A 54,820-nucleotide genomic window follows, 5' to 3' on the forward strand; every position below is an offset into this window, starting at 1 on the left:
GAGCGCCGCGTCGTAATGGCGCAGCGCGTCGCCGGGCTCACCCCGCTCCCAGGCGAGCTCCCCGACCCGGTACAGGCAGGCCGCCCGCTCGGCGGGCGTGCGGGCGAGCGCCGCCGCGTCCGAGAGCGCCGCGGCCGCGTCCTCACGCCAGCCCCGGTCCCGGTAGACCGCCCCGGACCGGACCCGGGCGGCGGCCGTGGCCGGGCTCAGCTTGCGCACCTTCGCCAGGGCCCGCTCGACGCCCTTGTCGTCGCCGAGCCCCCGGTAGGCGTCGAGGAGCGCCGCGTGCGCCGCCCACCTTCGGGGCGCGACCTTGACCGCCTGTTCGCCCCACTTCTTCGCGCCCCGGTAGTCGTGCCGGGCGTTGCCGAGCGCCGCGAGGCCGGTGAGCGCGGCCACGTTCCGCTCGGGCCGGGTGCGCAGGGAGGTGCGCAGGGCCCGCTCGGCCTTCGGGTAGTACGCGGAGTCGGCGGTCCTGAGGCCCCGTTCGACGTACGCGGAACCGAGCACCGCCCACGACTCGTCGTCGCCGGGATGCGCCCGCACCTGCGCCTCCCGCTCACCGATGAGCACCGCGAGGTCGGGCATCGCGGCCGGCGCCCCGGCTCCCACGGCCGCCGCCGCCCGCCCGGCGGGCCCCAGCGCGGGCGGCGCGGAGTCCCCGCCCCGGTCGGGCAGGAGGACGAGGACCCCGCCGAGCACGGCACAGCCCGCGACGGCGGCGACGAGGGCGCGGCGCCGGGCGGGGGAGCGGCGTCGGCCTGCGCCGCCGCCGTCGAGCGGGCCGCGCGCGCCTGCCGACGTCATCAGCGACGTGCGCGCGTGCCGCGGGATCCGGACGCCGTCCGAGCTCTGCACCGACGGCGCCGTCGCGGCGGCGGGTGCGGCCCGGGGCGGGTCCTGGGGTGAGGTCTGCGGGGTCTCCTCGGCATCCATGGCGCTCACTGTGCGTCAATACGAAGAGCACATCCCGGCACGCGAACGGCGTCGCACACGGGTTCACACCGATGGCCCCGAGTGCGAGGCTGTGATCATGAGCAGTGGCACGCACAGCACGCCGGGCACCCCCGCCGCACCCGCCGACCTCCTGGACCGACTCCGCGCGGGCCTCCCCGCCGACGCGCTCCTCACCGACCCGGACGTCACGGCCTCGTACGCCAACGACATGGCGAGCTTCTGCGAGGCGGGAACGCCCGCCGTCGTGGTTCTGCCACGCACCGTCGAAGAGGTCCAGCACGTGATGCGGACCGCCACCGAGCTGAAGGTCCCCGTCGTCCCGCAGGGCGCCCGCACCGGCCTGTCCGGCGCGGCGAACGCGAGCGAGGGCTGCGTCGTCCTCTCGCTCGTCAAGATGGACCGGATCATCGAGATCAGCCCCGTCGACCGGATCGCCGTCGTCGAGCCCGGCGTCATCAACGCCACGCTCTCCCGCGCGGTGGCCGAGCACGGCCTCTTCTACCCGCCGGATCCCTCCAGTTGGGAGATGTGCACCATCGGCGGCAACATCGGCACGGCCTCCGGCGGACTGTGCTGCGTGAAGTACGGCGTGACGGCGGAGTACGTCCTCGGCCTCGACGTCGTCCTCGCCGACGGGCGCCTGCTCAGCACCGGACGGCGTACCGCCAAGGGCGTCGCCGGATACGACCTGACGCGCCTGTTCGTCGGCTCCGAGGGCAGCCTCGGCATCGTCGTCCGCGCCGTCCTCGCCCTCAAGCCGCAGCCGCCCCGGCAGCTCGTCCTCGCCGCCGAGTTCGGCTCCGCCGCCGACGCCTGCGCGGCCGTCTGCAAGATCATGGAGGGCGGCCATGTGCCGTCGCTCCTGGAGCTGATGGACCGCACGACGATCCGCGCCGTCAACGCCCTCGGCAACATGGGCCTGCCGGAGACCACCGAGGCCCTGCTCCTCGCCGCCTTCGACACCCCGGACCCCGCCGCCGACCTCGCCGCCGTCGGCGCCCTGTGCGAGGCGGCGGGAGCGACCCAGGTCGTCCCGGCCGAGGACGCTGCCGAGTCCGAACTCCTCCTCCAGGCACGCCGTCTCTCCCTCACCGCACTCGAAGCGGTGAAGGGCACGACGATGATCGACGACGTGTGCGTACCGCGCTCCCGGCTCGGCGACATGCTCGACGGCGTCGAGCGGATCGCCGACAAGTACGGACTGACCATCGGGGTCTGCGCGCACGCGGGCGACGGCAACACCCACCCCACCGTCTGCTTCGACGCGGCAGACCCCGATGAGTCACGGCGCGCCCGCGAGTCCTTCGACGAGATCATGGCCCTCGGCCTCGAACTCGGCGGCACCATCACCGGTGAACACGGCGTCGGCGTCCTGAAGAAGGAGTGGCTGGCGCGTGAGCTGGGACCGGTGGGCGTGGAGATGCAGCGCGCCGTCAAGACGGCGTTCGACCCGCACCACCTCCTCAACCCGGGCAAGCTCTTCTGACCCCCCGTGTGGTTAGCGCTCACTCACCGTCCTTCGACTCGTCGCTCGGCCACGGGTCGCGCAGCCACAGCTCGTCCGCGCGGCCAGGGGTGGGGGCGAGCAGCTCGGCCAGGCCGTCGTCGATGCCGAGCCGCTCGGCCTCAGAGCCCGGAGGGACCACCCGCAGGGTGCGCTCCAGCCAGGCGGACACGGCGGGCGCCGGTGCCTCAAGGAGCGCGTCGCCGTCGGGCGAGCTGAGCGCCATCAGGACCACGGAGCGCCCCTCGACCTTCGTCGGCCACACCCGCACGTCGCCGTGGCCGCACGGCCTGAACACCCCCTCCACCAGGAGCTCCCGGGCGAACGTCCAGTTCACCGGGTTCTCGGAGCCGATGTGAAAGGCGATGTGGACGGCGTACGGATCGTCGGTGCGGTAGGTGAGCCGGGCCGGGACGGGGATCGCCCGTTCCGGCGAGAGGACGAGTTTGAGCTCCAGCTCGCGTTCCACCACGGTGTGCATAGCTCGTGCGCTTCCTTTCTCTCGCGGCGTGCGCGGCCCTGCGGTGAGGGTCCGCGCACCGGACCCGTTTCGGGCCCGCAGAGAGTGAGAGCGTGCGGGCGGCCAGGCATTACGCGACTTCGGGAAGATTTTTTTTCGCCGGGTACGACACGGGGCGTGCGGGCGTGTTCGGACGGCGGGGAGGAACCGTGCACGGAAGGGGGCGGTGCGGCGGGAGCCGCCCGACGCGGTGCGCGGGTCTGATAGATGTGGAGCCTCACAAGACCCCCGAGCAGATACGGGACGACGGACATGAGCGCCCCAACTCCGGCCCCCGGCGACGACAGGCCCCGCGAAGGCTACTACCCCGATCCGTCCATTCCGGGATATGTCCGGTACTGGAACGGGGCGGCCTGGGTGCCCGGTACGAGCCGTCCCGCACCGTCCGACGGCGAACCCCTGCCCGCGCCGCCCCGCTCGGCCACCGCGCCCCCCGCTCCGGCGCCCGCGGCCACGCCCGCGGAGGAGACCGGGCCGGTGTTCTTCGACGAGGAGCCGGGAGGGGTGACGCAGACCGGCCCTGACACGGACACGAACATCGGCCTCGGCTCCGGCCTCGGTCTGAGCGCGGGGTCTGACGTCGACGGTGGTGCTGGTGCTGGTGCTGGTGCTGGTGCTGGTGCGCGTGCTGGTGCTGGTGCTGGATCCGGTCATGGCTCCGGCTCCGGCTCCGGGGCGGGTTCGGGTGCCGGTGGCGGGGACGGGCAGCACGGGGTCAAGCCCGAGCCCGCTTCGGCCTGGCAGGCGGACGCGGCCCGGCAGACGGGGCTCGGCGGCGAGCAGGACCAGCGGGTTTCGTGGGGTGCGGCGGGTGCGGCGGGTGCTGCCGGGGCGTCCGGTACGCCCGGTGCGCACGGCCAGCCGGACCCGCGGGACCCGCGTGTGCGCAGCGAGGGGGCGGCGCCCGGCGCGGCGGCCCCGGCGGGGGCGGCCGGAGGGAGCGCGTCCGAGGGCAGCGCGCGGCGCGTGCCCGCGCAACAGCAGTCCGGGGCGCGGCAGGAGCCGGGGCAGCGGGAGCAGGCTCCGGCGGCCGTCGGCCGATCCGAGGACGCGGAAGCGGACGGTCCCGGCACGATGACCTTCCGGGCCGTCAAGCCCGCCGTGCCGAAGCCCGCCACCACCGAGGGAACGGTGACCTTCCGGCGGCCCACGGGCCCGGTGAAGCCGGCGGGGGCCGGGACGCCGGACGCCGACGGCGGGACCGAGGGGACCATGGCGATTCGGGCCCTGCGCCCCAAGTCGGGGCAGCCGGAGCCCGCTTCCGGCGCCGCGCAGGCCCCGGTGGTGCCGCAGCAGACCGCGGTCCCGCAGCAGATCTCAGTCCCGCAGCAGACCGCGGTCCCGCAGCAGCAGGAGCGGGCCCCGCAGGCCGGGGTCCCGCAGGCCGGAGCCCCGCAGCAGAGCGCGCCCCCGCAGGCCGGTGCCCAGGGCGGGGTCGCCTCGCCGGTGACGTCCGGACCCGGCGGCGGTTCGGCCTCCTGGGCCCAGCAGGTGCACCAGCTCGCGCAGTCGCCCGGGCAGGGGCAGCCGGGGCCGGGGGACGAGGGGCCCGTCCTGCCGTGGAAGCCGGTGGCCGCGGACCCGTTCGCAGCGGTGGTGCAGGCGCAGGCGGAGGCGCGGCCCGCCGGACTCGGCAGGCGGCTCGCCGCGCGGCTCATCGACACCGTGGTGCTCGCCGCCGTGACCGCGGGGGCGGCGCTGCCGCTCGGCACGCGGGCCGCGGACCACATCGACAGCAAGATCGACGCGGCGAAGCTGTCGGGCGAGAAGGTCACGGTGTGGCTGCTCGACGGGACGACGGCCGGGTACCTCGGCGTGGTGCTCGGCGTGCTGCTTCTCTTCGGGGTGCTCTACGAGGCGCTGCCCACGGCCAAGTGGGGCCGCACCCTCGGCAAGAAGGTGTGCGGCGTCGAGGTCAGGGACATCGAGGAGCACGGGGCGCCGTCGTTCGGGGCGGCGCTGCGGCGCTGGCTGGTGTACAGCGTGCCGGGCGTCCTCGTGGTCGGGGTCGTCGGGGTGCTGTGGTGCCTGTTCGACCGCCCCTGGCGCCAGTGCTGGCACGACAAGGCGGCCGGGACGTTCGTGGCGGGCTGACCCGGCCCCAGGGCCGTGGCGGTGTCACTGGCCCCCGGCCGGACGCGGTCCTAGGTTCGGTAGAGGCCCCCACAAGGGAGCCGTAACCCGGACAGCCGCCCGTCGCATGCGGCGCACTCCACTTCGAGGTGCACTCACCCCATGAGCACCGAACCGCCGCAATACCCCAACGCTCCGGACCCCGACGACAACGACCCCTTCAAGAAGCAGCCGCCCCCGCCGTCCGACGGCACCCCGCCCCCCGGCGGAGGCTCCCCCTACGACCCGCCCCCGCCGGGCGCGGGCGGCGGCGACCCGTACTCAGGCGGCGGCACCCCCTTCGGTGGCGGCGGCCCCGGCGGCACGCCACCGCCCCCTTACGGAGGCGACCCCTACGGCGGCGGCTTCGGCGGGCAGGACCCCCTCGCGGGCATGCCCCCGCTCGCCGACAGCGGCAAACGCGTCCTGGCCCGCATCATCGACATGATCCTCGTCGGCGCGGTGGCCGTCCTGCTGTCCCTTCTTTTCGGGACGAACGAGTACGACTTGGACCCGGACAAGGTGGACGCCGGCAGGTCGTTCGGCCAGTCGCTGCTCGCCGCCGTGCTGTACATGGCGTACGACAGCTATCTGATCTCGAAGACGGGCCAGACGCTCGGCAAGAAGTGGCTCGGCATGCGGGTGGCGAACCTCAACGACGGGGCCAACCCGACGCTGCAGACGGCGCTCGTGCGCTCGGCGGTGCTGTGGATCCCGTTCGCGTTCTGCTGCGCCTGCATCTGGACGGCGATCTGCGGCGGCTGGAGCTTCTTCGACAAGCCCTACAAGCAGGGGCTGCACGACAAGGCGGCCAAGACCGTGGTGGTCAGCGTGGGCTGAGCGGCACGAGGGCACAGCGAAGGCCCGGCGCTGCGGCGGCGCCGGGCGGTGGCCACGGCGGGTCCGTGGGTGTCACCTGCGCGGGCAGGTGACGCTCAGGGGCCCGCTGGTTCGCGTACGGGCAGCGGGGTGTGCTGCGGGGCGGTGGAGTCGGTGGCGAGCACGGTGCGCTGCACCGGGATCCGCTCCTCGAAGGACGAGGGCGCGGACACGGCGGCCGGGACCGGGACCGCGGTGGTGGTCAGGGCCTCGGCCGGCTCCGGGGCAGGCTTGGGCAGGGGCACCGTCCAGGCCACGAGCAGGCCGAGGCCGAGCGCGGCGAAGGTGATGACCGCGACTCCCGGCACCGAACTCGCCTGGGAGAGCAGCAGCATGGCGAGCGCGGAACAGATGACGGTCGCGGAACCGTAGGTGAGCTGTGCGACGGTCGGACGAGGCATGGGGCGAGGCATGGCGTGATCCGTCCTCGGGACAGCGGATGCGGGGGAGAGATCCAGACGATGTGGACGTATACGAATCAAAGGGTGCTCAAAGGTGGCGACTTGGAAGCTTCGCCGAGTACCCGTGCGCACCGTCGAAATGACTCTATTCGCCTGCATGCCCGACGGGAACGTGCGGTAAGCGTGACCTAACCCACGGTGCCGGTGCACAGGGGGCGCATGGATTCATGCGTCCCGCCAATTGGACGGCGAGGCGCGCCTGTTGAGGGGACGGGGAATGCCCCGCGTGCGCCGCCGCGATCCCGCTTGATCATGTTCGGATAACGGTCGGTCGGGTCTGCATAGAGCACTTGGCCTGTTCAAGTCAAGGTCTGTCTTTTCTTCCCTCTCTCCGGTCGAATGTCGTCACTTGTGACGCGCATATCGCGCGCGGACCTCCTCGACCGGGAATTTCGGTCCGTGATGCGGGCGCGGGGGAGGACAGCATCAAGTGACCATCAAGAGACGAACGTTCAGAGCGACCGCGGCAGCGGTGGCTCTCGCGGCGGCGACCGCGACGTTCTCCGCTTATTCAGTGGCGGCGGCCGACGACGGCGGGAGCGGCGACAAGGCGTCCGCGACCGGCAAGGCCGCGGCCATCGACCGCCGGGACCCGGCGGACGCCAAGGCCCACGTCGACCACGACCTCGAGGGCCCGTTCAGCAAGCAGCAGGCCCAGCAGCGCAAGGCGGCCCTGGAGCAGGTCGTCTCCGGCGACGCCAAGGTGCAGAAGCGCGGCGGGTCGAACGTGGTGAAGCTCGACGACAAGAAGTACGTCGAGCTGGGCCGGGAGAAGACCGACAAGATCTTCACGATTCTGGTGGAGTTCGGGGACAAGGTGGACGACACCACCATGTACGACCCCGACGGTCCCGAAGGGCCCGAGAAGCCGATCAAGAAGTACGGCGGCAAGCCCGGCCCCGCGCACAACAAGATAGCCAAGCCGGACCGTGCGAAGGACAACAGCACGGCCTGGCAGGCGGATTACAACAGGAAGCACTTCCAGGACCTCTACTTCGGTGAGGGCAAGGACGCCAAGGGCAAGCCCAAGCACTCGCTGAAGACCTACTACGAGAAGACGTCGTCCGGCCGCTACTCGGTCGACGGCGAGGTCTCGGACTGGGTCAAGGTCGACTACAACGAGGCCCGCTACGGCTCCAACTGGTGCGGCGACTCCAACTGCGCCAACGTCTGGGACGCCGTCCGCGACGGCACCACGGCCTGGGTCAAGGACCAGAAGGCCAAGGGCCGCACGGACGCGCAGATCAAGGCGGACCTCGCCAAGTACGACCTGTGGGACCGCTACGACTTCGACGGCGACGGCAACTTCAACGAGCCCGACGGGTACATCGACCACTTCCAGATCGTGCACGCGGGCGAGGACGAGTCCGCGGGCGGCGGCGCCGAGGGCCCCAACGCCCTGTGGGCGCACCGCTGGTACGCGTACGGCAACGACGCGGGCAAGACCGGACCCGCCGACAACAAGTCGGGCGGCACCCAGATCGGCGACTCCGGCATCTGGGTCGGCGACTACACGATGCAGCCCGAGAACGGCGGCCTCGGCGTCTTCGCCCACGAGTACGGCCACGACCTGGGCCTGCCCGACCTGTACGACACCACCGGCAAGGCCGAGAACTCCGTCGGCTTCTGGTCGCTGATGTCGGCCGGTTCCTGGCTCGGCACCGGCAAGGGCTCGATCGGCGACCTGCCCGGCGACATGACCGCCTGGGACAAGTTCCAGCTGGGCTGGCTCAACTACGACCGGGCGAAGGCCGCGACGACCTCCGAGCACAAGCTCGGCGTGTCCGAGTACAACACCCGGCACCGCCAGGCGCTCCTCGTCGACCTGCCCAAGAAGCCGGTCACCACGACCGTCGTGAAGCCCGCCGAGGGCACCAAGCAGTGGTGGAGCGGCCAGGACGACGACCTGCGCAACACGCTCACGCGCAGCGTCGACCTCACCGGCAAGTCCAAGGCCGAGCTCTCGCTGCAGGGTTGGTGGGACATCGAGTCCAACTACGACTACCTCTACACCGAGGTGTCCACCGACTCCGGCGCCAACTGGACGCCCGTCGACGGCACCGCCGACGGCAAGCCGATCACCCGTGACGCGGGCGACAAGCCGGCCCTGACCGGCTCCTCGAAGAAGTACCAGAAGCTGGTCTTCCCGCTGGACGCCTACGCCGGCAAGAAGATCGACGTCCGCTTCCGCTACGCCACCGACGGCGGCACCGCGCTCAAGGGCTTCACGGCCGACGAGATCACGCTGACCGCGGACGGCGCCAAGCTCTTCGAGGACGGCGCCGAGGGCGACGGCAACGGCTGGAAGACGAAGGGCTTCTCGCGCATCGGCGAGTCCTTCACCAAGGAGTACGAGCAGTACTACCTCGCGGAGAACCGCCAGTACGTGTCGTACGACAAGACCCTGAAGGTCGGCCCGTACAACTTCGGCTTCTCCAAGTCCCGTCCCGACTGGGTCGAGCACTACCCCTACCAGACCGGCCTGATGATCTGGCAGTGGGACACCTCCCAGAAGGACAACAACGTCAGCCAGCACCCCGGCAAGGGTCTGATCCTCCCGATCGACGCCCACGCCAAGCCGATGAAGTGGAAGGACGGCACGCTCCTGCGGAACAAGATCCAGCCGTTCGACGCGCCGTTCTCGAAGTACAGGACGGACGCGATCACCCTCCACAACGCTGACGTCGCCCTCAAGATCAAGTCGAAGAAGGGCGTCTCCGTCTTCGACGACCGCAAGGGCACCTACTGGTACGCGGAGAACCCCACGGGAAGTGTCAAGGTCACTGACACCAACACCCGGATAAAGATCCTCAAGCAGCCCAAGGACGGCTCGACGATCACGCTCCAGGTGGGCAAGTCCTCCAAGTAAATCTCGTTTACGCAGGTCAAGCGCCTGTTTCTGGCCGATCGGCCGTCGCCCTCTAGCGGGCGGCGGCCGATCGTGTTTGAGTGCGTCTGTGGTTCTCTTATTGACACGACGTCTCACGGGGGTGTGACAGACCATGGCCGCAGGAGGCTTCTGCAAGCTGCCCAACGGCAGTGTGGTGGTGGCGATGACCCTGCCGAGTCCCGGGCCGGGGGGTGGCAGCGTGCGCGTGCTCGTCCGTGCGGCGAACCGGGCGCGGGCCCTGACCCGGCTCCGCAATCTCGGCCTCCGCGCGGTCTATCTCCGCGGCAACGCGGAGCCTCCCACCCCGGACGAGGTCACCGCCGTGCTGCACCACCCCGACGGCCTCATATGGCGCGCGGCGCCGGACGGGGCGGCGGAGCTGTGGCATCCGATTCGGGCGCTGCTGAGACGGGGGGCGGCGGCGTAGCCCGGCTGGGAGCTCCCCAACCCCGCCCCTTCCCGAAACCGGGGGCTGCCGCCCCCGGACCCCCGCTGATCGGCGCTCCGCGCCTCGTCCTCAATCGCCGGACGGGCTGAAATCAGCCCCTCCGGCGATTGAGGAGCGGGGTCTGGGGCGGAGCCCCAGTTTCGGGAAGGGGCGGGGTTGGGGAGCCCCCGGCAGGGTCACACCACCGGCTTGCCGGTGAGTTCGGCGCCCGCTTCGCGGAGGTCGTCCAGGGCCCGCTGGGTGGTCTCCGGGGCCACCCCGGCCGTGAGGTCGAGGAGGACGTGGGTGCGGAACCCCTCGCGGACGGCGTCGAGCGCCGTGGCCCGCACACAGTGATCGGTGGCGATCCCGACGACGTCGACCTCCCGGATCTGCCGGTCCCGCAGCCACTGGGCCAGAGAGGTCCCGTTCTCGTCGACCCCCTCGAACCCGCTGTAGGCGGCCGAGTGCGCCCCCTTGTCGAAGACGGCGTCGATCGCCCCGGACGCCACGGCGGGCGCGAAGTTCGGATGGAACCCCACCCCCTCCGTCCCGGCGACACAGTGCGGCGGCCACGAGTCGACGAAGTCGGGCCGGTCGGAGAAGTGGTCACCGGGGTCGATGTGGTGGTCACGGGTGGCCACCACATGCCGGTAGCAGGGGGCGGCCTGCCCGATGAGCTCGGTGATGGCGGCAGCCACATCCGCGCCGCCGGACACCGCGAGACTGCCCCCTTCGCAGAAGTCGTTCTGTACATCGACGACGATCAGGGCGCGACGCATGGCGGGTTTCCTTCGGCTAGCTGGATGAACCGAGCGTAGAGACTTCCACTCCGTTGCGGGAGAGGGCGGGCGACGCACTCAGGCCAGGTACTCGGTGGGAATGACCGCCTCCCCGCGCGACAGCTGGGTCGCGGAGAGCGGCAGCCGCCCCCGCGCGGCCGCGTGCCGCTCCCGGACGGCCTCGAGGGGCTCGCGGGCGACGACGTCCCCGCCCTTGACCAGCTCGACGAGGAGCTGACGGTCGGCGAGCTCTGCGGGGACGGCCCCGGTCCCGATGACCTCGGCCTCGGCGACCCCCTGCGCGTCGACGCGGCGCGCGGCCCACTTGCGGCCGCCGAGGGACGACTTCCCGCCGAGGGACTTCTTGGCGACGGGTTCGAGGGGGGCCTTGGGGTCGGCGGAGCGGGCGCGGGCGACGAGCTTGTAGACCATGGAGCAGGTGGGGTGCCCGGAGCCGGTGACCAGCTGGGTGCCCACGCCGTACGCGTCCACGGGCGCCGCGGCGAGCGAGGCGATGGCGTACTCGTCGAGGTCGGAGGTGACCACGATCTTGGTGTTCGTGGCGCCCAGCTCGTCGAGCTGCTGGCGTACCCGGTGGGCGACGAGCAGCAGGTCGCCGGAGTCGATGCGGACGGCGCCGAGGTCGGGCCCGGCGATCTCGACGGCCATCCGGACGGCCTCGCCGACGTCGTAGGTGTCGACGAGCAGCGTGGTGCCCCGGCCGAGGGCGTCGACCTGGGCGCGGAAGGCGTCCCGCTCGCTGTCGTGGACGAGGGTGAAGGAGTGGGCCGAGGTGCCGACGGTCGGGATGCCGTAGCGGAAGCCCGCGGCCAGGTCCGACGTGGTGGTGAAGCCGCCGACGTAGGCGGCCCGCGCGGCGGCGACTGCGGCCAGCTCGTGGGTGCGACGGGCGCCCATCTCGATCAGCGGCCGGCCGCCCGCGGCGGAGGCCATGCGGGATGCCGCGGCGGCGATGGCCGAGTCGTGGTTGAGGATGGAGAGGATCACCGTCTCCAGGAGCACGCACTCCGCGAAGCTGCCCTCGACCCGCAGGATCGGCGAGCCGGGGAAGTACGTCTCGCCCTCCGGGTAGCCCCAGATGTCCCCGCTGAAGCGGTACGAGGCCAGCCAGTCGAGCGTCGGCCCGTCCACGACGCCGCGCTCGCGCAGGAAGGCGAGCACATCGGCGTCGAAGCGGAAGTTCTCGACCGCGTCCAGGACCCGCCCGGTCCCGGCCACGACGCCGTAGCGGCGGCCCTCGGGCAGTCTGCGGGTGAACACCTCGAAGACCGAGCGCCGGTCGGCGGTGCCCGACTTCAGCGCGCCCTGCAGCATCGTCAACTCGTAGTGATCCGTGAAGAGCGCGGTGGAAGGGACGCCCACCCGTCTCCCGCCACCACCCTTATTTTGATGCGCTGCGCGCGCTTCACTTCCTGGCAGCCCCAGGTCATGCTCCCCAGAGTTCATGACAAGGATGCTACCCCGCATCTCGTCACTCTGACGATTTCGGGGGTCCGTTTGTGCGGTGGGCGGCCCCGGGTGGCAGCATGGGGCAGGTGAGTAGCGCTGCTCCCGTAGAGATCACACGCCCGGACGCGGAAGAGGAGACCTTCGCGGTCCCCGAGCCGGACGTTCCGTGGATCACGCTCGTGCACAACGACCCGGTCAATCTGATGAGCTATGTGACCTATGTCTTCCAGACGTACTTCGGGTACTCGAAGGACAAGGCCACCAAGCTCATGATGGACGTGCACCACAAGGGCCGGGCCGTCGTCTCCAGCGGCAGCCGCGAGGAGATGGAACGCGACGTGCAGGCGATGCACGGATACGGGCTGTGGGCAACGCTCCAGCAGGACCGGAAGTAGCGACGCGACTGATGCCTGGACACTTCGAACCGATCCCGGGCGGCGGCGCGGCCGTCGCCCTCGACGAGGTCGAGATCTCGATCATCCGCTCGCTCGCGGTGCAGCTCCTGGAGCTGATCGGCCCGGGCGAGGAGCCCGCGGGCGCCGACGGCGACCCGTTCGCGGAGCTGTTCGCCGAGGGCCCGAGCGAGCCGCCCACCGACCCGGTCCTCAAAAGGCTGCTCCCGGACGCCTACGGCGGCCCCGGCACCGAGTCCGCCTCCCTGGAGCAGGCCGACGAACTGCGGGCGTACTCCGCCGAGTTCCGCCGCTTCACCGAGAACGACCTGCGGGCCCGCAAGCGGGACGACGCGCTCGCCGTGATCCGCTCCCTGGATGCGCTCACCGTCGCGGGCGAGGGCGGCGCCGTCCTGAAGCTGTCCGCGGAGGAGTCGCGCAGCTGGCTCGGCGCGCTCAACGACCTGCGGCTCGCGATCGGCGCCCGGCTCGACGTGACCGACGAGGAGGACACCGACCTCCTCTACCGGCTCCCGGACTCCGACCCGCGCAAGCCGATGGTGATGGCCTATCTCTGGCTCGGCGGACTCCAGGAGACCCTTGTCGAGACGCTGCTCGGCTGAAAGTCCATGGAGCCGACACGTAAGTCCGTGTAGATAACATGGTTCTGGCTCCGTTCGCTCAACGGATCTCCAATTCCGCATAACGATCGCGTTACGCGGTGCCCTTTTCTGCCAGGTGGCAGCATTCGGGGCGGTTCGAGTGTGATCTGCATCACGTAAAGCAGTGGCAAAGGCGTGGTACCACTACGCAACTCCTTTTCCGGCACCACCCCTCGCCGGGCACGGGAGCCGCGCGCCGTCGGCGCGCCGCACGCGTACGACCGAGGCAGCACCGGTCCGGGTCCGCGGACCCGGTGTGCCTCATGTCGCCGACCGGACAACGGCGTTCGCTCAAAGCCCGCACCCTCATCTGCCGTTCTCCCCACGGCAGTCCTGCGCCACTGAGGTAGCCAGATGTCACTCGAATCCTTCACCGACTCTGTCGACGAGACCGTCAACGGTTGGTTCGAACCCATAACCAACAAGCTCAGCGAGATCGTTTTCTACGCGGTCCCGGTGGGCGACACCGAACTGCCGCTCATCGTGGCCTGGCTCGTCGTCGCGGGCCTCGCCTTCTCGGTCTACTTCGGCTTCCTCCAGTTCGGGAAGTTCAGGCTCGCCCTGCGTGTGGTGCGCGGCAAGTACGACGAGAAGGGGGCGGACGGCGAGGTCAACCACTTCCAGGCACTGACGGCGGCGGTCTCCGGCACCGTCGGCCTCGGCAACATCGCCGGTGTCGCCGTCGCGGTGAGCATCGGTGGCGCGGGCGCCACCTTCTGGATGATCCTCTGCGGCCTGCTCGGCATGGCCACCAAGTTCGTCGAGGTCACCCTCGGCGTGAAGTACCGCCAGGTGCACCCCGACGGGTCCGTGTCCGGCGGTCCCATGCACTATCTGCCCAAGGGGCTCGGTGAGCGCTTCGGCGGCTGGGGGCTGAAGCTCGGCAAGGTCCTCGCCGTCCTCGCCTCCATCTGCATCCTCTTCTTCGGCCTCTTCGGCGGAAACCTGCTCCAGGTCAACCAGAGCTACGCGCAGGTGGCCAAGGTCACGGGTGACGGCTGGATCAGCTCCTCGTCGGGCGCGCTCTTCTTCGGCCTGCTGATCGCCGCGCTCGTCGGCATCGTGCTCATCGGCGGCATCCGCTCCATCGCCGCCGTCACCAGCCGCCTGGTCCCGGCGATGGCCGGCATGTACGTCCTTGCCTGCCTGATCGTCATCCTCGTCAACGTGACCGCCGTGCCGTCGGCGATCGGCACGATCGTCGAGGGCGCCTTCAACCCGCAGGGCATCACGGGCGGCATCATCGGCGCCCTGATCGTCGGCTTCAAGCGGGCCGCGTTCTCCAACGAGGCCGGCATCGGCTCCGCCCCGATCGCGCACTCCGCGGTGAAGACCAAGCACCCCGCGAGCGAGGGCCTGGTCGCGCTCCTTGAGCCCTTCATCGACACGGTCGTCATCTGCACCATGACCGCGCTGACCATCGTCATCGCCGACCCCTCCAGCTGGAAGGTCGGCGGGAGCATCGACAACGCCCAGGGCGTGACGCTGACCTCGGACGCCTTCGAGACCGTCCTGCCGTGGTTCCCGCACCTGCTGACCGTCGCCGTGCTGCTCTTCGCCTTCTCCACGGTGCTCACCTGGGGCTACTACGGCCTCAAGGCCTGGACGCACCTCTTCGGCCGCAGCAAGGTCAGTGAGATCACCTACAAGGTCCTGTACTCGGCGGGCTGTGTCCTCGGCTCCCTGCTCACCCTGGGCAAGCTGTTCGACCTGGCGGACGCGGTGCTCTTCATGCTCGCGGTCTTCAACATCATCGGCCTCTACCTGCTCGCTCCGGTGGTGAAGCGGGAGCTGGACAACTTCCTCGACTTCATCCGCCGACGCGGGAACGGGGAGCCGGAGCCCGAGCTCGACGAAGCCGCCGCCGCGCCCGCGAACGGCACCGACAAGTCCGGCCTGCGCGCCGACTGACCCGGCGGCCCCTCCGGGGCACACCCTCGCGATCCTCCCTCGGGCCCGCCCGCATCCCTCGATGCGGGCGGGCCCTTCGCGCTGTCGGGCACCGGTCCTGCGCACCGTGCGCACAAAGTCGTTGCAAGCGGCACGCTGTTCGCTCAACGGGTCCTCAAATCCGCATAACGATCCCGTCAACTCGGCGGCTCCTAATGCCGCCGGAAGGGCAATTTTGTCCGGCTTTTCTCGTGGTGCGCGTCACATTCGACGAAACGGATCTTCCGCCCGCCGTGGTACATCTTCACGACCGCTCGGTGACGCCACCCATGTCACCGGGGGCGCCAGAGACCGGCAGACCGCCGGCGGCACTCCATCACCATCCGGGGGGATCAGGACCTGGTCCGCGGCGAAACCGCAGTTCGCGGCGCGGATCAGCATGGAGAAAGGCGTCACCATGACCTCAGTGCAGGTCGAAGAACACCACGACGGCAATGAGGCCGCGGCGGCCACAGAGGGCGCGTCCGGCGACAACGAGGGCTATCAGCGCGGGCTCGGCGCCCGGCAGATCCAGATGATCGCGATCGGCGGTGCCATCGGCACCGGCCTGTTCCTCGGCGCGGGCAAGGCCATTCACAAGGCCGGGCCCAGCCTCATCCTCGCGTACGCGATCGCGGGCCTCGTCATCTTCTTCATCATGCGCGCGCTCGGCGAGCTCCTGATGTACCGGCCCGTCTCGGGCTCGTTCTCGGAGTACGCCCGTGAGTTCGTCAGCCCGTTCTTCGGGTTCGTGACCGGCTGGACGTACTGGCTCTTCTGGGTCGTCACCGGCATCACGGAAGTCACCGCGGCGGCCCAGTACATGCAGTACTGGACGCACGACTCCATTCCTCAATGGGCGTACGCGCTGATCTTCACGGTCATCCTGTACGGCGCCAACCTGATCTCCGTGAAGCTCTTCGGTGAGCTGGAGTTCTGGTTCTCCATGGTCAAGGTCACCGCGATCGTCGGCATGATCCTGATCTGCGCCGGCATCCTCACCATCGGCTTCTCCGACGCCGGCGACACCGCCTCCGTCTCGCACCTGTGGGACAACGGCGGCTTCTTCCCCAACGGCATCGGCAACACGCTGATGACGCTGCAGATCGTGATGTTCGCCTTCCTCGCCGTCGAGCTGGTCGGCGTCACCGCGGGCGAGTCCAAGGACCCGAAGAAGACCCTGCCCAAGGCGATCAACACCGTGCCGTGGCGCATCGCCGTCTTCTACGTCGGCGCCCTGATCATGATCCTCTCGGTCGTGCCGTGGACGCACTTCCAGCCCGGCGTCTCCCCGTTCGTCGCGGCCTTCGAGAAGATGGGCCTCGGCGTCGGCGCCGCGATCGTGAACTTCGTGGTCCTGACCGCCGCCCTCTCCTCCTGCAACTCGGGCATGTACTCCACCGGCCGCATGCTGCGCGACCTCGCGCTCAACGGCCAGGGCCCGAAGTTCTTCACCAAGCTCACCAAGAACGGCCTGCCGCTGGTCGGCACCACCGCGTCCGCCGCGCTGATGCTCGTCGGCGTGTGGATCAACTACCAGTGGCCGGGCGAGGCGTTCAACTACGTCGTCTCCTTCGCGACCATCTCCGGCATGTGGGCCTGGATCATGATCCTGGTCTCCCAGATCAACTACCGCCGCAAAGCCGACCGCGGTCTCGTCCCGCAGTCCACCTTCCGCGCACCGGGCGCCCCGTACACGAGCTGGTTCGCCCTCGCCTTCATCGGCATGGTCATCGTGATGATGGGCATCGACAAGGACGCGCGGATCTCGCTGTACTGCGCGCCGATCTGGGCCGCGATCCTGTGCGTGTCCTACCTGGTCCTCAAGAGCCGCAACCCGGAGGCCGCGGCCTTCAAGAAGCGCGTGCACACGGGCCAGGCCGTCGAGGGCGCCGACACCGCGCCGGTCACCAAGGACTGACAGGACTGACAGGACCGACAGTCACCAAGGACTGACCCCGGACGCCTTCCGTCCAGCATGCGGGCGGTCTCGTACCACACTTCGGTACGGGGCCGCCCTGCTGCTTATCCTGGCGGACATGCTGACCATCACCCAGGCCCTCCACGACCAGATCGTCGCGCACGCGCGCAAGGACCACCCCGACGAGGCGTGCGGCGTCGTCGCGGGCCCGGCGGGCAGCGACCGCCCCGAGCGCTTCGTCCCGATGCTGAACGCGGCCCGCTCGCCCACGTTCTACGAGTTCGACTCGGCCGACCTGCTGAAGCTCTACCGCGACCTGGACGACCGCGACGAGGAGCCCGTGGTCATCTACCACTCGCACACGGCCACCGAGGCCTACCCCTCCCGCACCGACATCACCTACGCCAACGAGCCCGGCGCCCACTATGTCCTGGTCTCCACCGCCGACACCGACGACGCCGGTTCTTTCCAGTTCCGCTCGTTCCGGATCGTGGACGGGACCGTCACCGAGGAAGAGGTCAAGGTCGTACAGGCATACTGATGCCGACCTTCGAGGCGGCAGGACCCAGGAAGCCGGCGGAAATCCGGCGCGGTCCCGCCACTGTGACCGGCCGCGACGCGCGCCCGGGAGTCAGGAACTGACCTGCCGCCTCCTCCACATGCACTCAGGGGACGCGGAAATCCCCTGGAGGAGGCCCGCACCCCATGCGTACCCGTGCCCTGCTCGCCGCGGCGGCGATCCTGCTGCCCCTGACGGCGTGCTCGTCGTCCTCGTCGTCCGGCGACGACGACTCCGGGAAGGCCGACGGCAAGGCCGCCGGATTCCCGTACACCGTCACCAACTGCGGGACGAAGACGACCTTCGACGCACCCCCGAAGCGCGCGGTCACCATGAACCAGCACGTGACGGAGATCCTCCTCGAACTGGGCCTCAAGGACCGCATCGCCGGCACCGCCTACCTCGACGACAAGGTGCTCCCCAAGTACAAGAAGGCGTACGAGTCGACGCCCGTCATCGCCAAGGAGTACCCCTCCTACGAGAAGCTGCTCGCCGCCAATCCCGACTTCGTGTACGGCGGTTACGCGAGCGCCTTCGCGGCGGGCGACGGCCGCTCCCGCGACGCCCTCGCCAAGTCCGGCATCAAGTCCCGTCTGAACATCGAGGGCTGCGCCAAGAAGCCCGTCACGATGGACGACGTGTACCGCGAGGTGCGCGAGGCGGGCGCGACGTTCGGGGTCAAGGACCGGGCGGAGAAGTGGGTGCGCGGCGCCGAGGCCGAACTCGCCCGCGCCGCCGAGAAGTCCAAGGGCGGCGAGCGGCCCGCCGTCTTCGTCTACGACAGCGGCGACAAGACGGCGTTCACCGCGGGCGGCCGGGGCATCGGCAACGACATCATCGAGCGCGCGGGCGGCCGCAACGTGATGTCCGACCTCGACAAGTCCTTCGGCGACGCCTCCTGGGAGACGGTCGTCGACCGCCGCCCGGACGTCATCGTCATCTACGACTACGGCGCGACTACGGTCGCCCAGAAGAAGAAGCGCCTCCTGGACGACCCGGCCCTCAAGGACGTCCCGGCGATCAAGAACAAGCGGTTCGCGGTGCTGCCGCTGTCGGACGTGGTGCTGGGGGTGCGGGCGCCGGGGGCGGTGAAGAAGCTGGCGGAGCAGTTGCGGTGACCCAGACTCGGCCTGGGGGCAGGTTTCAGCCCGTCCGGCGCTTGAGGACGAGCGCGAAGCGCGATCGGCGGTGCCCCCGCCCACCCGGGGGGAAAGCGCCCCGCACCCCGCTGGCGTACGGCACGGTCCTAGCCGTGCTGATCGTCGCCCTCGCGGCCGCAGGCACCGCCGCGCTGGCGTGGGGCTCGGTGAACATCCCGCCCACGGACGTGGTGGACATCCTCACTGGCCAGGCCCACGGCCCGTCCCCGTACCGCACGATCGTCCTCGACGTCCGCCTCCCCCGGGTCATCCTCGGCGCGGCCGTCGGCGCGGGCCTGGCCGTGGTGGGCACCACCCTCCAGGCCCTGGTCCGCAACCCGCTGGCCGACCCGTTCCTCCTGGGCGTCTCCTCGGGCGCCTCCGCGGCCGCGGTCTCGGTCATCGTGCTCGGCCTGGGCGCGGGCATGGCGACGACGGTGACGATCCCGACGGCGTCCTTCGCGGGCGCGTTCCTCGCGCTGCTCGTGGTCTACGCTCTCGCGCGCGAGCCCGGCGGCGGCTTCACGACGACCCGCCTGATCCTCGCGGGCGTGGCGGTGTCGTACGTCCTGGCGGCCCTGACCAGCCTGATCCTGGTCGTCTCGGCCCGCGCCGACCACCTGAAGGAAGTCCTGTACTGGACCCTCGGCGGCCTCGGCAGCGCCCGCTGGGACATGCTCGCGCTGCCGCTGACGGTCCTGGCCGTCGGCACGGCACTGCTGATCGCGCTGGCCCGCCCGCTGGACCTGCTCCTGGTGGGGGAGGAGGGCGCGACGGTCCTCGGCCTGGACACGGCCAGGTTCCGCGCGGGCGTCTTCGTGCTGACGTCGCTGGTGACCGGCGTACTCGTCGCACACAGCGGGGCCATCGGCTTCGTCGGCCTGATGGTGCCGCACGCGGCCCGGATGGTGGTGGGCGCGGCGCACCGGGTGCTGCTTCCGGTGGCGGCGCTGATGGGGGCGGTGTTCCTGGTGGTGGCGGACCTCGCGGCCCGCACGGTGGCGGCGCCGCAGGACATCCCGGTGGGCGTGCTCACTGCCCTGACCGGCGGCCCGTTCTTCCTGTGGCTGCTGCGGCGGGGCCGGGCGCGGGAAGGGGCACAGGCATGAGGCTCCACGTCGAGGACCTCTCGTACGAGACCCCGTCGGGCCGCCGCCTGGTGGACGCCGTCTCACTCGCCGTCTCCGCAGGCGAGACGGTGGGCCTGGTCGGCCCCAACGGCAGCGGCAAGACGACGCTGCTCCGCTGTGTGTACGGGGCGCTGCGGCCCACCGGCGGCCGGGTCCTGCTGGACGGCGACGACCTCGCGGACGCGGGCGTCAAGGCGCGCGCCCGCCGCATCGCCACGGTCCCGCAGGACGGCCAGACGGGCTTCGAGCTCACCGTCCGCCAGATCGTCGCCATGGGCCGCTCCCCGCACAAACGCTTCTGGGAGGGTGACACCGCCGCCGACGAGGACCTGGTCCAGGGCGCCCTGGAGCGGGTCGGCGCCGCCGCCCTGGCCGGACGCGCCTTCGCCCGCCTCTCCGGCGGCGAACGCCAACGCGTCCTGACCGCGCGGGCGTTGGTCCAGGAACCGGCCGTCCTCGTCCTGGACGAGCCCACGAACCACCTGGACATCCGCTACCAGCTGGAGATCCTCGGCCTGGTCCGCGGCCTCGGCACGGCCAACCTGCTCGCCCTGCACGACCTGACCCTCGCCGCGTACTACTGCGACCGCCTGTACGTCCTCGACGCGGGCCGGGTCGTCGCGTCCGGGCCGCCCGGGGACGTCCTCACCGGCGAGCTCCTGGCGAAGGTGTACGGGGTCGCGGCGGAGGTGGTGGTGCATCCGGCGACGGGGGCGCCGACGGTGACGTACCTGCCCGGGACGGTGGGGGAGCCCCGGGCCTGAGCCCGCAACACCCTGCCTCCCCACGGCCCCGGCACCCTGCCCCCGGCGGCCGGAAGACCCCACCCCGTCCGGCCACCGAACGCGATCCGTCCGGCATCCGAGATCACATTCCGGGTCCCGGACCGGGAATCGTTACGATGACCGCATGGTTTCGAACGACGTGAGCATCGATACGACGCCGGGCGCCCTGCTCGTCGGCCGGCTGCACGTCGACCTGTGCCGTCTCGCCAGCGCCATCTGTCGGCCCTGACGGGCGCCGCCCCGCCCGCCGCGAGCGCGGCGGTGAGCCACGGCGCCGTACCCGCGGCCCCCGCACCCCCGCCGCCCGCCAGTGCGCGGCGCGCGCTGTGCCCCACCGCACCACCCACGCAGCCACCCCGCACCACTCCCGATCCACTCCCGACAGGAGCCCTCCGCATGGCCATCGAGGTCCGCATCCCGACCATCCTCCGCACCTACACCGACGGCGAGAAGGCCGTCCAGGGCAGCGGGGACACCATCGCCGCGCTCTTCGCCGACCTCGAGTCGCGGCACGCGGGCATCCAGGACCGGCTGATCGACAAGGACAAGGGCAACAGCCTGCGCCGCTTCGTGAACGTCTACCTCAACGACGAGGACGTCCGCTTCCTCGACGGCGTCTCCACCAAGCTCACCGACGGCGACAGCGTCACGATCCTGCCGGCCGTCGCCGGCGGCATGGCCTGAGGGCCCCGGCTCCCCGATGCGTTACGACTCCCCGCTCGCGGCCGTCGGCAACACGCCGCTGGTCCGCCTCCCGCGCTTGTCTCCGTCCGCCGAGGTCCGGATCTGGGCCAAGCTGGAGGACCGCAACCCGACCGGCTCCGTCAAGGACCGCCCCGCGCTCCACATGGTCGAACAGGCCGAGAAGGACGGCCGGTTGACGCCCGGCTGCACCATCCTGGAGCCGACCTCCGGCAACACCGGCATCTCCCTGGCCATGGCGGCCCGGCTCAAGGGCTACCGCATCGTGTGCGTCATGCCGGAGAACACCTCCCAGGAGCGGCGCGACCTGCTGGCGATGTGGGGCGCGGAGATCATCTCCTCGCCCGCGGCGGGGGGTTCCAACACGGCCGTACGCGTCGCCAAGGAGCTGGCGGCCGAACATCCGGACTGGGTGATGCTGTACCAGTACGGCAATCCGGACAACGCGGGCGCCCACTACGCCACCACCGGCCCCGAGATCCTCGCCGACCTGCCCTCCCTCACCCACTTCGTGGCGGGCCTCGGCACCACCGGCACGCTCATGGGCGTCGGCCGCTTCCTCCGCGAGCAGCGGCCCGACATCAAGATCGTCGCAGCGGAGCCCCGCTACGACGACCTCGTCTACGGCCTGCGCAACCTCGACGAGGGCTTCGTCCCCGAGCTCTACGACGAGTCCGTCCTCACCACCCGCTTCTCCGTCGGCTCCGCCGACGCGGTGACCCGTACCCGCGAGCTGCTGCGCGAAGAGGGCATCTTCGCCGGTGTCTCCACCGGGGCCGCCCTGCACGCCGCCATCGGCGTCGGCCGTAAGGCCGTCAAGGCGGGCGAGCCCGCCGACATCGTCTTCGTCGTCGCCGACGGCGGCTGGAAGTACCTCTCCACCGGCGTCTACACGGCGGCGACGGACGAGGAGGCGATTGCGACGGTGCAGGGGCAACTGTGGGCGTAGCCCTGCGGGGCTTTCCCCAATCCCGCCCCTTCCCGAAACCGGGGGCTGCGCCCCCGGACCCCCGCTGATCGGCGCTTCGCGCCTCGTCCTCAATCGCCGGACGGGCTAAAACCTTGCCGCAGCGGCGACATATCTAGCCCCTCCGGCGATTGAGGAGCGGGGTCTGGGGCGGAGCCCCAGTTACGGGAAGGGGCGGGACTGGGGAAAGCCCCGCCAGGGCTACCCAGCCAGATGCCGCACCTGATCCCACAGCACCGGATCAACCACCCCCGCCCGCCGCCGAAAGTCCCACACAGGCACCTCCCGCAACTCATCGGTCTCCAGGAAACTGGCCCGCCCGTGCGCGTCCCCGACGGCCCCGGGCGGCAACGGGATCACCCCGGCCCGCTCGTCGTGATACTTACTGGTGATCTTCGCGACCCGCACGCTGTCCCCGTGGACACCGAGCACCAGACAGGGCCGGTCCTTCCCCCCGGCCCCACCCTCATAGGGCACCCGCGCCCACCAGATCTCCCCGGCCCGAGGCTGCGGCCGCCCACCCCGCTCCCGCCCCCGCGCCCGCCCGGGCGGCCGACGCCGCCGGGCCGGCCGCCCGGAGCGGGCCCACCCGTCCACAAGGGCGACGGCAAGAGCGAGTACCACCACAGCGGCCAGCGCCGGCCACCACGACGTGTCCATGGCCCCGACGGTACCGGCGCCCCCCGCTCCGCGCCGCCGCACCCAACCCCTTCGGGCGCCCCCGAACCGGTGACACCCCAGGTGAGTTCGCCCACAACGGCCCACGACGGAGGAGCGAGGCGCCCTTTCGCGCTTTACGCTCGACGGACCGCACGCCCCCGTTTCCCCCGATCGCCAGCGTGGAGGTTCCAGCTCTATGAAGCTCACCGTCGTCGGCTGCTCGGGGTCGTTTCCGTCCGCGGACTCGGCCTGCTCGAGCTACCTCGTCGAGGCCGACGGCTTCCGGCTGCTGCTCGACATGGGCAACGGCGCCCTGGGCGAGCTGCAGCGCCACATCGGTCTGTACGACCTCGACGCGATCTTCCTCAGCCATCTGCACGCCGATCACTGCATTGACATGTGCGCGTACTTCGTGGCCCGCTACTACCGCCACGACGGCGGCCGCTGCGCCCCCATCCCGGTCTACGGCCCCGAGGGCACCGAGCAGCGCCTGACCACGGCGTACGCCGACACGCCCTCCGCGTCGTCGATGAGCGAGGTCTTCGACTTCCACACGGTCAAGCCCGGGGCCTTCGAGATCGGCCCGTTCTCGGTGCGTACGGAGAAGGTGTGCCACCCCGTCGAGGCGTACGCGATCAGGGTCGAGCACGACGGCCGGTCGCTGACGTACTCCGGGGACACCGGCACCTGCGCGGCCCTCGACGAACTCGCGGCCGACACCGATCTGTTCCTCTGCGAGGCCGCGTTCACGCACGGCAAGGAGAACATCCCGGACCTGCACCTCAACGGCCGCGAGGCCGGGGAGTCCGCCGTTCGCGCGGGCGCGCGGCGCCTGGTGCTCACGCACATCCCGCCGTGGACGGACCCGGCGGTGAACCTCGCCGACGCCCGGGAGGTCTTCACCGGCGGCCCGACGGAGCTGGCGGCGGCAGGGGCTACGTACGAGATCTGAGAGTCCTCGGACGGGTGCGGGCGGGTGCGGACGAGTAAGGACGAGTACAACGGCGTGGGCCCCGGAACCTTGTGGTTCCGGGGCCCACGCCGTCGTGCGGGGTGAGGCTCACGCCTTGGTGAGGTCCTCGATCTCCTCCTCGGGCTCACGGCCCGGGGTCGGGATGTTGAACTTGACGATCGCGAAGCGGAAGACGACGTAGTAGACCGCGGCGAACGCCAGGCCGATCGGGATGATCAGCCACGGCTTCTCGGCGAACTTCCAGTTCAGGACGTAGTCGATGGCGCCCGCCGAGAACGTGAAGCCGTGGTGCACGCCCAGGGCCCAGGTGACGGTCATGGCGACGGCTGTGAGGATCGCGTGGATCACGTACAGGACCGGCGCGATGAACATGAAGGCGAACTCGATCGGCTCGGTGATGCCGGTGACGAACGAGGTCAGCGCGAGGGACATCATCATGCCGCCGACGACCTTGCGGCGCTCGGGGCGGGCGGTGTGGGTGATGGCCAGGGCCACGGCCGGCAGCGCGAACATCATGATCGGGAAGAAGCCGGACATGAACTGACCCGCGGTCGGGTCGCCGTGCATGAAGCGCTGGATGTCGCCGTGCCAGACGGCACCGGCGGAGTCGGTGAAGGAGCCGATCTCCTGCCAGGCGACGGTGTTCACGAACTGGTGCATGCCGACCGGCAGGAGCGCGCGGTTGACCACGCCGAAGATGCCGGCGCCGACCGAGCCGAGGTCGGTCATCCACTCGCCGAAGTTGGTGATGGCGTCACCGACCGGGCCCCAGGCGAGGCCGAAGACGACACCCAGGGCGGTGCCGATGAAGGCCATCAGGATCGGGACCAGGCGGCGGCCGTTGAAGAAGCCGAGCCAGTCCACCAGCTTGGTGCGGTGGAACCGCTGCCAGACCACGGCGGATATGAGGCCCATGATGATGCCGCCGAAGACCTTCGGGTCGTTGTACGTCGCGGCGACGTCCGCACCCTTGGTGATCTTCGCCTCGGTGACCGGGAACGCGGTCAGCACGTTCTTGTAGACCAGGAAGCCGACGAGCGCGGCCAGCGCGGTCGAGCCGTCCGCCTTCTTGGCGAAGCCGATCGCGACACCGATGCAGAACAGCAGCGGCATGTTCGCGAAGACGGCGTCACCGGCGGTGGCGAAGACCGTGGCGACCTTGCCCCAGCCGAGGCCGTCGGCGCCGAACACGTCCGGCTGGCCGAGGCGCAGCAGGATGCCCGCCGCGGGCAGGACAGCGATCGGCAGCTGCAGGCTGCGGCCCACCTTCTGCAGACCCTGCAACACACTTGAGCCCCGCTTCTTCGCGGGCGCCGCCTTGGCGGTGGCCGTACTCATGTCTTCCTCCATGTGCGGGTGCTGTCAGGGGACAGTTCAGGGGGTGCGACAGCATCCAGGTGGTCTACACCACTCAGTGGTGTAGACCTGTTGTAACACGGTCAAGGCGACATAAGGAACCCACGATTCCTGTGGGGTCGGCCATAACACCGCATCCACGGCGAAAGGCCCCCGGACCATAGGGTCCGAGGGCCTGGCAAAGGGTATCGCGGCAGGTTCCGCTTCCGTGCGGATGCCTGCCTATGCCTTGGTCTGCTCCTCGTCCAACGCCTTTGCCTCCTCCTCCGGTTCGCGTCCCGGAGTGGCCAGGTCGAACTTCTTGATCACGAAGAGGAACAGGAAGTAGTAGACCACCGCGAAGCACAGTCCGATCGGGATGATCAGCCAGGGTTTCGTGGCCAGGCTCCAGTTGATGACGTAGTCGATGAGGCCCGCGGAGAAGCTGAAGCCGTCCTTCACCCCGAGGCCCCAGGTGACCGCCATCGAGACGCCGGTGAGGATCGCGTGGATCGCGTACAGCGCGGGCGCGATGAACAGGAAGGAGTACTCGATCGGCTCGGTGATGCCGGTGACGAAGGACGTGAGGCCCACCGAGAGCATCATGCCGCCGACCACCTTGCGCCGCTCCGGGCGGGCCGCGTGCGTGATCGCGAGGGCCGCCGCGGGCAGCGCGAACATCATGATCGGGAAGAAGCCCGAGGTGAACTGACCGGCTGTCGGGTCGCCCGCGAGGAAGCGGTTGATGTCGCCGTGGACGACCGTGCCGTCGGCCTTCGTGTAGTCGCCGAACTGGAACCAGACGAAAGTGTTCAGGAACTGGTGCAGGCCGACGGTGAGCAGCGCGCGGTTGGCCACGCCGAAGATGCCCGAGCCCAGCCAGCCGAGGTCGACCAGCCACTTGGAGAAGCTGGTGAGGCCGTCGCCGATGGGCGGCCAGACCCAGACGCACAGGCCCGCGAAGACCAGGCCGACGAACGCCATGATGATCGGGACCAGGCGGCGGCCGTTGAAGAAGCCGAGCCAGTCGACCAGCTTCACGCGGTGGTAGCGCTGCCAGAACCAGGCGGCGAGCAGGCCCATCACGATGCCGCCGAACACTCCTGGATTCTGGTACGCGGCCTGGCTGGAGGTGCCGTCCTCGGCGACGCAGACCCCGCTCCACATCCCGGCGCCCGCGAAGTCGGCGCCCGCCGCGCAGTCCTCGGGGAAGGCGCGCAGGACCGCGTAGTAGACGAGGAATCCGGCGACCGCGGCGAGTGCGGTGGAGCCGTCCGACTTCTTCGCCATGCCGATCGCGACGCCGATGCAGAAGAGGAGGGGCAGGCCGAGCGAGGAGTCGAGCAGGGCGCCGCCCGCGGCCGCGAAGACCTTGGCCACATTGGTCCAGCCGAGGCCGTCGTCGCCGAAGACGTCCGGCTGGCCGAGCCGGTTGAGGATGCCCGCTGCGGGCAGTACGGCGATGGGCAGTTGCAGGCTGCGGCCCATCTTCTGCAGGCCCTGGAAAAGGCCGTTCCACCACTTCTTCTGGGGTATCGCGGCGGCAGTGGAACTCATCGGCGTTCCTCCCGGAACCGGCCAGGTTTGGCGGTCGTTGAAAACTGGTGTAGACCAGTTGTGGACGGTGGTCGGCACCGCCCCCACTAGGGGTGACACCTTGATCGTCATGATTGGGTACGAGTGCCGTGACCGCCCGCGAAGATGGGCCAACCGTGCGTTACCGTGACAAAGCGGACCTACGGTGTCGTGGCCGCGTCCTTTTCAGAGCAGGGAGAACACCATGGCCAGCAAGGCTGAGAAGATCGTTGCCGGGCTCGGCGGCATCGACAACATCGAAGAGGTCGAGGGCTGCATCACGCGCCTCCGTACGGAGGTCAAGGACCCGGGGCTGGTCGACGACGCCGCTCTGAAGGCCGCGGGGGCGCACGGGGTCGTGAAGATGGGGACGGCCGTCCAGGTCGTCATCGGGACCGACGCGGACCCGATCGCCGCCGACATCGAGGACATGATGTAGCGCTTGCGCTGTGCTGAGCGTGGGTGAGGGCCTTGTTCCGGTCACTGGGACAGGGCCCTCACGCGTGCGTGGGCGCCCCCGATCGGCGCTCCGCTTTCTCTCGCTCGCCCGCCCGAACTCGCACCGGGCTGAGCGACAGCCCGGCACCCTCAGCCCCGAATGGGGCGCTCCCGATCGGCGCTCCGCGCCTCGTCCTCAAGCGCCGGACGGGCTTTCTCCCACCCGCCCGCCCCCGCCAGGGCTTCGGTCCGGGTGGGGCGCACTGCCTGCCCGGGGTCACTCAGCCCGCCTCGGCGAGGAGTCTGCGCTCGCCTCGGGGAAGTTTTCAGCCCGTCCGGCGTTTGAGGACGAGGCGCGGAGCGCCGATTCGGGGGAGGACTGTCCCACCCGTCACGGGACGCCCGGCCCCGGGGTCCAGGGGCGGAGCCCCCCCCACGCGGCGGAGCCGCAAAGTGTCACAGCCGGGAAGGGGCGGGATTGGGGAAGGCCCCGCCAGGGCCCGATAGGGTCGCCGCATGTCTCGAATCGACGGCCGTACCCCCGAACAGCTCCGCCCCGTCACCATTGAGCGTGGGTGGAGCAAGCACGCCGAGGGCTCCGTCCTCGTGTCCTTCGGCGACACCAAGGTCTTCTGCACGGCCTCCGTCACGGAGGGCGTGCCTCGCTGGCGCAAGGGCAGCGGCGAGGGCTGGGTCACCGCCGAGTACTCGATGCTCCCGCGCTCCACGAACACCCGCGGCGACCGCGAGTCCGTACGCGGCAAGATCGGCGGCCGCACGCACGAGATCAGCCGCCTCATCGGCCGCTCGCTGCGCGCCGTCATCGACTACAAGGCCCTCGGCGAGAACACCATCGTCCTGGACTGCGACGTCCTCCAGGCCGACGGCGGCACCCGCACCGCCGCCATCACCGGCGCCTACGTCGCCCTCGCCGACGCCGTCGCCTGGGCCCAGGGCAAGAAGCTGATCAAGGCCGGGCGCAAGCCGCTCACCGGTACGGTCAGCGCGGTCTCCGTCGGCATCGTCGGCGGCGTACCGCTGCTCGACCTCTGCTACGAGGAGGACGTGAAGGCCGACACCGACATGAACGTCGTGTGCACCGGCGACGGTCGCTTCGTCGAGGTCCAGGGCACCGCGGAGGCCGAGCCGTTCGCCCGCGAGGAGCTGAACGCGCTGCTCGACCTCGCCGTCGGCGGCTGCGTCGACCTCGCCGCGTACCAGCGCGAAGCGCTCGAAGCGGTCAAGTAGGGCAGAGCGCCGGACGCGGCCCGAGTGGCGCGCGGCGCGGTCGAGTCGGGCGCGGGCGCGGGGGATGCGCGGTTCGGCTCGCCCGGCGTGGGAAGCAACCCTCGGGGCCCGGACGGGCGTTCTTACGGATGCGGGCGTACGGGCCAAGCCGTACGCCCGCCCGCAACGGGGAGGGAATTCCGCATGGCCGCGCGCCACCGCCGTACCGCTACCGCCATCATCACCGCTCTGATCGCAGTTCCGGCGGTCTCCGGCCTCGTGGCCTGCGACCCCGTCGACAAGGCCGTCGACTGCGTGAAGACGGCCGACGCGATCCACGACAACGTCCAGGACATGCAGGAGGCCGCCCAGGACGCCGCGCTGAACCCCGGCAAGGCCGACGACTCCCTGGACGACATCGAGGACAACCTCGACGACATCCGCGACAAGTCCGACGACGCCGACGTGGACAAGGCCCTGGACCACCTGGACAAGGCCATCGACAACATCCGCGACTCCTCCAAGGACGGCGGCGACAAGTCGCCCGACCTCAGCCCCGCCGTCGACGCGGCCAAGGAGCTGACGAAGGTCTGCACCGACTGACCTGCCGGGGCGGCGCACTCCGTGCCCGACGACACCCGGCGAGTGTCACGCCGACGGGACGGGGGCGCGCCGGAGCGGCCGGTCGCGGGGCCGCGATACTGATCCCATGACCCGTCTCATCCTCGCCACCCGCAACGCCGGCAAGCTCACCGAACTGACGGCGATCCTCGCCGCCGCCCGGCTCGACCACGAGCTGGTCGGCGCGGACGCCTACCCGGACGTCCCCGACGTCAAGGAGACCGGCGTCACCTTCGCCGAGAACGCCCTCCTGAAGGCGCACGCCCTGGCCAAGGCCACCGGCCTGCCCGCCGTCGCCGACGACTCGGGCCTGTGCGTCGACGTGCTCGGCGGCGCCCCGGGCATCTTCTCCGCGCGCTGGGCGGGCCGCCACGGCGACGACCGCGCCAACCTGGACCTGCTCCTTGCCCAGCTCGGCGACATCGACGACCCGCACCGCGGCGCCCACTTCGCGTGCGCGGCGGCCCTCGCGCTGCCCGACGGCGCGGAGCGGGTGGTCGAGGGGCGGCTGCTCGGCACCCTGCGGCACACCCCGGCGGGCACGGGCGGCTTCGGCTACGACCCGGTGCTCCAGCCCGAGGGCGAGACCCGCACCTGCGCCGAGCTGACGGCCGACGAGAAGAACGCGATCAGCCACCGCGGCAAGGCGTTCCGCGCGCTGGTGCCTGTGGTGCGTGACCTGCTCGGCTGACCAGGACGGAACCTGTCCTGTACGCGGCCGGACCGGGACCGGACACGGTGAAGGGCGCCCCCGCGGAGGCGCCCTTCAGCACGTGTGCGGCCGGAGGGACTCGAACCCTCACGGGTGTTACCCCACTGGGACCTAAACCCAGCGTGACTGCCAGTTCCACCACGGCCGCGTGCCGCGCCCATCGTAATCGCCGCCCGGCCGGGGCTGCCGGGCGAGTCAGAACTTGGGCGCCGTGGCCTGCGCCGCGACCAGCTCGGCGGCCTCCTCCTTGCTCTCCACCGACGGCGGCGAGCCGCTGAGGGGCCGCTGCGCGGTCTCCTTCATGCAGGCCACCGCGATGATGCCGACGACGGCTGCGGCCATCGCGTAGTACGCGGGCATCATGTCCGTGCCCGTGACGCTGATCAGCGCGGTGATCACCAGCGGCGCGGTGCCGCCGAACAGCGAGGCGGACAGGTTGTAGCCCACCGAGAGGGAGCCGTAGCGCACGGGGGTGGGGAACAGCGCGGGCAGCGTCGCCGACATGGTGCCGAGCAGGCACACCAGGGACAGGCCGAGCATCAGCATGCCCGCCGAGACGGCGACCAGGGCGCCCTGCTTGATCAGCAGGAAGGCCGGGACCGACAGGACGAGGAAGCCCACCATGCCCGTCATCAGGAGCGGCTTGCGGCCGTAGCGGTCCGACAGGACGCCGATCCGGTTGATCACCAGCATCAGGACCACCATCGTGGCGATGAGGATCAGCAGCCCGTGCGTGTCGTCGTAGCCGAGCTCGTCGGTCAGGTACGTCGGCATGTACGACAGGAGCATGTAGTCGGTGACGTTGTACGCGCCGACCAGGGCGACACACAGGATCAGCGTCGGCCAGTACTGGCGGAAGATCTTCGCGAGGTCGCCCTTGGCGGACGTCTCGACGGCGGAGGCCGCCTCGGTCGCCGAGTGGTACGTCTGGTCCTCCAGCTTCTGGAACGCCGGGGTCTCGTCCAGGCGCAGCCGCAGATACAGGCCGACCAGGCCGAGCGGGCCCGCGACCAGGAACGGGATCCGCCAGCCCCACGCCTCCATGGCGCCGTCGTCCAGCGTCGTGGTCAGGATCGTGACCAGGCCGGCCGCGCCCACGTACCCGGCGAGGGTGCCGAACTCCAGGAAGCTGCCGAAGTAGCCGCGCCGCTTGTCCGGCGCGTACTCGGCGATGAACGTGGAGGCGCCGCCGTACTCGCCGCCCGTGGAGAAGCCCTGCACCAGACGGAAGACGATCAGCAGCACCGGGGCCCAGAAGCCGATGGCGGCATAGCTCGGGATCAGGCCGATGGCGAAGGTGCCGACCGCCATCAGGATCATCGTCAGGGCGAGGACCTTCTTGCGGCCGATCTTGTCGCCCATCGGGCCGAACACCATGCCGCCGAGCGGCCGCACCAGGAACGACACCGCGAAGGTGGCGAACGAGGAGATCAGCTGGGCGGTGTCGTTCCCGGACGGGAAGAAGACATGCCCGATGGTGACGGCCAGATAGCTGTAGATGCCGAAGTCGAACCACTCCATGGCATTGCCGAGCGAGGCCGCTTTCACCGCGCGCCGCACGGCCGCGTCGTCGGTCACCGTGATGTCGGTGCGCCGCAGGGGCGGGTTCCGGCGCCGTCTGATGGCCCGGAACAGGGTGCGGTGACGTTTCACCGCCGCCGGGTCGGTGCCGGGCAGGACATCGGCCTCGGGGTCGGCCGGTTGCTGGCTGGCCGCCATGGAGTGATCCTTTCGCTGACGGTGGTCCACGGGATCACTTGCTCGCACTCCGCGATCGCAAACGAAAGCCCCCTGTGAGGGGGGCTTCGTCACATGCGCGGGTGGCCGAGGGACCGGCGCCCGGCCAGGGGGATCAGACCCCCAGATCCCTGATGATCTTGGCGACGTGGCCGGTCGCCTTCACGTTGTAGAAGGCGTGCTCGACCTTGCCCGTCTCGTCCACGACGACCGTCGAACGGATCACGCCGGTCACCGTCTTGCCGTACAGCTTCTTCTCGCCGAAGGCGCCGTACGCCTCCAGGGTCTCCTTGGACGGGTCGCCGACCAGCGTGACCTTCAGGTTCTCCTTCTCGCGGAACTTGGCGAGCTTCTCCGGCTTGTCGGGGGAGACGCCGATGACGTCGTAGCCCGCGGCCGCGAGCACGTCCAGGTTGTCGGTGAAGTCGCAGGCCTGCTTGGTGCAGCCGGGGGTCAGGGCGGCCGGGTAGAAGTACACGATGACCTTGCGGCCCTTGTGGTCCGCGAGGGAGACGTCCTTGCCGTCGGCGTCGGGCAGGGTGAAGGCGGGGGCGGTGTCCCCGGGCTGAAGTCGCTCGCTCATTTCCGGTCTCCTCGTGGGCGGCACGCGCGGGCGCGCACGCATCAGGGTGTGGTGACGGAGTCGAGCGTAATAGGGGTGCCGTGGGGTGCGACGGGGGTGAAGCTGACAGACTGTGGAACGACCAGTACCGAGTACACGGAACACACCCACGGAGGCAGCGCGGTGTCGGATGCGGATGCCAGGACCCCTGCGCAGATCGAGGCGGACATCAAGCGCCGGCGCGACCAGCTCGCCGAGACCCTCGACGAGATCGGGGTGCGGGTCCACCCGAAGACGATCGTCGGGGACGCCAAGGCCAAGATCTCTTCGAGCGTCGACCAGTCGCTCGGGCGGGCCTACGTCAGCGCGAACCGCCTCGTCTCCGATGTGAAGGCCCAGTTCGTCGCGGAGGACGGTGCGCCCCGCGTGGAGCGGATCGTGCCGGTGGCCCTGGTCGTGGTGGGCCTGGTGGGGCTCCTCGCGGCGGGCTCCAGGCGCCGCAAGGGCTGACCCGGAGGCGTACAAGGCGCGCGGGGGCAGGTAGGTTCGGGGCGTGAGCGCCAAGACATCTGAACCAAGCACCCACGACGACAAGCTGCCGATCCGGATGCTGCACGACCGCGTGCTCGTGCGTCAGGACACCGCGGAGGGCGAGCGGCGCTCCGGCGGCGGCATCCTGATCCCCGCGACCGCGGCCGTCGGCAAGCGCCTGGCCTGGGCCGAGGTCGTCGCCGTGGGGCAGAACGTGCGCACGGTGGAGCCCGGTGACCGGGTCCTGTACGACCCCGAGGACCGCGCCGAGGTCGAGGTGCGGGGCGTGGCGTACGTCCTGATGCGCGAGCGCGATCTGCACGCCGTGGCCGCGGACCGCTTCGAGGGGTCCGAGGACTCCACCGGCCTGTACCTGTAACGCCCCGGGGCCCGGCGCCCCGGCCCGACGCAGCCGAGAAGGGGCTGGTGACCATCGTCACCAGCCCCTTTCGCACGCCCTTTGCTACCTTGGAAGGACCCCGACGAGACGCGCCGTACCGGGATCCGCAAAGACGACGCACCCCTGAAGTCCCTTTTTCGGAGGTGCCGTCATGGCCTGGGTCCTGCTCGTCGTCGCCGGTCTGCTCGAGGTCGGCTGGTCGATCGGCATGAAGTTCACCGAGGGTTTCACCCGCCTGTGGCCGAGTGTGTTCACCGGCGCGGGCATCGTCGCCAGCATGCTGCTGCTGTCCTACGCCGCCAAGACCCTGCCCATCGGCACGGCCTACGGCGTGTGGGTCGGCATCGGCGCCGCCGGTGCCGCGCTGGTCGGCATGCTCGCGCTCGGCGAGCCCGCCACCGCGGCCCGGATCTTCTTCGTCTGTCTGCTGCTCGTCGCCGTCGTGGGTCTGAAGGCGACGAGCGGCCACTGAGGCCAGGCCCTGTGGGGCCCCGGGGACCCGGCGGCGTCAGTCGCCGCCGCGCCCCCGCGGCCCCGTGGTCGTCCCCTGCGTGAGCCCGCCCAGAGCGCCCTGCTGGCCGCCCTGGGCGCCGCCGTCCGCGGCACCCCCGTCGGCGCCGCCCCCGGTCGGCCCCTGGTTCTGCCCCTGCGTCTGGCCCTGGTCCTGGCCCTGCGTCTGGCCGCCCTGGTCCTGGCCCGCGGTCGGGCCCTGTGTCTGGCCGCCCTGGTCCTGACCGCCGGTCGGCCCCTGGTTCTGGCCCTGGTTCTGCCCCTGGTTCTGGCCGCCCTGGTCGCCGCCGCCGTCCGCGGCACCGCCGTCGGCCGTGCCGCCGGTGTCCTCGTCGCCGCCGTTCGCGCCGCCCGTGTCCTCGTCCGGGTCGGGCTCCTCGGCGCCCTCCGACGGGTCGGGCTGCACCGGCACGTCCGCGCCCGGCTCCAGCTCCAGGTCGAACTCCTTCACCGACTTGCCCTCCAGGGCGTCCTTGGTGAACTGCGCCCAGACCCGCGCCGGATAGCCGCCGCCATTGATGCGCCGCTCGCCGAGCGCCCCGTACAGCGGCGTCTGCACGGCCGTCTTCGGGTCCTGGCCCATCACGGCCACGACCGTCGCCAGGTCCGGCGTGTAGCCCGCGAACCAGGCCGCCTTGTCCTCCTCGGCCGTACCCGTCTTGCCCGCCGCCGGGCGGCCCGCGGCGAGCGCCGCCGTGCCCGTGCCGGAGTCGACGACGCTGCGCAGGATCGACGTGGTGGTGTCCGCGGCCTCGCGGCTCACCGCCGTCTTCTCGCCCCGCTCCGGCAAGGCGACGTCCTCGCCGTCCTTGGTGATCTTCTCGACGAGCGTGTACGAGCCGTGCTGGCCGTGGTTCGCGAGCGTGGCGTACGCCTCCGTCATGTCGAGCACGGACGCCGTGGACGGGCCGAGCGCGATGGACGGGGACGCCGTGAGGTCCGGGGTCTTCTCCGGCACGCCGAGCGCGACCGCGGTGTCCTTGACCCGGTCGGAGCCCACGTCGACGGCCATCTGCGCGTACACGGAGTTCACGGACTTGTCCGTGGCCTCGCGCACGGTGATGTCGCCGTACTGGCCGTCGTCCTCGTTGGCGGGGGCGTACTGGCCGCCGTCCCAGCCCTGCACCGGACGCCGGTTGTTGCCGTCGTAGATCGTGTTCGGCGTGATCGGGGTGCCGGACTGCGTGGTCGAGCCGTTCTGCACGGCCGAGGTGAACACGAACGGCTTGAAGGTCGAGCCGACCTGGTAGTCACGTCGGGTGGCGTTGTTGACGAACTGCTTGGTGTAGTCGATGCCGCCGTACATCGCGACGACCTTGCCGGTCTTCGGGTCCACGGACGCGCCGCCGACCCGCACGTTCCGGTCGATCTTGCGGGCCTTCTTGTCGAGCTTCGACATCACCTGGTCGTCGACGGCCTTCACGAACGCGTCCTGCCGCGGCTTCTGCAGGGTGGTCGTGATGCGGTAGCCGCCCCGGTGCAGGGCGTCCTCCTCGACGATCTTGTTCTCGATGAGGTAGTCCTCGACGGCCTTGACCACATAGCCGCGCTGCCCGGACAGGTCCTGGTTGCCCCTGGCCTGCTCCGGCGCCGGGAACTTCTGCTTCTCGCGGTCGGCGGAGGACAGCCAGCCCTCCTTGACCATGCCGTTCAGGACGTAGTTCCAGCGGCCCACCGCGTTGGGCTTGTTCTCCGGGTGCGCCGCCACGTCGTAGGCGTTCGGGGCGTTCACGAGCGTCGCGAGGTACGCGCCCTGGCCGACGGTGAGGTCCTCGACGTCCTTGCCGTAGTACGCCTGCGCGGCGGCCTGCACGCCGTACGCGTTGCGGCCGAAGTAGCTGGTGTTCAGATAGCCCTGGAGGATGTCGTCCTTGCTCACCTCGCGGTCCAGCTTGATCGAGATGAAGAACTCCTTCACCTTGCGGGTGACCGTCTGCTCCTGGCCCAGGTAGTAGTTCTTCACGTACTGCTGGGTGATGGTGGAGCCGGACTGCTTGCCCTTGCCGGTGACGGTGTTCCAGGCCGCGCGGAGCATCGCCTTCGGGTCGACGGCGGACTCGCCGTAGAAGTCCCGGTCCTCGGCCGCGAGCACGGCGTGCTGCACGTGCTTGGGGACCTTGGACAGCGGGACGTTCTCGCGGTTCATGCCCCTGCTGTCGTCGCGGGCCAGCTCGGTGCCGTCGGCGTACAGGTAGACGTTGGCCTGCTTGGTGGCCGTGGCGTTCGCGGGCGGGATGTCGATCAGCAGATAGCCCGCGGTGAAGCCGCCCACGCAGAGCAGGACCACGAAGATGAACCCGGCGAGCACCATCCGCCAGGTCGGGAAGAGGCGCCGCCAGCCCTTGCGCTTGGGCCGCTTCTTCTTGCCGCTCTTGGCGGCCTTGCCGGGGGCGCCGTCACCGGGCGCGGCGGCCACGGACGCGGCGGCGGCCCCGGCGGCACCCTGCTCGGGCTCGCGCGGGGCCCAGCCCTGGTGCTGCTGGCCCTGGCCCGGTCCCGGGGGGATGGCCCGCAACTGCTGGGTGGAGGGGTCAGGGGCGCCCTGGGGCGCGGCGCCCTTGGGGCGGCCGAGCGGGCGGAGCTGCTGGGTGGAGGGGCCGCCGTCGGGGGCGCCGGGGCCGGGAGCGCCGGGTGTGCCCTTCGGCGGGGTGGGGCGGTCGCCCGGAGCGCGGTCGGCCGGGGCGCGGTCGCCCGGAGCGCGGTCGTCCCGGTCGTCGCCCGGCGCCGGGTCGCTCGGCCGGGAGGCCCGCTCGGCCGGTCCCTCGGCGGGCCCGTCCTGCCGGGCAGCGGGTTCGCTCGGCCGGGCGGTGGGCTCCTCCGGCCCGTCGCCCGGCTGCCGCTGTGGCTCGTCGCTGCTCATGTCTCGCGGAACTCCCGGTTCGCGTCGTACATCTCGTACGCCTCATACATCCAGTACGCCTCGTACGACCCATTGCACACTGTCGCCGCATGCCTTTCAGGCCAGGCACGCTCCGTGGAGCGAAATTGCCTGGCACGGTCGGCCCCGACCGCACTAGGCTCCTGCGCTTCGGTCCGGGCACGGGCCCGGGCGCGGTGGCCTGGAGCGGTACGAGGCTCTCTGAAAGGGATGTTCGTGAGATCAGGACGGTTCCGCCTGTACGCGGCCGTCGCCGCCGGCAGCTTCCGGCGGTTCGCCACGTACCGGATCGCGACCATGGCCGGTGTCTTCACCAACACGGTCTTCGGAGTGATCCTGACCTACACCTATATTGCCCTGTGGGACGAGAAGCCTGGACTTGGAGGATACGACCAGGCGCAGGCTCTCACGTACGTGTGGCTCGGGCAGGCGCTCCTGACGACCGTCGCGGTGATGGGCGGCGGCTTCGAGGACGAGCTGATGCGGCGCATCCGCACCGGCGACATCGCCATCGACCTGTACCGCCCGGCCGACCTCCAGGCCTGGTGGCTCGCGGGTGACCTGGGCCGGGCGCTGTTCCAGCTGCTCGCGCGCGGTGTGGCGCCGATGCTGTTCGGCGCGTTCGTCTTTCAACTGGCTCTTCCTGGCGACGTGTTGACGTGGCTCGCCGCGGCGCTCGCCGTGCTGCTCGGGGTGGTGGTCAGCTTCGCGCTGCGCTTCCTGGTGGCGCTCAGCGCCTTCTGGCTGCTCGACGGCACGGGGGTGGCGCAGATCTCGTGGCTCGCGAGCACGTTCTTCTCCGGGATGCTGCTGCCCCTGAACGTCTTCCCCGGCGCCCTCGGCGAGATCGCCCGCGCGCTGCCCTGGTCGGCGCTGATCCAGGTGCCCGCCGACGTGCTGCTCGGCGAGCGCTCGGGCGCGGAGCTGCCGGGGACGTTCGCCTTCCAGGCCGGGTGGGCCGTCGCGCTGCTCGCGGCGGGGCGGCTGCTGCAGGCCGTGGCGACGCGGCGGGTGGTGGTGCAGGGTGGCTGAGGGGCTCAAGCAGGGCGATCTTGGCGGGCAGGGCGAGCTGGGTGGGCAGGGCGATCTTGGTGGGCAGGGCCGACTCGTCGGGCGAGGGGAGGAGTGGCCCTCCGGCCTGCGGGACGGCGCCGCCGACGGGCCGCTGGAGCGGGCCAGGGACGGGCTGCGCGCCTACCGGATGATCACCGCCATGTGGATCCGCTCCACCCTCGCCTACCGCGCGTCCTTCGTCATGACGGCCCTCGGCAACCTCACCGCGACCGCCCTCGACTTCGCCGCGATCCTGCTGATGTTCTCCCAGGTCGACGAGCTCGGCGGCTACCGGCTTCCCGAGGTCGCCTTCCTCTACGGCGCCGCGTCCTGCGCCTTCGGCCTCGCCGACCTCTCCATCGGCTCCATGGACCGGCTCGGCCGACGGGTCCGCGACGGCACCCTCGACACCCTCCTCGTGCGGCCCGCGCCGGTGCTCGCGCAGGTCGCGGCGGACCAGTTCGCGCTGCGCAGGATGGGGCGTGTGGTGCAGGGGCTGCTGATCCTCGGGTACGCCTGCGTCGCCCTCGACATCGCCTGGACACCCCTGAAGGTGCTGCTCGTCCCGCTGATGCTGGCCAGCGGCGCGGGGATCTTCATGGCGGTGTTCGTGGCGGGCGCGGCCTTCCAGTTCGTCGCGCAGGACGCCTCCGAGGTGCAGAACGCCTTCACCTACGGCGGCAACACGCTCCTGCAGTACCCGCCGTCCGTCTTCGGCAAGGACCTGGTGCGCGGCGCCACCTTCCTGGTGCCCATCGCCTTCGTGAACTGGCTGCCCGGCCTGTACGTGCTCGGCCGCCCCTATCCGCTCGGCCTGCCCTCCTGGGCCGCCTTCACGCCGCCGCTGGTGGCCGTGGCGTGCTGCGCGCTCGCGGGCCTCGCCTGGCGCGCCGGACTCCGCTCGTACCGCAGCACAGGGAGCTGATACGTCATGGACACGGTCCTGGAAGCCGGCCTCGACGCCGACGTCGACGCCGACTTCATCGCGCTCGACGGCGTCGAGAAGATCTTCGACGTACGCCGGAAGACCGGCTTCCTGCGCCGCGAGCGGCACCAGGTGCGGGCCGTCGACGGCATCACCTTCCGGGTGCCGCGCGGCGAGATGGTCGGCTACATCGGGCCCAACGGCGCGGGCAAGTCCACCACCATCAAGATGCTCACCGGCATCCTCACGCCCAGCGGCGGCCGGCTGCGGGTCGCGGGCATCGACCCGGCCCGCGAGCGCACCCGGCTCGCCCGCCGCATCGGCGTGGTCTTCGGCCAGCGCACCACCCTGTGGTGGGACCTGCCGCTCATCGACTCGTACCGCCTGATGCACCGCATGTACCGCATCCCCGACCGGCGCTACGCCGAGAACCTCGACCGCTGCGTCCAACTCCTCGACCTGGGCGAGCTCCTGGACGTGCCCGTGCGCCAGCTCTCGCTCGGGCAGCGGATGCGCGGCGACATCGCGGCGGCGCTCCTGCACGACCCCGAGGTGCTCTACCTGGACGAGCCGACCATCGGCCTCGACGTCGTCAGCAAGGCGAAGGTGCGCGCCTTCCTGCGCGACCTGAACACTGAGTCCGGCACCACCGTGCTCCTGACCACCCACGACCTCACCGACATCGAGCAGTTGTGCAAACGCGTCATGGTCATCGACCACGGGCGTCTGATGTACGACGGGCCGCTCGCCGGGCTGCACGAGGTGGGCGCGAGCGAACGCACCCTCGTGGTCGACCTGGAACGCGAACTTCCGCCCCTGGAGGTCGAGTCGGCCCGGGTCGTGAAGGTCGAGGGCCCCCGGCAGTGGCTGGCGTTCCCGGCCGCCGCGTCGGCCGCGCCGCTGGTGGCCGCCGTGGCGGCCCGCTATCCCCTCGTCGACCTCTCCGTGCGCGAGCCCGACATCGAGGCCGTGATCGCCAAGATGTACGCGGACCGGGGAACCTCGTAGGCTTTCGTCATGACGGACGCCGAGCCCACGCCCTCGAACAAGCTGCCCGAAGCCGCGGGGCGGGGCTCCGCCGAGCCGCGCCCCGCCGAGCTGCGGGCCTCCGACGCCGACCGCGAGAAGGTCGCCGACGTGCTGCGCGAGGCCCTGGCCGAGGGGCGGCTCGACATGGAGGAGTTCGACGAACGCCTCGACGCGGCGCTGAAGGCCCGCACCTACGGCGAGCTGGCCCCCCTCACCCGCGATCTGCCGTCCGCGGGCACACCCGGGCCCACGGTGTCCATGGTCAAGCGCTCCGGCGACGCCGACAGCTACGAGATCGACTGGGCCGAGCGGGTCGTCGGGGGTGAGCCCTCGTCCACGGGGGCCTTCGCCCTCTGGAGCGGGTTCAACCGCAAGGGCGGCTGGACCATCGGGCGGCTCTTCACGTCCTTCGCGATGTGGGGCGGCGGGGAGATCGACCTGCGCGAGGCGCGGTTCGCCGAGCGGGACGTCGTCATCCGCTGCTTCGCCCTCATGGGCGGCATCCAGGTCACCGTGCCGCCCGAGCTGAACGTCACCGTCAAGGGGTTCGGGATCATGGGCGGCTTCGGGGACGACGCCACGGGGCCCGGCACGCCGGGGTCGCCGCGCGTCGTCGTCACCGGCTTCGCCCTCATGGGCGGGGTCGCCGTCGAACGCAAGCTGCGCAAGCAGGAGCGGGCTCGGCTGAAGGCGGAGCGGCGGGAGTTGCGGGAGCGGCGCCGGGACTGACCCTCGCGGGGCGCCCCAGTCCCTCCCCTTCTCCGAAACCGGGGCTGCGCCCCTGGACCCCAGGGGGTGGGTGTCCCGTGCGGGTGGGACGGGCCGCCGCCGATCGCGCTGCGCGCTCGTCCTCAAACGCCGGACGGGCTGAATTACTTCGCCGAGGCGGGCTGAAGGGCACCGGCCAGGCGGTGCGCCCCACGCCCGCCGAAGCCCTGGCGGGGGCGGGCGGGTGGGAGAAAGCCCGTCCGGCGATTGAGGACGAGGCGCGGAGCGCCGAAACGGGGGCGCCCCCCCGCGGGGCTGAAGCTGCCGGGCTGTCGATCGGGCCGGAGGAGGCTCGGGTGGGTGGGAGAAAGCCCGTCCGGCGTTTGAGGACGAGGCGCGGAGCGCCGATTCGGGGGTGTGCTGGTCGGGCTGACGGTGCCGGGCTGTCGGAGAGGCCCGGGACAAGTTCGGGCGGGTGCGTGGTCCCACCCGCACCGGGTGGTCCGGCGCGGGCCCCGGCGGGCTAGAGCTCCGCGGCCGAGGACCCCTTCAGGTCGGCCGGGTTGAACGCCTGGCCCATCCGGCGGAACCCCTCGTCGCTGGGGTGCAGGTTGTCCCCGGAGTCGTACCGGTCGAGCAGCGCCCGGGGATCGTAGGGATCGCGCAGCGCCTTGTCGAAGTCGACGACCGCGTCGAACACCTTCCCGGAGCGGATCTCCTTGTTGACGGCCTGGCGGACGCCCTCAAGGGCGGGCGTGTACCCCCGGTGCCCCCCGAAGGGCATCAGCGTCGCGCCCACGACCCGCAGCCCGCGGGCATGCGCCTGCCGGGTCAGCTCCCGCAGCCCGTCGGTGATGCGCCGAGGATCGGTCTCCTGCGGATTGCGGAGGATGTCGTTGATGCCGAGGGCGATGACGACGGCCTTGACACCGGTGCGCCCGAGGACGTCCCGCCCGAAGCGGGCGAGCCCGCTGGGGTTGGCACCGGGCCCGCCACGGGCGCCGGGCCTCCCGTCCGACAGGACACGGTTGCCGCTGATGCCCTGGTTCACGACGCTGTAGCGCGGCGCGCCGGCCTCCTGGCGCAGCCGGTCGGCGAGGACGTCGGTCCAGCGCCGGTTGGCGCCCATGGTGGAGGTAATGCCGTCGGTGATGGAGTCGCCGATGACGACGACGGTGCCGTCGGTCTCGTTGCTGAGCACGTCGACGGCGGAGAGGTAGCGCCAGTACGGGCTCTGCTCGTGGTACGCCGACCCGCTCGGGTCCTCGGTGTGGTCACCGTCGGCGACGTACGAGATCTGACGCGCGTGCGGGTGGTACGTCACCGGCCCTGACGCGGTCGGCGAGAACGTCGTGACGAGCAGGTCCGCGTCGTGCGGCACCCGCAGCCGCACGGCGTCGCTGACGATCTGCTGGCCGGGCTGGATCACCACGGACGTGTCGCCGCGGAAGGTCAGCCGCCGCAGCGTGCCGGCGGCCGCGGTCGGGTTGTTCGAGGCGGTGGCCACGGCGACGGAGGCGTGCGTGACGGTGAGCGGCTGGGTGCCGTACAGGTTCGACAGGGTGATGCGGGCGCTCTCGCCGCCGACGCTGGTGTGCACCACGTTGCGTACCGAACGACCCGCCATGCCGCGCGCCTCGGTGCCGGGTTCGGCGCCCGCGGGGGAGGCGGACCAGGTACCCACCCAGGTGCCCGCCGACGCCGGGGCCGCGGAGTTGCGCGGCCCGCGCGGCGAGGCGCTGAGCTGGTCCTTCGTGTCGTCGTCGGCGCCCGTGACGCCGATGTATATGGCCGCCGACACGACCACGACGATCGTGAGCACGGCGGCCAGCAGTGCATAACCGTGACGCTTGGTCATGCGGGCTGTTTCTCCTCGGGCAGGGGGAGCCCGAGGCTCCGGTGTGAACACCCCATGATGCGTCATGGGCCGCGAGAGGGCCGACACTGCCCCCCTCCGCTCACTCAGACGCCGGGAACTTGTGGTTCGTTCCAGGAGTCGGACTGGAAGGGACAATGCGAACGGGTACGACGACGGCGTACGACTGACGTACGCACCACCAGGCACGCGCAGGAACAGCGACGCGAAGACGGGGCTCCAGGGATGCAAGGTACGAACACGGAGGAAGCGGCCGAGGCGGGCAGGGAACAGCATGCCCGCGGCGGCCGCTCCCCAAGCGCGGGCGGCGGACCCGCCGCAGGACCGGGCGGCCCCGGCGGCCCCGGCGCCTTCAGCGAGGCCGACGCGGAGAAGCAGCGCGGCGTCCGCCGGATGAAGCTGACCGCGACGGGCCTGCTGCTGTTCGTCGCCGTCGTGTACGTCCTCGCGAAGTGGGCGCAGAACACGGGCGCCGGGCCCTGGGCCGGATATGTCGCGGCGGCCGCCGAGGCGGGCATGGTCGGCGCGCTCGCCGACTGGTTCGCGGTGACGGCCCTGTTCCGGCACCCCCTCGGCATCCCCATCCCGCACACGGCGATCATCCCGAAGAAGAAGGACCAGCTCGGCGCCTCCCTCGGGGACTTCGTGGGCGAGAACTTCCTCTCCCGGACGGTGGTGCGCCAGCGCCTGCGCGCCGTCGGCATCGGCAGCCGCCTCGGCACCTGGCTCGCCGAGCCGGAGCACGCCGACCGCGTCACCGCCGAGCTGGCCACCGCGCTGCGCGGCGCCCTCACCGTCCTGCGCGACTCGGACGTGCAGGCCGTCGTCGGCGAGGCCATCACGCGCCGCGCCGACGCCCAGGAGATCGCGCCCGGCATCGGCAAGATGCTGGAGAAGGTCGTCACGGACGGCGGCCACAAGCGCGTCGTGGACCTGGTGTGCGTGCGCGCCCACGACTGGCTCGTGGCGCACGCCGACTCCGTGATGGACGCCGTCGAGGGCGGCGCCCCCGGCTGGACCCCGCGCTTCGTCGACAAGAAGGTCGGCGAGCGGGTCTACAAGGAACTCCTGCGCTTCGTGACCGAGATGCGCGACATGCCAGGACACCCGGCCCGCGGCGCCCTCGACCGCTTCCTCACCGACTTCGCCGCCGACCTCCAGTCCGACACGGACACCCGCGCCCGCGTCGAGAACCTCAAGCGCGAGGTCCTCGCCCGCGACGAGGTGCAGGACCTGATCGCCTCCGCCTGGTCCGCGGTCCGCCAGATGGTCGTGGCCGCCGCCGAGGACGAGCGCAGCGAACTGCGGCTGCGCGTCCGGGCGGCCCTGCTCTCCCTCGGGCAGCGCATGGCCACCGACACCCGCCTCCAGGAGAAGGTCGACGGCTGGGTCGAGGGCGCCGCGGTGTACGTCGTGACGACGTACCGCGACGAGATCACGTCCCTCATCACGGACACCGTCGCGAGCTGGGACGCCGAGCACACCTCGAAGAAGATCGAGGCCCACATCGGCCGCGACCTGCAGTTCATCAGGATCAACGGCACGGTGGTGGGGTCACTGGCGGGACTCTTGATCTATACGGTGTCGCGGGCGCTGGGGGCTTAGCGGGGTCACTGGGGGCTTAGCGGGGCTACTGGTGGCTTAGCGGGGTCAGGGGCGCCCCCGTCCTGCCGCCGGTGACGGTTCCCGCCGTGCGGGGCTCGCCAGCGAAAGCAGCGCCGCCGTCGCGCACAGCGCCGCCGTCCCCACCCACACCAGGTCGTACGACCCGAACGCGTCCCGGGCCGCGCCGCCGAGGAACGCGACGGCGCCCGCGCCCACCTGGTGCGCGGAGTTGATCCAGCCGAACACGATCGCCGCGTCGGCGCCGAAGTACGCGCGGCTCAGCGCGATCGTCGGCGGCACCGTCGCCACGTCGAGCAGCCCGAAGACCACCACGAAGGCGACCAGCGGCGGCTGGACGGTGGCCGTGAGCAGCAGGGGCAGCGCGAGCAGGGCGAGGCCGCGCAGGGCGAAGTACGCGGCGAGCAGCCGCCGCGCGTCCCCGCGGTCGGTCAGCCAGCCGGAGGCCACCGTGCCCGCCACGTTGAAGATCCCGATCAGCGCGAGCAGCGAGGCGGCGGCCGTCATCGGCATGCCGTGGTCGTGCGCGGCGGGCGCGAAGTGCGTCCACATCACGCCGTTCGTCGACGCCCCGCAGATCGCGAAGGTCCCGGCGAGCAGCCAGAAGGGGCCGGTGCGGGCCGACCGGACCAGGACGCGTACGGCGCGCCGCGCCGCGCCCGGGACCGGTGCGGGCCGCGGCACGAACTCCGCCGCCCCGTAGGGGCGTTGGTCGATGTCCGCCGGATGGTCCCGCAGCGTCAGCCACACCAGCGGCGCCGCCAACAGCGCCGCACCCGCGAGCGTCAGCGCCGCCGCCCGCCACCCGTACCGCCCCACCACCTCCGAGAGCACCGGCAGGAACACGAACTGCCCCACCACGCTCGCCGCCGTCAGCAGCCCCGTGACCAGGCCCCGCCGCGCCACGAACCACCGCTCGGTGACGGTCGCCGCGAACGCCATCGCCGTGGCGCCGGAGCCGAACCCCACCAATACGCCCCAGTAGAGCGCGAACTGCCAGGCCGCCGTCATCGCCGTGGCGGTGAGCACGGCCCCGGCGCCGACGAGGCCGAGGGCGCCCGTTGTCACGTACCGCATCCCGAACCGGTCCATCAGCGCGGCCGCGAACGGCGCGGTGGCCCCGTACACGACCATGTTCACCGCGCTGCCCACCCCGATCGCGCCGCGCGACCAGCCGAGTTCGGCGTGCAGCGGCCCGACGAGCAGCCCGGCGAGGGTGGTGAAGGCGCCCGCGGTGACGATGGCGAGGGCGGCGGTGGCGGCGACGGTCCAGGGGGTGAGGGGGAGGCGGGGCCTGCGCGGGGCGGGGGAGGTGGTGAGGGCGGACGGGGCTTGCGCTGGGGCTTGCGTTGGGGCTGGGGCTGGGGCTGGGGCCGGGGTCGGGGACGGCTTGCGTGGTGACGCACTCGACGACGTACTCATGATCCGAGCGTCCGTCCGGCGGGGTGAGCGGGACGAGTGGCCAGATGGCCAAGGTGTGCAAGCATCTGGCCATGGCGACGCGAGGTACGACACAGGGGACGACGCGAGGTGCGACACCGGGGGCGACGCGAGGGACGACACAGGGGCGCGCGTCGGGGGACCCGGGGGGCGGGCGCCCCCGCACCGTCGCCGTCCTCGTCCGGGACGGCGTCCTGCCGATGGAACTCGGCCTGGTCCACCAGCTGTTCGGCAGCGCGCGCGACGCGGCGGGCGCCCCGCTCTACACGCCCCTGACCTGCGCCCTGCGCCCCGGCATGGTCGACACGGACGCCGACTTCCCGATCCGCGCGCCGCACGGCCCCGAGGTTCTGGCGGGCGCGGACACGGTGATCGTGCCCGCGTCACACCGCGAGGACGAGTCGCTGCGCCCCGGGGAGTTGACCGCCCCGCTGGCCGAGGCGCTCACCCTCGCATCGTCCGCGCGCCGCATCGCCTCGATCTGCACGGGCGCGTTCGTCCTCGCGGCGGCGGGACTCCTGGACGGCCGCCGGGCGACGACGCACTGGCTGTCGGCGGAGCGGCTCGCGCGCGGCTTCCCGTCCGTCACGGTCGATCCGGACGTCCTGTACGTGGACGAGGGCGCCGTGCTGACGTCGGCGGGGGAGGCGGCCGGGATCGACCTGTGCCTGCACCTGATCCGCCGCGACCACGGGGCGGCGGTGGCGGCGGCCGTGGCGCGCCGCACGGTGGTGCCGCCGCACCGGGAGGGCGGCCAGGCCCAGTACATCCAACGCCCGGTCGCCGAGCCCGAGTCGACGTCGACGGGCGCGGCGCGGGCCTGGGCCCTGACCCGCCTCGGCGAGCCCCTGACCCTGGCCGAACTGGCCGCCCGGGCCTCGATGAGCGTCCGCACCTTCAGCCGCCGCTTCCGCGACGAGACGGGCCTCACCCCGGTCCAGTGGCTCACCCAGCGCCGCGTCGACCGCGCCCGCCAACTCCTGGAGGAGACCGACCACACGGTCGACCGCATCGCGGCGGAGTGCGGCTTCGGGACGGGGGCGTCGCTGCGGGGGCACTTCCAGGCGGGGGTGGGGGTGTCGCCGGGGGCGTACCGGGCGACGTTTCGGGGGCGGGAGGGGAGCGGGCCGCGTCCGCGTGGGTGATCGCGTGCACATGCGCGGTTGAGCGCGGGTGATCGCGTACGCATGCGCGGTTGAGCGTGGGTGATCGCGTACGCATGCGCGGTTGAGCGTGGGTGATCGCGTACGCATGCGCGGTTGAGTACGCGTACTCAGGCCCGGCCGCGCGCGGACCGGCACCGTCGTACACATGAACGCACCGAGCTCGCTGCTGACCGTACCGACCTCTCGGCACCACACCTCGCGCCTGCTGCGGAACGCGCTGCGCCCGCTGCGGGGCCGGCCGGCCGCCGAGCGCTGGGCGACCCGCCTGCTCGGGGCGGGCGTGGCCGCCGCCGCGTACCTCCTCTTCCTCCCCTGGGACCTGCGCAACCGCCCCGAGACGCCGGGCGCGATCAACGAGACGTCACCGGTCACGGACACGGGCATCACGCTCGTGGTGGTCACCGTCCTGGCCCTGGCCGCCTACTTCGGCCACCGCGACCGCCTGCGCTGGACGCTCCCCGTGGTGGTCGCCCCGCCCGCCGCCCTCCTCTGGGTCTCCTTCACCACGCACGAGGCGCCGGACGCCTCGCTCTGGCCGCTGGCGTGGCTGGTCTTCGTGATGGCGGGGAGCGGTGTGGTGCTGGCGGTGGCGGGGTTCGCGCGGCAGTTCAGGGGGGACGGGCCGGGCGGCCGTTCCGCCTAGGGTCGGCCGCGGGCCGGGGCGCGGGCGTGGCCGCCGAGGGTCGGCCGCCGGACGGGGCGCGGGCGTGGCCGCTGAGGGGCGCGTGGGGCGTACGGATCGGGGCAGTCGACGCCCCCGGGACGGGCGCCCCTGCCGCCACCGCCGCGCCCTCACCACCCGCACGGCGCTCCCGTACCAGGAAAGGTCCCGGCCACGCCGAGGTGAGAGGCACCCCGCCCCCCGCACACCTCCCCGCCCGCCCCCGACCGAATCGCTCGACATGTACCCCCATGACCCGGCCGCCCCAAAGACCCACGCTCCGACCGGAAGAGCCCGTTACGTGACACCTGGCCGCCGCCTACGTTGAGGTCCGCCCGCCCGGGCAGCCCGCCCGGGCACCGACCCTCTCTCGTACGGAGGTTGACGCATGGCTCCGATCATCCCGGACGGCGACTACTGGATCCGGAACGCGGCGTTCGAGGACCTGTACGTGGACCTCAGCGGCAACTCCACCGCGCCGAACACCCCGATCTGCGGCTGGGAGCTGCACAAGGGCGCCAACCAGAAGTGGCACGTCACCACCACCAACGGCGTGAACCAGTACGTCATCAAGAGCGCCGCGGGCGATGCGTTCATCTCCCAGAGCGACATCCGGATCTACCCGCCCCAGATCGCGGGCCAGCCCGTCCCCCTCCAGTGGTCGATCGAGCCGGTCGGCGAAAACCTCTTCCGCATCGCCTTCGTGTACGCCAACGGCGTCATCACCCTCCCGTCCAACAGGAAGGGCACCCAGCTCAACCTGGAGGAGTGGATCGGGGAGCGGAACCAGAAGTGGTTGTTCGAGTCGGCGTGAGGGCTGGTGCGGGCTCGAGGGCTCTCGAGGGCTCTCGAGGGCTCGTGGCGGCTCGTGACGGGCTCGTGACGGCTTGAGCCCCGGCGCCGCTCCGGCCGCCTGACCGGGCGGTCCGCGGCGGCCCTGCCTGGGGGAAGCGCGGCCCCGTGCACCTGATCGGTGCGCGGGGCCGTCGGCCGTCAGCGGCGGCGGTCGACGGCCACCCAGGACGCGAGCGCCACGCTCCCTGCGACGCCGAGGACGGCGGGCCAGGCGCCGACCTTCTTGGCCAGCGGATGCGACCCGGCGAACCCGGCGACGTACGCGGCGCTGAGGGCGGCGGCGGTCTTGGGCCCGGCCTGCCGCCGCCACTGCTGGGCGGCGGTGGCTCCGGCGACGGCGAGCACGGCTCCGCCGAGGGGGCGCTTCTTGGTGAGGCGGGCTACGGCGTAGCCGCCGAGGAGGCCGCCTGCGGCTACCGCGGCCGCCGGTACCTTCTCCACCACGTTCGCCATGCCTGCCTCGCTTTCATCCGGTTAGGGAGGGATCCATCGCTTTGGCCTGAGCGTAACGCGCGGCTATTTCGTAGCGTACGGAGAGGCCGGTTCAGGGGCGCTGCTGCTGCGGGAGCGAGGCGAGGAATCCAGACCATGTCTCCGGCCGGACGACGACCCGCTGTCGGCCATCGGGACACTTCGAGTCGCGTATGAAGACGTCGTCCATCGTGAGGGCCACTTCGACGCACTCCGTGGTGTTGCCTCCGCTGTACGAGGACTTGAACCAGGAGTGGTCGGGCACGGGCTCTGGGTCGACTGGCACTTACAGCTCCTTGCGGACGCGGTGGATCACGGATGAGGAGGCTTCCATGTCCAACGCTTGTGCGCGCAGGTAGTCGAACGCAAGTCGGTATCGGTCCAGTTCCTCGTCCTTCTCCAGGAAGAGGGAGCCCGTGTGGTAGTCGAAATACACCACATCGAGGGCAGGTTCAGGTCCGCCGAGGATCACGAAGCTGCCCAGCGCGGCGCAGTGGGCTCCCTTGGAGAAGGGCAGTATCTGAAGCGTGATGTGAGGGGCTTCGTTCGCTTCGAGGAGGCGGCCCAGCTGCTCCTTCATGATCTCCGGTGAGCCGACGACGCGGCGGATGACGGACTCGTCGAGGATCGCCCACAGCCGTGGCGGCTTCGGCCGGGCCAGGATCTCCTGCCGCTTCATGCGGATGTCCACGAGCCGCTCGATCTCCGCCGGCGCCAGCTGCACCTCATTGGCCTCCTGCAGGGCTGTGCTGTACCGGCGAGTCTGCAGCAGCCCGGGGATGTAGACGCAGGCGAAGTGGTCCTCGCGGACAGCCTCGTCCTCCAGGGTGAGCAGGAGGTTCATGCTCTCCGGGATCGAGTCGGCGAGGGAATTCCACCAGCCTTGCTGCCGGGCCTCCTTGGCAAGGTTGACGAGAACGTTCCGCTCGACGTCGCTGGTGCCGTACGCACGGCAAAGCGCCTCTACGACAAGCCACTTGACCGGCCCTTCGCGCGTCTCGTACCGGCTGACGGTGGCCTTGGACACGCCGACGCAGAGCCCCGCCTCCTCCAGCGTCATTCCCTTGCGCGCACGCAGCTTGCGCAGGGTCGCGCCGAGCTGGCGGCGACGGGTGGTGGCTCTCGCTGGCACGTCGGTTACCTCCTCGGCGGCGCGGGCGCCCTGCTCGCTGGCCGCAATCAGGCTATGCGCGAGGGGAGTTGGTGCTGGTCGGATTCACTCGATGGATTCGCGTGAGAAGTTACATGGTGAGAGTTCTCTATGTCATGCTCGGACGCCTGGACGGCTACGCAGTGTCGCCGCAAGGGCGCGGTGGGTGCAGCTCGGGCGTGGCCAGGGAGGGAGCCTTGCGATGTCTTTCTCTGAGGCGGGCGTGGATGTCGAAGCAGGTCGGCTGCGGTGCGTCCTGCCGTTCGAGGCTGCACCGGCGGAGCTGAGACTCCTCCGAGCTGCGGTCCGCCGCACGCTCGGGCGGTGGGGTGCGGCGGCCGTCGCCGATGAGGCCGAGCTGGCTGTCACGGAGCTGGCGGCAAACGTCATCAAGCACGTGGGTGAAGGGACTGCGGCGACGCTCGTGCTGGAGCCGAAGGAAGACCGGATCAGGGTGGAGCTGCACGACAAGAGCCACATCGTGCCTGCCGTTGCCCGCGCAGGCTGCGATGAACTCTGCGGCCGAGGCCTGCACTTGCTCACGGCCATGAGCCTGGACTGGGGCACGCTGCTCACCGCTACCGGTAAGGCGGTGTGGTGTGAGATCTCGCTGCGGCCCGCACTGCACTGCGTATGCATCCAGCGTGCTGCAGCTGTGCTGGACGAGTACCGACGGGCAACACGGGCCGATGCTGCGGTCGTGCCGACGTACGCGGTGCTGGAGGCGACTGTCACCGACGTGATCGCTGATCTGCTCCATTGGGTTGCAGCTCAGGGCGGGGATACGGATGGCGTGCTGGACCGGGCGCAGATTCGCTACGAGACGGAGGCTGAAGCAGCGTGAGGGCCGGTCTGCGCGGATGTACGGATGATGGCCCGCAACTCGTCGGGGGTGCGCCAGGATTCTCCGGGACGGCTCCTGTGGCACATGCGGTGGCAGTTCGCGCACAGGCAGGCGAGGTCGTCGAGCCGGGTCTTGCTGGTGCCGACGACATGGAGAGGAGTGACGTGGTGCACTTCGATGTAGTCGGCGCCGAGCTCTCCGTACGTCACGGTGAAGTCGAAGCTGCAGACCTCGCACATGAGGGTGCCGCCGCGCCGCCGTACCTGCTGGATCTTTGCTCTGCGGAGTCTGGGGTCACGCTCGCGGACCAGGGCGCGTCGGACGAGCAGCCTTCCTTCGACCGCAGTGGAGCCGGAATCGTCGACCTCATCGGGCTGCGGGGTGAGGAGCTGGAGCTGCCCGGAACCGATTCCGTCCTCGATCGCCTGGGCTGCCGCGAGCATCTCGGCTTCCCGGCTGATCAGGGCATCGATCATCTGCAGGGTCGGATTGCCGCACCGCGTGCGGCCGCCGCTGTAGCCGGGATGGTTCGTTGCGAAGTCAGTGGTTTTCCGGCTGACGCTGTCCGGCGACCTGAACCCAGGCAGGGAGAGGGCTTCGGCCGGGTGGATCGGGAGCGAACGCAGCAGCTCAGACAGCTCGTGAACCTCGCGGTCGCCGGTCCGGAGTTCTCGCCATCCATTCCGCACGACGAGCGCCCCGGCCAGTACGAGCTCGTCCTCACTCCACGCAGGTGTCCGCATGCGCAATATCGTATGAGTGTTCGGCGTGACGGAGGGTGCGTTCGGTGAACGGCGCGGCGTACTGCACACTTAGTCGGGTCTCGATGTCAGTGGGTTCTGTCACCCTCTGTGATGGTGGATTGCAAGATGTGTCCGCCGCTGCACGTCTGCAAGGAGGGGGATGACCCACATGAAGGAACGCGTGTACACCTCTGTGGAAATCTGTGCCGGCGCCGGTGGCCAGGCCATCGGTCTGCACCAGGCCGGATTCAAGCACGCTGCACTCATCGAGATTGATCCGCATGCAGCGAAGACGCTCGCAGACAACGTCACGGAGCGTGCGGAGTGGAACTGGGAGCGGGACCACTGTGATGTCCTGCCGCCGACGGATGTCAAGGACTTCAAGCCAGCCCGGGACTTGAAGAAGAGCGGCGCACTGCTAGCAGCCGACGGCCTGGATCTCCTGGCCGGTGGTGTGCCTTGCCCGCCGTTCTCGCACGCGGGGAAGCAGCTCGGCAAGGACGACGAGCGTGATCTGTTCCCGCGGATGCTGGAGCTCGTCGAAGAGCTCAATCCCCGAGCGGTGATGATCGAGAACGTACGCGGGATCATGGACCCGAAGTTCGCCGACTACCGCGACTGGATCATGGCCAGGCTGCAGGGTGGTACGTACCGAGGTGAAGACGGTCAGCAGGCATACGAGCGAGGGCTCGGCTACTCCGTCTGCAAGTGGGACGTCCTTGAGGCCAGCGACTTCGGTGTCCCACAGCTGCGACCGCGCGCCATCCTCGTAGCTATTCGCGAGGACGTACTTAAGGACGTCAAGTACGAATGGCCGACTCCGACGCACGAGGAGCCGGTCAGCGTTGCAACTAGCCTTCAGCCCTCCATGCTTGAGCGGTACGAGCCGTACTTCGAGGGGACGTACGCGCAGCAAGCCCGCGATGCCTATGACCGCTGGCTCGGTGAGGCGGAGAAGCGCGCCGCCGAACAGAAGGGCAAGGGGGGCGGCATCGCGCCCACGCTGGTCGGCGGGTCGAAGAAGCACGGGGGCGCAGATCTGGGCCCCAGCCGGGCGAAGGCCGCGTGGAAGCTGCTCGGGGTCTCGGGGCTTGGCGTGGCGAACGACATCGACACGTGCAAGCAGAAGAAGACCGAGGACCGGGATCTCTTCGGCGACGACGGTCCGATGCTCACCGTGAAGCAGGCGGCGCTCATTCAAGGCTTCCCGCCGGAGTGGACGTTCTCCGGAGGCAAGACCGCGCAGTACCGGCAGGTGGGCAATGCCTTCCCTCCGCCGGTAGCCGAAGCGGTTGGCAAGTCCATCCTTGATGTCCTCAAGGCGGCACGAGGGCGAGATCAGCAAGAGGGCTGATCAGTCGCTGCCGCCTTGCCTGCCGCCTCCCGTCGGACGAGCCCGGCGACTCTCGACCTCCGCGGCGATCCGGCTGGCGCACTCGGCCGATGGTTCGTGTTCCCAGAACCGGAGCACCGTCCAGCCTGCCTCCGCCAGGCGCTGGTCGGTGTCCCGGTCGCGAGCAATGTTCCGGGCTACCTTGTCGGACCAGTAGCCCTCGTTGGTCTTCGGCGGAACGTAGTGTTCAGGACAGCCGTGCCAGTAGCACCCGTCGATGAAGACTGCGACCTTCGAGGGCCGGAATACGAGGTCAGCCGTGCGACGGAGATCGGGCAGCGGCCTGGCAGCAACGCGATAGCGCAGACCTTGTGCGTGCACAAGCCTGCGAATCAACTGCTCAGGCTTGGTGTCTCTGCTGCGGATGGCCTGCATATTGCGGCGCCGGGCCGCAGACGATGCCCATGACCCTTCTGGTGGGTTCCAAGATTCGTTCATGAGCTGCAATCCTGTGTGAACTGGAGTGGAATTTCACTCTTTGGTGCCGGGCAGGCGTGGCCCGTTCTCTCGTGGGTCCCCATCTTTCGCGAGTACCCATTCCCGGCCATCTAGAGCAGTGCGAGGAAGGTCCTGATGCCAGGGCTTGGCCTCAACGACCCTGAAGCTCACTAGTTCTCCATTCCTAGGCGCGCGTGGAATCTGGACGTGGAGAGTCTCAAGGATTTTTCGGTGGGCTTTCCAGTGGCCGGCGATGAGGATTCCTTCGTTGCGAAGCACGGTCCTTGCGCGACCGTCCCCTTCACGGACCCGTGCCATCCCATCCAGCTGCTGGGCAACTGTGTCAGTTGTATCGCGATCGATCAACTGATGCTGCACTCTCTCGAAAAGCCTGTTGACCCGTTCCTGCCCAGATCTAGACTCGTCGCATATATATTTCTGGCTCTCTGGATTCAGCGAAAGTAGGATGCTTTTCGGGAATGCTGATTCCTTTGTGATCCACTCGATCTGCTTCTTTCCGACCTTCGCTGAAACTCCTCGCTTGCCGTCATTATTTGGCTTTCCGGTGAGGAATTCAGGCCTAGATCTCAGGACTCCCGCACTAAAGCGCTCGCGGGCTTCGTCCACACTGACGAGAAGGCAGATGCGCCCAACGGCTTCCTGGGGAATTGCCCAGTTCGTTCCGATGGTGAACTTGCAGTCGACTTCATGTCCCCGCACCAGGTAGTCGAGAGGTTTCTCCTTCGCTCCTTCCTTCTTTACTCCGCGAGGAATTTCGAAGGTATCCTGCAGGATGATCTCGACCTTGGTTCCGATGTATGACTTCTCGTTCTTGGTTAGCTGCTCAATTGAATAACGACCCGTTCTGCGGCCGTCAAGAACCTCGTTTACAGCCGTTCGCAGAGAGTGCCTGAACTTCTCCTCGAAGTTCTTCTGGCTACGGAACCATGAGAGTGTTTCCTGGACTGCCAGGTCTGTTGCTGGCGTGTATGTGTGCTTCATGCTGAGTCGCTAGGCTGCCTTGGCTCCGGTCAGTATGCTTTCGAAGGGGAAGGAAGTTCAGGGGCGAGTGATACGGGATCGTCAGGCCCTGCCGCGATCCAAAGCCGACCGTTGATGGCGGCGGTATGCGGGTCGAGTGGATTCGTGGATTCAGTCACCCTTACGCTGACGAACTCGCCTTCCAGGGGAACCGGTACGCCAAGTTGCCGTGCGATCTCTTGGTGGTTCCGGTAATCCCCCATGATGATGTATCCCTCACCGCGCAGTGCAGAGCGGGCACCGCCATTGCCCCTTACGCGCTTCATGTAGTCCTTCTGCTGCGCCACGGTGCGCACAACGTTGCGGCCGATGCGCCGCTTCGGTGCGCGCCTGAACAGTTCGTTCAGGCGCTGCTGCCCGGACTTCGAGGAGAATACGGCGTCGCGGTCGCGCGGATCCATATGTAGCAGCACATTCTCAGGTAGCTCGGCCTTGTGCCAAATCCACTGGATCTTGTCGCGGTGGGCAGCTTTGACGGTCAGCTTCATGTCGCGGTTGTTCCCCGTGTTCAGCCACTCGCGCCGGATGCGGAGTAGTCCCGCACTCCATTGGCTCTTGTAGTCATCTGCCGATACGAGAAGGCACAGGTGGCCCAAGGCTTCTGGTGGGATCATCCAACCGCCGGGCTGCTGCGAGTACTTACAGTCCACGTCGATGCCAGCGATCTGGTAGTCCATGGTGAGACCGTCATCGAACTTGAACTCGCGCTGCAGATTGATCTCAACCAGCGTTCCAGCGTGAGTCTTCTCGGTCTTGAAAAGGGTCTTCCAGTCGTAGCGACCGGTGACCTCGCCGTTGAGGAGCATGTCGATCGTGTCGCGGAGAACTGACGCGAACCGGTGCCCGTCAGGGTCGAGCGCACGGATTCGGTCGTACACCCTGACAAGCTCGGCATCTTTCTGTGCCAGGTCACCCTGGGAAATATGGATGGCCGCTGCGGCGTCATCTTCGAGTGGGTGCAAAACCGTTATCCAATCAGCCAGTTGAGTGAGCTGGGCAATCAGTGGACGACCGGCGGCAGAGTCAGCTGCCCTGGCTGAAGAACCCGATATCTGGA

At 70.4% G+C, this 54,820-nt stretch carries 55 protein-coding genes, 1 tRNA gene and 2 riboswitches (2 of these 58 only partly in view); of the genes, 34 read left to right on the forward strand and 22 right to left on the reverse strand.

Translation table 11 applies throughout. The features are described 5' to 3' along the window. Positions 1-936: the 5' portion of a tetratricopeptide repeat protein gene (locus OO63_RS06400; RefSeq protein WP_234311150.1), read on the reverse strand. The gene continues 681 nt to the left of window position 1, outside the view; 936 of the gene's 1,617 nt are visible here — the first part of the coding sequence; the start codon lies at positions 934-936; the stop codon falls past the left edge of the window. Between the two features lie 97 nt (positions 937-1,033). Between OO63_RS06400 and OO63_RS06405 the strand changes: the two genes are divergently transcribed. Further along, a complete protein-coding gene (locus OO63_RS06405) occupies positions 1,034-2,443 on the forward strand; it encodes an FAD-binding oxidoreductase (protein ID WP_030358356.1) in 1,410 nt (469 codons plus the stop codon). Positions 2,444-2,462: 19 nt separating this feature from the next. On the opposite strand, the gene OO63_RS06410 is transcribed toward OO63_RS06405, so the two are convergent. Further along, complete coding sequence (locus OO63_RS06410; RefSeq protein WP_030358355.1) at positions 2,463-2,942, reverse strand: SsgA family sporulation/cell division regulator; 480 nt, start codon at positions 2,940-2,942, stop codon at positions 2,463-2,465. A gap of 291 nt (positions 2,943-3,233) precedes the next feature. Between OO63_RS06410 and OO63_RS06415 the strand changes: the two genes are divergently transcribed. Beyond that, positions 3,234-5,075, forward strand: coding sequence for an RDD family protein (locus OO63_RS06415; RefSeq protein WP_030358354.1), 1,842 nt, complete (start codon positions 3,234-3,236; stop codon positions 5,073-5,075). 141 nt (positions 5,076-5,216) lie between these two features. Beyond that, positions 5,217-5,933 carry an RDD family protein gene (locus OO63_RS06420; protein WP_030358353.1) on the forward strand — a complete coding sequence of 239 codons (717 nt, stop codon included), beginning with the start codon at positions 5,217-5,219 and terminating at the stop codon, positions 5,931-5,933. Between the two features lie 95 nt (positions 5,934-6,028). Here OO63_RS06420 and OO63_RS06425 read toward each other — a convergent pair whose 3' ends face one another. After that, the gene (locus OO63_RS06425; RefSeq protein ID WP_030358352.1) at positions 6,029-6,373 is read right to left on the reverse strand and encodes a hypothetical protein; all 345 of its coding nucleotides are present in this window, start codon (positions 6,371-6,373) and stop codon (positions 6,029-6,031) included. Positions 6,374-6,863: 490 nt separating this feature from the next. Here OO63_RS06425 and OO63_RS06430 point away from each other — a divergent pair, with 490 nt between their 5' ends. After that, positions 6,864-9,302 carry an immune inhibitor A domain-containing protein gene (locus tag OO63_RS06430; RefSeq protein ID WP_030358351.1) on the forward strand — a complete coding sequence of 813 codons (2,439 nt, stop codon included), beginning with the start codon at positions 6,864-6,866 and terminating at the stop codon, positions 9,300-9,302. A 133-nt stretch (positions 9,303-9,435) separates the two neighbouring features. Continuing rightward, positions 9,436-9,750 (forward strand): hypothetical protein, encoded by a 315-nt coding sequence (locus tag OO63_RS06435; protein ID WP_030358350.1) that lies wholly within the window; start codon positions 9,436-9,438, stop codon positions 9,748-9,750. 197 nt (positions 9,751-9,947) lie between these two features. Here the strand turns inward: OO63_RS06435 and OO63_RS06440 are convergent, their stop codons facing one another. After that, entirely contained in the window at positions 9,948-10,532 is a 585-nt protein-coding gene (locus tag OO63_RS06440; protein WP_030358349.1) for a nicotinamidase, read from the reverse strand. Positions 10,533-10,610: 78 nt separating this feature from the next. Next, positions 10,611-11,867: a nicotinate phosphoribosyltransferase gene (locus OO63_RS06445; RefSeq protein WP_234311161.1), complete on the reverse strand. Its 1,257-nt coding sequence runs from the start codon at positions 11,865-11,867 to the stop codon at positions 10,611-10,613. A 212-nt stretch (positions 11,868-12,079) separates the two neighbouring features. On the opposite strand from OO63_RS06445, the gene clpS reads away from it, so the two are divergent. The 11 genes from clpS (at position 12,080) to OO63_RS06495 (ending at position 22,170) form a co-directional block, all read left to right on the forward strand. After that, a complete protein-coding gene (gene clpS, locus OO63_RS06450) occupies positions 12,080-12,397 on the forward strand; it encodes an ATP-dependent Clp protease adapter ClpS (RefSeq protein WP_030358347.1) in 318 nt (105 codons plus the stop codon). 11 nt (positions 12,398-12,408) lie between these two features. Then, a complete protein-coding gene (locus OO63_RS06455) occupies positions 12,409-13,017 on the forward strand; it encodes a DUF2017 domain-containing protein (protein ID WP_030358346.1) in 609 nt (202 codons plus the stop codon). A gap of 393 nt (positions 13,018-13,410) precedes the next feature. Next, a complete protein-coding gene (locus tag OO63_RS06460; RefSeq protein WP_051810604.1) occupies positions 13,411-14,967 on the forward strand; it encodes an alanine/glycine:cation symporter family protein in 1,557 nt (518 codons plus the stop codon). Between the two features lie 436 nt (positions 14,968-15,403). After that, entirely contained in the window at positions 15,404-16,906 is a 1,503-nt protein-coding gene (locus tag OO63_RS06465) for an amino acid permease (protein WP_051810616.1), read from the forward strand. 118 nt (positions 16,907-17,024) lie between these two features. Beyond that, positions 17,025-17,447 (forward strand): M67 family metallopeptidase, encoded by a 423-nt coding sequence (locus OO63_RS06470; protein ID WP_030358343.1) that lies wholly within the window; start codon positions 17,025-17,027, stop codon positions 17,445-17,447. A gap of 2 nt (positions 17,448-17,449) precedes the next feature. Then, positions 17,450-17,567, forward strand: a riboswitch (cobalamin riboswitch). A gap of 44 nt (positions 17,568-17,611) precedes the next feature. Beyond that, positions 17,612-18,583: an ABC transporter substrate-binding protein gene (locus OO63_RS06475; RefSeq protein WP_030358342.1), complete on the forward strand. Its 972-nt coding sequence runs from the start codon at positions 17,612-17,614 to the stop codon at positions 18,581-18,583. Between the two features lie 41 nt (positions 18,584-18,624). Continuing rightward, positions 18,625-19,713, forward strand: coding sequence for a FecCD family ABC transporter permease (locus OO63_RS06480; protein WP_051810605.1), 1,089 nt, complete (start codon positions 18,625-18,627; stop codon positions 19,711-19,713). Beyond that, positions 19,710-20,498, forward strand: a complete 789-nt coding sequence (locus OO63_RS06485; protein ID WP_030358340.1) for an ABC transporter ATP-binding protein — start codon at positions 19,710-19,712, stop codon at positions 20,496-20,498. Before OO63_RS06480 ends, OO63_RS06485 begins: the two co-directional genes overlap by 4 nt. Before the next feature lie 145 nt (positions 20,499-20,643). Continuing rightward, positions 20,644-20,748, forward strand: a complete 105-nt coding sequence (locus tag OO63_RS47530; protein WP_016638880.1) for a putative leader peptide — start codon at positions 20,644-20,646, stop codon at positions 20,746-20,748. 167 nt (positions 20,749-20,915) lie between these two features. Further along, a complete protein-coding gene (locus OO63_RS06490; RefSeq protein ID WP_030358339.1) occupies positions 20,916-21,203 on the forward strand; it encodes a MoaD/ThiS family protein in 288 nt (95 codons plus the stop codon). Positions 21,204-21,219: 16 nt separating this feature from the next. Then, the gene (locus tag OO63_RS06495) at positions 21,220-22,170 is read left to right on the forward strand and encodes a PLP-dependent cysteine synthase family protein (protein WP_030358338.1); all 951 of its coding nucleotides are present in this window, start codon (positions 21,220-21,222) and stop codon (positions 22,168-22,170) included. 219 nt (positions 22,171-22,389) lie between these two features. On the opposite strand, the gene OO63_RS06500 is transcribed toward OO63_RS06495, so the two are convergent. Then, on the reverse strand, positions 22,390-22,848 hold the full coding sequence (locus OO63_RS06500) for a type II toxin-antitoxin system PemK/MazF family toxin (protein ID WP_030358337.1): 459 nt from the start codon (positions 22,846-22,848) through the stop codon (positions 22,390-22,392). A gap of 196 nt (positions 22,849-23,044) precedes the next feature. On the opposite strand from OO63_RS06500, the gene OO63_RS06505 reads away from it, so the two are divergent. Next, on the forward strand, positions 23,045-23,800 hold the full coding sequence (locus OO63_RS06505) for an MBL fold metallo-hydrolase (protein ID WP_030358336.1): 756 nt from the start codon (positions 23,045-23,047) through the stop codon (positions 23,798-23,800). Positions 23,801-23,908: 108 nt separating this feature from the next. On the opposite strand, the gene OO63_RS06510 is transcribed toward OO63_RS06505, so the two are convergent. Next, positions 23,909-25,159 carry a PTS transporter subunit EIIC gene (locus OO63_RS06510; protein WP_030358335.1) on the reverse strand — a complete coding sequence of 417 codons (1,251 nt, stop codon included), beginning with the start codon at positions 25,157-25,159 and terminating at the stop codon, positions 23,909-23,911. Between the two features lie 240 nt (positions 25,160-25,399). Next, positions 25,400-26,713 (reverse strand): PTS transporter subunit EIIC, encoded by a 1,314-nt coding sequence (locus OO63_RS06515; RefSeq protein ID WP_030358334.1) that lies wholly within the window; start codon positions 26,711-26,713, stop codon positions 25,400-25,402. A 223-nt stretch (positions 26,714-26,936) separates the two neighbouring features. On the opposite strand from OO63_RS06515, the gene OO63_RS06520 reads away from it, so the two are divergent. From OO63_RS06520 to rdgB, 4 genes are all read left to right on the forward strand, one after another. After that, entirely contained in the window at positions 26,937-27,170 is a 234-nt protein-coding gene (locus tag OO63_RS06520) for a PTS sugar transporter subunit IIB (protein WP_030358333.1), read from the forward strand. Positions 27,171-27,685: 515 nt separating this feature from the next. After that, positions 27,686-28,417: a ribonuclease PH gene (rph, locus tag OO63_RS06525; RefSeq protein ID WP_030358332.1), complete on the forward strand. Its 732-nt coding sequence runs from the start codon at positions 27,686-27,688 to the stop codon at positions 28,415-28,417. Between the two features lie 183 nt (positions 28,418-28,600). Continuing rightward, positions 28,601-28,999: a hypothetical protein gene (locus tag OO63_RS06530; protein WP_030358331.1), complete on the forward strand. Its 399-nt coding sequence runs from the start codon at positions 28,601-28,603 to the stop codon at positions 28,997-28,999. A gap of 106 nt (positions 29,000-29,105) precedes the next feature. Beyond that, entirely contained in the window at positions 29,106-29,708 is a 603-nt protein-coding gene (gene rdgB, locus OO63_RS06535) for an RdgB/HAM1 family non-canonical purine NTP pyrophosphatase (RefSeq protein ID WP_030358330.1), read from the forward strand. 85 nt (positions 29,709-29,793) lie between these two features. Here the strand turns inward: rdgB and OO63_RS06540 are convergent. The 3 genes from OO63_RS06540 to bcp all read right to left on the reverse strand — a co-directional run bounded on the left by OO63_RS06540 (position 29,794) and on the right by bcp (position 32,049). Then, a tRNA-Leu gene (locus OO63_RS06540) sits at positions 29,794-29,877 on the reverse strand. Between the two features lie 47 nt (positions 29,878-29,924). Continuing rightward, the gene (gene proP / locus OO63_RS06545; RefSeq protein WP_030358329.1) at positions 29,925-31,448 is read right to left on the reverse strand and encodes a glycine betaine/L-proline transporter ProP; all 1,524 of its coding nucleotides are present in this window, start codon (positions 31,446-31,448) and stop codon (positions 29,925-29,927) included. 133 nt (positions 31,449-31,581) lie between these two features. After that, positions 31,582-32,049, reverse strand: coding sequence for a thioredoxin-dependent thiol peroxidase (gene bcp / locus OO63_RS06550; RefSeq protein WP_030358328.1), 468 nt, complete (start codon positions 32,047-32,049; stop codon positions 31,582-31,584). A gap of 162 nt (positions 32,050-32,211) precedes the next feature. Here bcp and OO63_RS06555 point away from each other — a divergent pair, with 162 nt between their 5' ends. The 3 genes from OO63_RS06555 (at position 32,212) to OO63_RS06565 (ending at position 33,431) form a co-directional block, all read left to right on the forward strand. After that, positions 32,212-32,538, forward strand: a complete 327-nt coding sequence (locus tag OO63_RS06555) for a DUF3618 domain-containing protein (RefSeq protein ID WP_030358327.1) — start codon at positions 32,212-32,214, stop codon at positions 32,536-32,538. A 97-nt stretch (positions 32,539-32,635) separates the two neighbouring features. Next, the gene (locus tag OO63_RS06560) at positions 32,636-32,938 is read left to right on the forward strand and encodes a GroES family chaperonin (protein ID WP_106967814.1); all 303 of its coding nucleotides are present in this window, start codon (positions 32,636-32,638) and stop codon (positions 32,936-32,938) included. 73 nt (positions 32,939-33,011) lie between these two features. Next, positions 33,012-33,081, forward strand: a riboswitch (guanidine-III (ykkC-III) riboswitch). 29 nt (positions 33,082-33,110) lie between these two features. After that, complete coding sequence (locus OO63_RS06565; protein ID WP_030358325.1) at positions 33,111-33,431, forward strand: DMT family transporter; 321 nt, start codon at positions 33,111-33,113, stop codon at positions 33,429-33,431. A gap of 36 nt (positions 33,432-33,467) precedes the next feature. On the opposite strand, the gene OO63_RS06570 is transcribed toward OO63_RS06565, so the two are convergent. Next, positions 33,468-36,329: a transglycosylase domain-containing protein gene (locus OO63_RS06570; protein WP_428835923.1), complete on the reverse strand. Its 2,862-nt coding sequence runs from the start codon at positions 36,327-36,329 to the stop codon at positions 33,468-33,470. A 228-nt stretch (positions 36,330-36,557) separates the two neighbouring features. On the opposite strand from OO63_RS06570, the gene OO63_RS06575 reads away from it, so the two are divergent. From OO63_RS06575 to OO63_RS06590, 4 genes are read left to right on the forward strand one after another with little or no spacing between them, the layout of a single operon-like run. Beyond that, positions 36,558-37,379: an ABC transporter permease gene (locus OO63_RS06575; RefSeq protein ID WP_030358323.1), complete on the forward strand. Its 822-nt coding sequence runs from the start codon at positions 36,558-36,560 to the stop codon at positions 37,377-37,379. Next, positions 37,372-38,325 carry an ABC transporter permease gene (locus tag OO63_RS06580; RefSeq protein WP_428835924.1) on the forward strand — a complete coding sequence of 318 codons (954 nt, stop codon included), beginning with the start codon at positions 37,372-37,374 and terminating at the stop codon, positions 38,323-38,325. The genes OO63_RS06575 and OO63_RS06580 overlap by 8 nt, the downstream gene beginning before the upstream one ends. A 6-nt stretch (positions 38,326-38,331) precedes the next feature. Beyond that, positions 38,332-39,333 carry an ABC transporter ATP-binding protein gene (locus OO63_RS06585; protein WP_030358321.1) on the forward strand — a complete coding sequence of 334 codons (1,002 nt, stop codon included), beginning with the start codon at positions 38,332-38,334 and terminating at the stop codon, positions 39,331-39,333. 9 nt (positions 39,334-39,342) lie between these two features. Beyond that, positions 39,343-40,083: a DUF1707 SHOCT-like domain-containing protein gene (locus tag OO63_RS06590; protein ID WP_078618970.1), complete on the forward strand. Its 741-nt coding sequence runs from the start codon at positions 39,343-39,345 to the stop codon at positions 40,081-40,083. Positions 40,084-40,585: 502 nt separating this feature from the next. Here the strand turns inward: OO63_RS06590 and OO63_RS06595 are convergent. Next, complete coding sequence (locus OO63_RS06595; RefSeq protein ID WP_030358319.1) at positions 40,586-41,920, reverse strand: SGNH/GDSL hydrolase family protein; 1,335 nt, start codon at positions 41,918-41,920, stop codon at positions 40,586-40,588. A 243-nt stretch (positions 41,921-42,163) separates the two neighbouring features. On the opposite strand from OO63_RS06595, the gene OO63_RS06600 reads away from it, so the two are divergent. Beyond that, positions 42,164-43,543 (forward strand): DUF445 domain-containing protein, encoded by a 1,380-nt coding sequence (locus OO63_RS06600; RefSeq protein WP_030358318.1) that lies wholly within the window; start codon positions 42,164-42,166, stop codon positions 43,541-43,543. 45 nt (positions 43,544-43,588) lie between these two features. Here OO63_RS06600 and OO63_RS06605 read toward each other — a convergent pair whose 3' ends face one another. Continuing rightward, the gene (locus OO63_RS06605) at positions 43,589-44,983 is read right to left on the reverse strand and encodes an MFS transporter (protein ID WP_030358317.1); all 1,395 of its coding nucleotides are present in this window, start codon (positions 44,981-44,983) and stop codon (positions 43,589-43,591) included. Between the two features lie 218 nt (positions 44,984-45,201). Between OO63_RS06605 and OO63_RS06610 the strand changes: the two genes are divergently transcribed. From OO63_RS06610 to OO63_RS06620, 3 genes are all read left to right on the forward strand, one after another. Continuing rightward, on the forward strand, positions 45,202-46,146 hold the full coding sequence (locus tag OO63_RS06610) for a GlxA family transcriptional regulator (RefSeq protein WP_051810606.1): 945 nt from the start codon (positions 45,202-45,204) through the stop codon (positions 46,144-46,146). 166 nt (positions 46,147-46,312) lie between these two features. Continuing rightward, positions 46,313-46,810 (forward strand): hypothetical protein, encoded by a 498-nt coding sequence (locus OO63_RS06615; protein ID WP_030358315.1) that lies wholly within the window; start codon positions 46,313-46,315, stop codon positions 46,808-46,810. Between the two features lie 406 nt (positions 46,811-47,216). Beyond that, on the forward strand, positions 47,217-47,642 hold the full coding sequence (locus OO63_RS06620; RefSeq protein WP_030358314.1) for an RICIN domain-containing protein: 426 nt from the start codon (positions 47,217-47,219) through the stop codon (positions 47,640-47,642). 179 nt (positions 47,643-47,821) lie between these two features. Here the strand turns inward: OO63_RS06620 and OO63_RS06625 are convergent, their stop codons facing one another. From OO63_RS06625 to OO63_RS06635, 3 genes are all read right to left on the reverse strand, one after another. Further along, positions 47,822-48,124 (reverse strand): hypothetical protein, encoded by a 303-nt coding sequence (locus tag OO63_RS06625; RefSeq protein WP_030358313.1) that lies wholly within the window; start codon positions 48,122-48,124, stop codon positions 47,822-47,824. Positions 48,125-48,227: 103 nt separating this feature from the next. After that, a complete protein-coding gene (locus tag OO63_RS06630) occupies positions 48,228-48,440 on the reverse strand; it encodes a DUF397 domain-containing protein (RefSeq protein ID WP_030358312.1) in 213 nt (70 codons plus the stop codon). Further along, entirely contained in the window at positions 48,441-49,286 is an 846-nt protein-coding gene (locus tag OO63_RS06635; protein ID WP_030358311.1) for a helix-turn-helix domain-containing protein, read from the reverse strand. A 220-nt stretch (positions 49,287-49,506) separates the two neighbouring features. On the opposite strand from OO63_RS06635, the gene OO63_RS06640 reads away from it, so the two are divergent. Continuing rightward, complete coding sequence (locus OO63_RS06640; protein WP_030358310.1) at positions 49,507-50,148, forward strand: ATP-binding protein; 642 nt, start codon at positions 49,507-49,509, stop codon at positions 50,146-50,148. On the opposite strand, the gene OO63_RS06645 is transcribed toward OO63_RS06640, so the two are convergent. Further along, positions 50,121-50,891: an HNH endonuclease gene (locus OO63_RS06645; RefSeq protein WP_030358309.1), complete on the reverse strand. Its 771-nt coding sequence runs from the start codon at positions 50,889-50,891 to the stop codon at positions 50,121-50,123. The genes OO63_RS06640 and OO63_RS06645 overlap by 28 nt on opposite strands. A gap of 160 nt (positions 50,892-51,051) precedes the next feature. On the opposite strand from OO63_RS06645, the gene OO63_RS06650 reads away from it, so the two are divergent. After that, positions 51,052-52,245, forward strand: coding sequence for a DNA cytosine methyltransferase (locus OO63_RS06650; RefSeq protein ID WP_030358308.1), 1,194 nt, complete (start codon positions 51,052-51,054; stop codon positions 52,243-52,245). Here the strand turns inward: OO63_RS06650 and OO63_RS06655 are convergent, their stop codons facing one another. From OO63_RS06655 to drmB, 4 genes are all read right to left on the reverse strand, one after another. Next, positions 52,246-52,722: a very short patch repair endonuclease gene (locus OO63_RS06655; protein ID WP_078618971.1), complete on the reverse strand. Its 477-nt coding sequence runs from the start codon at positions 52,720-52,722 to the stop codon at positions 52,246-52,248. Positions 52,723-52,755: 33 nt separating this feature from the next. Beyond that, the gene (locus OO63_RS43205; RefSeq protein ID WP_078618972.1) at positions 52,756-53,724 is read right to left on the reverse strand and encodes a NaeI family type II restriction endonuclease; all 969 of its coding nucleotides are present in this window, start codon (positions 53,722-53,724) and stop codon (positions 52,756-52,758) included. A 29-nt stretch (positions 53,725-53,753) separates the two neighbouring features. Next, a complete protein-coding gene (locus OO63_RS06660) occupies positions 53,754-54,725 on the reverse strand; it encodes a NaeI family type II restriction endonuclease (protein ID WP_030358306.1) in 972 nt (323 codons plus the stop codon). Between the two features lie 61 nt (positions 54,726-54,786). Continuing rightward, positions 54,787-54,820: the 3' portion of a DrmB family protein gene (drmB, locus tag OO63_RS46280; protein WP_346009317.1), read on the reverse strand. It continues 1,943 nt past the right edge of the window; the window shows 34 of its 1,977 coding nt (coding positions 1,944-1,977); its start codon lies off the right edge, out of view; the stop codon is at positions 54,787-54,789.

The organism is Streptomyces alboflavus, assembly GCF_000716675.1.
Lineage (GTDB): Bacteria > Actinomycetota > Actinomycetes > Streptomycetales > Streptomycetaceae > Streptomyces > Streptomyces alboflavus.

What these genes read in the sequence shown, in the direction of transcription:
- OO63_RS06485 (WP_030358340.1), top strand. Translation starts at nt 19,710, where the DNA reads ATGAGGCTCCACGTCGAGGACCTCTCGTACGAGACCCCGTCGGGCCGC.
- OO63_RS06415 (WP_030358354.1), top strand. Translation starts at nt 3,234, where the DNA reads ATGAGCGCCCCAACTCCGGCCCCCGGCGACGACAGGCCCCGCGAAGGC.
- OO63_RS47530 (WP_016638880.1), top strand. Translation starts at nt 20,644, where the DNA reads ATGGTTTCGAACGACGTGAGCATCGATACGACGCCGGGCGCCCTGCTC.
- OO63_RS06505 (WP_030358336.1), top strand. Translation starts at nt 23,045, where the DNA reads ATGAAGCTCACCGTCGTCGGCTGCTCGGGGTCGTTTCCGTCCGCGGAC.
- OO63_RS06570 (WP_428835923.1), bottom strand. Translation starts at nt 36,329, where the DNA reads ATGAGCAGCGACGAGCCACAGCGGCAGCCGGGCGACGGGCCGGAGGAG.
- OO63_RS06590 (WP_078618970.1), top strand. Translation starts at nt 39,343, where the DNA reads ATGACGGACGCCGAGCCCACGCCCTCGAACAAGCTGCCCGAAGCCGCG.
- OO63_RS06520 (WP_030358333.1), top strand. Translation starts at nt 26,937, where the DNA reads ATGGCCAGCAAGGCTGAGAAGATCGTTGCCGGGCTCGGCGGCATCGAC.
- OO63_RS43205 (WP_078618972.1), bottom strand. Translation starts at nt 53,724, where the DNA reads ATGAAGCACACATACACGCCAGCAACAGACCTGGCAGTCCAGGAAACA.
- OO63_RS06565 (WP_030358325.1), top strand. Translation starts at nt 33,111, where the DNA reads ATGGCCTGGGTCCTGCTCGTCGTCGCCGGTCTGCTCGAGGTCGGCTGG.
- OO63_RS06425 (WP_030358352.1), bottom strand. Translation starts at nt 6,373, where the DNA reads ATGCCTCGTCCGACCGTCGCACAGCTCACCTACGGTTCCGCGACCGTC.
- OO63_RS06515 (WP_030358334.1), bottom strand. Translation starts at nt 26,713, where the DNA reads ATGAGTTCCACTGCCGCCGCGATACCCCAGAAGAAGTGGTGGAACGGC.
- OO63_RS06470 (WP_030358343.1), top strand. Translation starts at nt 17,025, where the DNA reads ATGCTGACCATCACCCAGGCCCTCCACGACCAGATCGTCGCGCACGCG.
- rdgB (WP_030358330.1), top strand. Translation starts at nt 29,106, where the DNA reads ATGACCCGTCTCATCCTCGCCACCCGCAACGCCGGCAAGCTCACCGAA.
- OO63_RS06575 (WP_030358323.1), top strand. Translation starts at nt 36,558, where the DNA reads ATGTTCGTGAGATCAGGACGGTTCCGCCTGTACGCGGCCGTCGCCGCC.
- OO63_RS06645 (WP_030358309.1), bottom strand. Translation starts at nt 50,891, where the DNA reads ATGCGGACACCTGCGTGGAGTGAGGACGAGCTCGTACTGGCCGGGGCG.
- bcp (WP_030358328.1), bottom strand. Translation starts at nt 32,049, where the DNA reads ATGAGCGAGCGACTTCAGCCCGGGGACACCGCCCCCGCCTTCACCCTG.
- OO63_RS06495 (WP_030358338.1), top strand. Translation starts at nt 21,220, where the DNA reads ATGCGTTACGACTCCCCGCTCGCGGCCGTCGGCAACACGCCGCTGGTC.
- OO63_RS06655 (WP_078618971.1), bottom strand. Translation starts at nt 52,722, where the DNA reads ATGAACGAATCTTGGAACCCACCAGAAGGGTCATGGGCATCGTCTGCG.
- OO63_RS06620 (WP_030358314.1), top strand. Translation starts at nt 47,217, where the DNA reads ATGGCTCCGATCATCCCGGACGGCGACTACTGGATCCGGAACGCGGCG.
- OO63_RS06605 (WP_030358317.1), bottom strand. Translation starts at nt 44,983, where the DNA reads ATGAGTACGTCGTCGAGTGCGTCACCACGCAAGCCGTCCCCGACCCCG.
- OO63_RS06595 (WP_030358319.1), bottom strand. Translation starts at nt 41,920, where the DNA reads ATGACCAAGCGTCACGGTTATGCACTGCTGGCCGCCGTGCTCACGATC.
- OO63_RS06615 (WP_030358315.1), top strand. Translation starts at nt 46,313, where the DNA reads ATGAACGCACCGAGCTCGCTGCTGACCGTACCGACCTCTCGGCACCAC.
- OO63_RS06460 (WP_051810604.1), top strand. Translation starts at nt 13,411, where the DNA reads ATGTCACTCGAATCCTTCACCGACTCTGTCGACGAGACCGTCAACGGT.
- OO63_RS06405 (WP_030358356.1), top strand. Translation starts at nt 1,034, where the DNA reads ATGAGCAGTGGCACGCACAGCACGCCGGGCACCCCCGCCGCACCCGCC.
- OO63_RS06445 (WP_234311161.1), bottom strand. Translation starts at nt 11,867, where the DNA reads ATGCTGCAGGGCGCGCTGAAGTCGGGCACCGCCGACCGGCGCTCGGTC.
- OO63_RS06600 (WP_030358318.1), top strand. Translation starts at nt 42,164, where the DNA reads ATGCAAGGTACGAACACGGAGGAAGCGGCCGAGGCGGGCAGGGAACAG.
- OO63_RS06420 (WP_030358353.1), top strand. Translation starts at nt 5,217, where the DNA reads ATGAGCACCGAACCGCCGCAATACCCCAACGCTCCGGACCCCGACGAC.
- OO63_RS06610 (WP_051810606.1), top strand. Translation starts at nt 45,202, where the DNA reads ATGGAACTCGGCCTGGTCCACCAGCTGTTCGGCAGCGCGCGCGACGCG.
- OO63_RS06410 (WP_030358355.1), bottom strand. Translation starts at nt 2,942, where the DNA reads ATGCACACCGTGGTGGAACGCGAGCTGGAGCTCAAACTCGTCCTCTCG.
- OO63_RS06465 (WP_051810616.1), top strand. Translation starts at nt 15,404, where the DNA reads ATGACCTCAGTGCAGGTCGAAGAACACCACGACGGCAATGAGGCCGCG.
- OO63_RS06650 (WP_030358308.1), top strand. Translation starts at nt 51,052, where the DNA reads ATGACCCACATGAAGGAACGCGTGTACACCTCTGTGGAAATCTGTGCC.
- OO63_RS06530 (WP_030358331.1), top strand. Translation starts at nt 28,601, where the DNA reads ATGGCCGCGCGCCACCGCCGTACCGCTACCGCCATCATCACCGCTCTG.
- OO63_RS06440 (WP_030358349.1), bottom strand. Translation starts at nt 10,532, where the DNA reads ATGCGTCGCGCCCTGATCGTCGTCGATGTACAGAACGACTTCTGCGAA.
- OO63_RS06475 (WP_030358342.1), top strand. Translation starts at nt 17,612, where the DNA reads ATGCGTACCCGTGCCCTGCTCGCCGCGGCGGCGATCCTGCTGCCCCTG.
- OO63_RS06490 (WP_030358339.1), top strand. Translation starts at nt 20,916, where the DNA reads ATGGCCATCGAGGTCCGCATCCCGACCATCCTCCGCACCTACACCGAC.
- OO63_RS06585 (WP_030358321.1), top strand. Translation starts at nt 38,332, where the DNA reads ATGGACACGGTCCTGGAAGCCGGCCTCGACGCCGACGTCGACGCCGAC.
- OO63_RS06640 (WP_030358310.1), top strand. Translation starts at nt 49,507, where the DNA reads ATGTCTTTCTCTGAGGCGGGCGTGGATGTCGAAGCAGGTCGGCTGCGG.
- OO63_RS06455 (WP_030358346.1), top strand. Translation starts at nt 12,409, where the DNA reads ATGCCTGGACACTTCGAACCGATCCCGGGCGGCGGCGCGGCCGTCGCC.
- OO63_RS06435 (WP_030358350.1), top strand. Translation starts at nt 9,436, where the DNA reads ATGGCCGCAGGAGGCTTCTGCAAGCTGCCCAACGGCAGTGTGGTGGTG.
- OO63_RS06510 (WP_030358335.1), bottom strand. Translation starts at nt 25,159, where the DNA reads ATGAGTACGGCCACCGCCAAGGCGGCGCCCGCGAAGAAGCGGGGCTCA.
- clpS (WP_030358347.1), top strand. Translation starts at nt 12,080, where the DNA reads ATGGGGCAGGTGAGTAGCGCTGCTCCCGTAGAGATCACACGCCCGGAC.
- proP (WP_030358329.1), bottom strand. Translation starts at nt 31,448, where the DNA reads ATGGCGGCCAGCCAGCAACCGGCCGACCCCGAGGCCGATGTCCTGCCC.
- OO63_RS06500 (WP_030358337.1), bottom strand. Translation starts at nt 22,848, where the DNA reads ATGGACACGTCGTGGTGGCCGGCGCTGGCCGCTGTGGTGGTACTCGCT.
- OO63_RS06560 (WP_106967814.1), top strand. Translation starts at nt 32,636, where the DNA reads ATGCTGCACGACCGCGTGCTCGTGCGTCAGGACACCGCGGAGGGCGAG.
- rph (WP_030358332.1), top strand. Translation starts at nt 27,686, where the DNA reads ATGTCTCGAATCGACGGCCGTACCCCCGAACAGCTCCGCCCCGTCACC.